Below are 52,203 nucleotides of genomic sequence, written 5' to 3'. Positions count from 1 at the left end.
GGTGAACTGATTGATAAAGCAATCATAAGTATTTTCGGGTACTGAATCTGCCCGACTTAAATCAGCAATTACATTAATTTCTGGACTGTGCGAGGAAACGTCAATTGCATCAGCTTTGGTGACACCAAAACGACGAAGAGTTGCGTTACTACCAATTTCTAACCCTCGTCCGCAAATATCTTTTTGATGTTTTTGGAGATATTCTTCCCAGTAGTGACGAACGATCGCCGTACCTCGTAATTTACCATCCCCCAAAGGGCGAAAACTGCGAAATTGTGCTGCCCGCAGATAGCGAATGGGTAAACTTTTATAAAAGTTCCAATAAAGGCGTTGTAAGGGCTTTTTGAGGGAAAACATCGCAAGAATTGTTTATTGATACATTGGCTCTTTTCCTGTTTCGATCCAAAGGAGAATTTGTTGTACCCGCTTATCCGTCGTATGGAATTGTTGAATGCGACGACGGGCATTTTCTGCAATTTTGCGGGCAAAAAGAGCATCCGATCGCAATTGTTGAATGCGATCGCGTAGTTCTTCTGGGGTATTAAATAAGAGTATCTCTTTTCCATCCTCAAATAGTGCTTTATTACGAGGGCGATCGGGAATTTCCCAAGAGAGGACGGGACGACCCGCAGCCATCCCTTCAATGACTCGCGGGGTGTAAGTTTTAACAAAGTGAGGCAAATTCACAACAGCCATTCCCGACTGTAGTGCCTGCAACCAATTGAGATAGTGACTTTTGCGAAGATGACGGAGGATATGAAGATAAAAGGGATAAAACCAAACAGACCGAGGATTTTCCTTGAAACGACGGGTTTGAGGACGATGCAACCATTCAAAAATCTTAGTGCGTAATGTTTCCTCATCGGGGGACTGTTTCAGGCTTAAATACCCTTGAAGACAGGGAGAGTCTAACCATGCTTGTCGTCCGTGATAGAGACTCCCCATAAATAATGCTTGATTGTAAGTTGGTGGGGGGATATTATTATAAATTGGGCGATGGGCAACAGAACAGGGAGTCCAAATGCAAGGCAGCCCCCAACGTTGCTTGATGGCGATCGCATCTGCTTCATCAAATACCAAAACATGGGTTAAATAGGGCAAACATTTTTCTACTTCTGCTTGGGTTCTTTGCATATCGGGCAGTTCGGCCATTTCTGCTTCCGTATAATCATAAATCGATTCCGTGAGCAAACCAACCCGCACGGGGGCTAAAGTTGCCAGCATTTCTAATTGTGCTTCGCTGACATCTCCCCCATCTCGTGCTGAAGATAATACTAAGTCATTAATCCAGACTTGATCGAAGGTTCGTCCGCGAATAATTTCTTTAGCCAGGGAAAGCCAAGGAGTCGTAATAACAAGCACTTCAACAGAATTGGCTTTTAGCCCAGCTTCCCAACCTAAATGGACATTATAAGACCATGCTCGGGCTGCTGGCCAACTGTGCATCTCACATTGAATCAGAAGTATTTTAGTAGATTGCAAATGACCCCCTCAAGATTCGCGAAAACGGCGATCCATTAACATGATTTCATCATAAGTACCTAAATCGATGTAAGTCCCATCCACAATGTCTAAACCGTGGAAATTTAAACCCTCGGCGATCGCGCGATTCATAATTGCTGCAAAATCGGATATCCCTTGACTCACGCATTGATGTAAATATTCCGTAAAGCGCGATCGCCACATCATACAACCCCACATTTTCGTTAAGTGGGTATGCTGGGGTTTATCGACAATTTCTAAGATACGGCCGGTTTCCTGCGATCGCACCATGCCAAATTTTTCTGGGTTTTCTGTCCCAAATAAGGCCAAAACGCCATCTATTTCCGGTTGGGCAATTTCCGATAAGCGACGAAATACCCCCTCGGGCTGCATTATCGTGTCTGCCATACCAAAAAAGACGGTTTTACCCCGTGTCAGATGATAGGCTGAATCGAGGGCATGGGCAAGACCAGGAGAAGTAGATTTTCCTTGGCGATCGCCTATTTCTTGGACGACATAGCTAATATGACAGCCAAACCTGTGACCGTTGCCAAAATAGCCGATTAACTGGTGTTTACTCTCATTAATAACAAAGACAATATGGTGTAAATTTGCCCCCACCATCTCATCGAGAACAAACTGAGAGATGGGTTTATAGCGGTTTTCGCGAATAACGGGATAGAGTTCTTTAGGATAAGGTAAACCCAAGCGTTTTCCCTCTCCTGCTGCGGGAATGAGACCGATCGCCCCTTCGGGAATCTGTAATTTTCCTGCTAACATGACCGATCTTGAGTGAAGAGATTAGGGGAGTTCTGTAACCACTGGATTAACTCAGTTATTCCTTGTTCTGGTTGCACTCGTGCTTCCCAACCTGTAGCCCGTTGAAACTTGCTCGAATCGGTGACAAAGTAACGCAAATCTCCAAAACGCCCTTCCTTGAAGTTAACATCGGCTTTACATTCTAGGATTTTTTCGATGCGATCGATACATTCGAGTAATGAAATGGTCTGATTGACTCCACCTCCCAAGTTGTAAATACCGGGTTGCGGCGATCGATAAAATGCCCCAAAAGCTGCTGCTGCGTCCCTTGCGTAGAGAATATCCCGCACTTGCTTCCCCGTCCCAAAGATCGTCAGGGGTAATCCTAACATGGCACGGATAGCGAAATTGGCCACCCAACCATGATCCTCTCCTCCAAATTGGTTGGGTCCGTAGATTCCTGTTAAGCGAAAACAAGCTGCTTTGAGTTTAAAAGTATCAATATAAGCCTGTAGATAGATTTCATTGCTACGCTTAGAGGCGTGTAATGGCGTTACAGTGCCTTGTAGTAGGGGTTCGCTTTCATCAATGGCTGGGGGTTGGCGAAGATAGCGAGTTTCAGCTTCAGTGAGGGAAGCATTGATGCGATCGGGTCCAAAGGTATGAATGCTGGAACAAATCGCAACGGGAATTTGATGCGTGCGGGCTGATTCTAATACATTGAAGGTTCCTAGGGTATTGGTCGAAAAATCGAGTTCTGGATTCTCCCATGAAATCGTCATCGCTGGTTGTGCCGCCGTATGACAAATATAATCGCACTGACTGCTATATTCAAGCAATGCTGCTTTGTTGCGGATATCTTCCACAACTATTTCTACTCCCATCTCTTCCAATTGCGATCGGTTGTAGTCCCTTGCTGCTGGAGTCATGTACGGATTGCGAGCAAATTCATGTTTGGCTAAGTTATCATAAGCGATGACTTCTTCGCCGCGATCGCGAAAATAGACGCAAATATGATAGCCTAAAAAACCACAACCCCCTGTCACCAACACTTTCATAAACTATTCAATCCCCGTAAAATTAACCAAAAATTACGCAATCCAAGATGAGCGAATTTTGTTGTTATGGCATTAGTAATATCATCAAATTGTTCGGCTTAACAATTACTTGAGAAAATTTGAGTTCTCCTCGCAAAATTTCAAGGTCTGGCGAATCGTTTCTTCTAAACTCATCTGTTGTGCAAATCCCAAGGTCTGGAGGCGATCGCAACGAAAATCTAAATCGTCTTTCTTTTCTCCCGGTTTGGGTTCGGGGCGGTGGATGGGAATCTTGCGATCGTAAACTTCAAAATACACTTTCCGTACCATTTGAGCAACTTCAAGAATACTGTAACTTTGAGTTCCTCCTAAATTATAAATCTCCACGGATTGCAAATTTTTGTGCAGGAGTAAGTCAACAGCGCGGATCGCATCGGGAAGGGGGATAAAATTGCGAACCTGTAAACCAGAAGACCTTAAAACAAGGCATTGTTGCGCGATCGCTTGGCGACAAAGATCGTTTGCAACAAGCGTCCAACAATTTGTCCCCCAATAAAGAGGCGCACCCAAGAGATTTGCCGAGCGAATAATGGACGCGCCATATTTTCTTTGTCGTGCGTACATTCCAACATATAATTCTGCCATTCCATGAGTTGAACTATAGGGATGAGTTGGCGCGATCGCAGTCTCTTCCGTGATGATACCTTTTTCATTGATCCCATAAACATGAAAGGTTGAAAAATAGATAAATTGTTGTAATTCTTTACCTAAAACTTCTAAAAGATTGAAAGTTCCTTGCACATTGGTTTGCAGTGCTGCGGTAGGATTGTTTTGACAACTTAGGGCATTTAATGATGCTAAATGGATCGCCGCATCAATTCCTCGCCCAATACCTTGCAATGTCTCCGGTTTCGTGATATCCCCTTGCCAAATCTCTAAATCTTTAACCCAGTCTGACAATTCTACAGGAATTCGTCGCAGGAGCAAACGCAATTCATAGTCTGGCTGCGATCGCAAAAACTCTACTAACTTGCCTCCAATGTATCCTAAAGCACCTGTAATTAAGATTTTCATGTTAATTTTTCATCGATTAGTGATGTTTTAATGACCAATCATAGGGAATAGAAGCAGTAAAGGGATTGCATCGCTGTATTTCTTCGGGATCGTGGGGAATTGTCGCACAATTAGCAACCATTGCTTTTGTCGTCCCAATACCTTTAAATCCATTCCAAATTAACGGTGGAATAGTGACTAAACAATAATTGTCTTCACCTAAAAAGAGTTCTTGGACTTCTCCTTGAGTTTTAGACGTTTCGCGATCGTCATATAAAACCAATTTAATCGTACCCAAAATAACAGCGTAATTTAAAGTGATTTTAGTATGAAGATGCCAGCCTTTGATCGCCCCCGGATACACAGTAGAAAAATAAATCTCCCCAAATTTTTGAAAATGCGGTGCATCCGATCGCAACATCTTTAAAATTGTTCCTCGTTCGTCGGGAATACGTTCTAAGGGATGAATTTGAACTCCTTCAATTCCCATAAATTATACCTCTTGCAAACTTGTTTTAAAATAGTCTTGATACCATAATTCTCAACCGATCCCGTAATGCTAACCAAATGGCGATCGAGTCCTTCTTGAAAAAAGCGAGACTGAGGAACGCGATCGCGAATTAAACCGATAACCGTCCCACCGCGATCGCAGAGTTCTTGCACCAACCAACTTCCTAGTAATCCCGTACAACCCGTAACAAAAATCGATCGCCCACACCAAAATCCATTCATACTCAATTCTCTACGCTAAATTCCTTTCATTGTTTCAAATATTCGCAATCTCGTAAAGTTTCCCTACATTACCACAATTCTCAATTAAATTTTCCATTATTTTAAGCAAGGATTATAATGACTCAAATCATACATTTTTGATTAAACTATTCGGAGTATTTTGTGAGCAATTTTTTCCCCAATCTCAGCACTTTTTCCGATCGAGAACGCGAATTGCGTTTAGATGTCTTGAAAGCAGCCGAAAAATATTATCAGTTCAAATTCTCGCAGCAAGAATTTATTCCAGGTGAAACCTATATTCCCGCATCCGGCAAAGTTTTGGATGAACGCGAACTTTTTGCTTTACTAGATTCATCTCTCGATCTTTGGCTAACAACAGGACGCTACGCTGAGAAATTTGCCAAACAGTTTGCTGAATGGATAGGAGTCAAGCACTGCTTGCTGGTCAATTCCGGCTCATCTGCTAATTTATTGGCATTATCAGCCTTAACTTCCCCTCAACTTGGCGATCGCCGTCTTGTATCCGGTGATGAAGTCATTACCGTTGCTGCGGGTTTTCCCACAACAGTTAATCCGATTGTACAAAACCAACTGATTCCCGTCTTTTTGGATATCAAAATATCAACTTATAACATCGATACGTCTTATTTAGAAGAGGCATTATCCCCAAGAACGAAAGCCATTATGTTAGCTCATACCCTTGGAAATCCCTTCGATCTTAAGGAAATACTCAAATTTGCTCGAGAACATAATCTCTGGGTTATAGAAGATAATTGTGATGCCTTGGGCAGTTTATATGAAGGGAGAAAAACCGGAACTTTTGGTCATATTTCTACATTCAGCTTTTACCCCGCTCATCATATCACAATGGGGGAGGGAGGGGCGGTTTTAACCAATGATAGCCATCTCAAAAAAATTATCGAGTCTTTTCGGGATTGGGGAAGAGATTGTTGGTGTCCTCCCGGAAAAGATAATAGTTGTCAAAAACGCTTTACTTGGCAATTTGGCAATCTACCCGATGGTTACGATCATAAATATACATATTCTCATATTGGATACAATTTTAAAATGACAGATATGCAAGCAGCTGTGGGTTGCGCTCAATTAGAGAAATTGGCTGGCTTTATCGAGAATCGCAAAGCAAACTTTCGGTCTTTTCAAGATAAAATTAGCAACTTAAATCATCTTTTCTATCTCCCCCAAACCACAATTGCCTCAGAACCTAGCTGGTTTGGATTTCCCCTCACGATCAAAGAATCTTCAACTTTAAACCGAGAAAGACTTATTACCTTCTTAGAACAGCATAAAATCGGCACTCGTTTATTATTTGCGGGAAACATTGTCAAACAACCCGCTTACCAAAATGTTAAGTATAGAATTATTTCTGAATTGAAAGTGACCGATCTAGTGATGAATAATACCTTTTGGTTAGGGGTTTATCCTGGGATATCAGAAGCGGCGATCGCTTATATTTATAAAACTTTAGAACTGGGAATCAAGAAAAGTTTTGAAAAGTAAAAATCGACACTATATTTTCATTTTTCTGGTCTTTAATCTGAAGATAAAATCGGAGTCAAAATTTCAGAAATGCGTTTTACCACTATTTTATTTCCCTCGCCTGATAAATGAGCATAATCAAGATAGACATGACTTTCTACACTATCAAATATATGAGTTAGATCGTAAACCCAAAATAAGTTTTCTTGTTCGAGCTTTTTTTGAAATAAGAAATACATAAGTTTAAACGTTTCATAATAAGACTCTCCTGGAGACGATTGGTTAAAACGATAATTTCCAACAAAGCGCATTGGTTGAAGAAGAACGATAAAATTTCCTCCTCGAGATGTTACAATATCGTGAGCTATTTTCCAGTTTTGAATCATAGCATTGGCGACCTTATCCGCATAATTAGGATCTTGCAAACATAGAGGAGATAAATCTCTGGAACTATCCCAAAGGTTTTGGTTACGACGTTTGAGAAGATTGAGGAATTTTAACGTCGAACCATAGAGAGTTTGTTTGAAAGCTCCAAAAATATCTTGATTATATTGCTGATATTGCTCTAAGATTTGTCCGAACTGTTGACTAAAACCATAAATATTAACTAACTTTTCATTAGATTTAAATACATCATAACAGGAAATCATTGGATCATTAACACCATCTAAAAATACAACATAGTCTAAAGAATAAGATTGATTGGCAAGATTGATTAATTTCGCAAGGCTCTGACGACTTGTGTAAGCCAATTGACCGTGATTAAAAACTAGATAGTCAGGAAAATTTTGTTTGATTAATGAGGGAATAGTTTCTTTATCTTCTGCTCCCATTCCCCACATGGTTGAGCCACCAAAAAATCGGATAACACCTTTATTTTTCTCTTGAGAAGATGTAGGAACAACGATCCTCTCTCCCTGTTGATTAGTATTTACATATTTGCCTTCATGTTTTGGCCAAGTAAAACCGATAAAAGGATAAAATTGTATGAATTTAAAATTGATTTCATTGGTTTCTGTTTCAAGTTGTTTTATGTAATCGCGATCGCGGTGTCGGAAAGGAAGCTCGGGCCAGTGAAACGGATAAAAGGTTTCTTTTCCGGGATATATAGACATGGCAAGGGAGATGCCCAAAGAACTGACAAGATTTATTGTCATTAATATTGCGACCAAAACAACAATGTTAATGCTAATAATATAGACAAAGTTTTTACGCTTATTTCGCTTTTTTTTGAGGCTTGACATATTTGAATAAATCTAAGGTTTTGCTAAAATTTCCCGATCGATGAGATCGAGTAGATCGAATGATAAGTGTTCGTCAAATTTGCGGGCAAACAAACAATCCGATACCAGTAATTCCTCCCAATAGGTCATATCTAGCACAAGATGGCATTCGTAGCGGTAGTTTTCTGGTCGCCAATCAATAAAATGGCTGCCATTTTCAACAACATCAGTGCAAGGCGAAATCGTACAATCCATGAGGATTTTTTGAGCAAAGGGAGATTGTTTAAGAATTGAATGAAACAAAATTTCTTCTGGAACTAATACTTGGTTATGGAAGCGGAGGATATTTGGATTTTGCTTGACAAAATCGAGAAGATAATTAATACAATCTAGAGTTAATGCCCACCACGAACTCCCCTTGTAAGGGACAAAATCTCGTATATACGATCGCGAACCCATCACTCGCATGGTTAAGAATTGATGTACTGACTGTAATCGAAGTCGCAACTTATGAGGCAAGGAGGATCTCGGGTTAAAAAGTGGATTATCAAAAAAATAGCGATAGGCAATATGTTCGTAAGAACCATCATCTAAAAAAGCGTTTGTTTGCGGGACGAGATTACCGTCAACTCTAATCCATTCTTTATCTGCTACGCTCAGTTTTTGGCGAATTGCAGTCAAAGGTTTAATGGGGTAATCATTACCACTCAGATAAATACAGTAGCTGAAGTTGACTGAATCTTGAACTGAGTATTGTCGAACGGTTTGCATTAAATGTAATATAACTCGGAGCAAACTAGACCCTCCCCAATAGACCTTTTTGCGTTGAGAAAGAAAGATTATATTGTCAGCTTTTTCAACAGATTGTTGAAATAAATGAAGGTTTGATTTTGCATTAATATGTATAAAAAAATAATCATCGCGATGATATAAAGCACGAATCATGCGCCCTAATTGCTTGGGTTGATGATGGGCGGCAATAATATAAGCAAGATGTGTCATAATGAGTGTGAAGAGGAAGGATTATCAACTAGCACGTTGTGAGATTATGGTCTAGTAAAACCAACAAATTTTAACAAAATAGTGACAGGTCGATTGTCCGGATCGGGAAGTTTTTGGTACTGAGAAAATTGCAATTGAATTTTCTGTTTTTCTAATTTTAAACTTAAAGGAATCTCTAACTCAAACTCCCCTAATGATAAAACTTGAGTTGCAATAGGTTTTTCATTCACCAAAACTGTTAACTCTGTGGTAAAGTTCGGATCGTCAATTTGAGGGAGCATTCCTTGAATTTTAAGCTGAGATTGTTCGGCTTTTGGAGTTAATGTAAAATAGACCGATTCAGACAGCCAGCTATCCTCATACATTCCTGAATATTCTAAGGCAGAATTGGCGAGATCGTCGGGAAAAGAACTCAAAGAGGAGGGAGGCTGTAAGTTAGCATATTCTTCTGGGGAAATGAGAGAAATATTGCGACCAAAACCGACTACTTTTCTCGGATCGCGTCGCACTTCTCGACCATATAAATTCATCAAACCTTGTCTTTGAGATTGAGTAAAAAATTCTCCTTCTCTTCCCATATCCAAGCTGATATACTGTCTTCCTGCAATAGTTTGGGGAGTCAGAGGAGGAGAAATAACCCGAGCCGATCCTCGACCTGTTAAGGGGAGTAACTCTCGTTTTGTCCCGATCGCTGCTGCGGGAGGAAGTTGATTTTTACCATCTCCTTGCAAACTGGTGGTCATGTCTAGCATTAACCGTGCATTGGGAGAGGGGTGAATGACTTGAAAGAGAAAATGTTGTCCAAGTGGAACCATTTTGCGATCGCGCAGCATTTCGGAAGTAGAATTACGGAAAAAATAATCGGGTTGCGAAGGATAAAAACGCGGGCCAAGTTGGGAACTCAGAAAAAGTAAATAATTTTTTACGTTCTTTAATGGTAAAGGAACAAAGTCGTCATCAAAATCTAAACTCAGATCATTAGTAAAATATTGAAAATTCAATGTTTCTTTGTGATTTGTAGTCACTAAAATTGTATTTTTTTCTTGAAATAACTGATTTTCCAAATTCAAGTTTTCTTTAAAAAAAAGATTATATTTTTTCTTTTTAAACGTCTCGTGCAAATCAAATAAATATTTATTTTGGGAATTTTCTTTGTTAAATTCTTCTTCAAAAACTCTATTAATATTTAAAAAATGAATGGTTTTATCTTGTTTATAAAATCCTAAAACCCCAAGCAAAGCTCGAGAATTTGTATGTATCAATATTGGATCGTGTTTATGGGCATCCATAAAAACCTTAGCTTCTGAATAAACACCAGAGGAAGAACCTTGATAGATTTCAACTAAAACAGTCGAAAATCCTCGACTATCTTCTAGATAACTAAGTTGAGTTGATAAATTCAAAATCCCCAGAATAATTAAAGGCAATAATCGCAGAACACGAGAAGGAATTAAAGTTAAACAAAATAAGACAAAACTCCCTAGTAAAAACGGCTGGATAAACATTCCCAACTTAAATAAAGTAAATCCTTTTTTTGCAATAAATAAGTAAAATCCTAAACTCAACATAATTCCAGTAACTAAAATAATAGGTTGAGTTTTAGGTAATTTGCAAGCGATCGCAAAAATCATTGTAACTAAAATTATTGCTCCTAAAAAAATACTGAGAGATAGCCAAGGTTCTGAAGGTAATTTAGCAAGATGTTGTATTCCCCAAAGATTTGCCAAACCACTCGGAATTAAAAAATAGGAAAAAATTTTATCTCCAAAGGCATTTTCTTGAATGCGATTAAGATTAAAAGTAACAAATCTAACAGAATCGACTAAATAAGTATTGAGAATAAGAATAGTTATACCTGTAATAACTAGGGTTTGGACTATCCACGCTCTCAGATATTCTGTTTTTTTAATCCAGCAAATCATTATAGACATTAAAAAACTAGAACCTAAAAAAAACAAAATTTCTGGATAAGTAATTAATAAGCTAGAAATAGTCAGACCTGCTAATATTCCATATTTTAATAAAGAATTGCGATCGCCAGATTTGACGCGATCGAATAACAAAATAATAGACCCAATTAAAAAGCCTAAACCACTCATCTGAGCGAGTAACTGATAAAATGTGCCTAAACTGACAAGAGCAGATACACTCATCATTAAACAAGTCCAAAAAGTTGCCTCTAGCCAACCTGTAAACGTATAAATTAATGCTCCAGTTGTGCTAATTAATACTAAATGAAAGACTAAAATTAGAGGCATAAAGACAGCATAAATAGGTAATCCTGTAACACTAGAAATCCAAGCTAGTAATAGATCGCCCCCTATTCGATGCCCTTGTCCTACTAAAGACGCAATACCAGCATATAAATTATTTATATTCTCTGCCAAGAAATTAGAGGAAAAAAGGTCAAAATAGGAATGATTAGAAAAATATTTAGCTGATATGGTATAATAACTTGTCATGTCTGGATTAGCATAACTAATCCAATCAAAGCCAAATTCTAAAAAAGGACTTCCTGTTAAAAAAGTAGAAAATAAAAAAATACCAACAAAAGGAAAATATTTTTTCCAAGGAAATTCAATTTTTTGAATATAATAAATTAAAATACTAGAACAGAATAAAGTAATAGTAATCGGGATGCCTAAGAACTTAACTGGAATCCCTAAGCGATTTCCCCAAAACACTAACAATAGCGTTACACTCATACCAATAACTGGTGCAAGGAGTGTATTTTGGAGACTATTGTTTTTTGGATTGAGAAGGTTTATAATAGCGTAGCCAACGAATAACCAGAAAATAAAGAGGGAAAGGACTAATAAAATAGCAAGCATTTGTATCGTTATAAAACTTAGGCGATCGCCATTTTAACAGATATTGAACTAAAATTAATCTTTTACAATTTTTTTAAACATTGCATGAGACATTCTCGTATTTTATCCAATTTTCTGCAACGCTATTCCTACACGATTAACGTTTTACTGGCTCTAGCTTGGAAGGATATCAAACTTCGCTACAAGAAATCTTTGTTAGGTTTCTTTTGGAGTTTGTTAAGTCCTTTGATTTTTTTGACTATCTTTATTCTCGTTTTTAAGAAAGCCTTTCCCGAACTGGAAAACTATCCCCTTTTTGTTTTAACAGGAATCATTTATTGGAACTTTTTCTCCACAACAACAGCGCAAATTTTAATCTCTGTTACCGCTTCTGCACGCTTATTAAAATCCATTGCAATCCCTTCTGTTGTCTATCCGGCTGCAACGGCACTTGCTTCTGCATTTAACTTTCTCATGTCTTTAATTCCCTTCGCCCTTCTGTTTGTATTACTGGGAGGAAAATTTACCTATCATCTCTTGTTTATCTTTCCCGTTACTGTTCTCTTTGCTCTTTTTATATTAGGATTGTCTTTAGTTTTAACCTCGTTAAACGTTTATTTTAGCGATGTTGGTATACTTTGGAATAGTATTCTTCCTGCCTTACTCTATTTCACCCCGATCGCCTACCCATCTTCCTTGATTCCTCCCGAATATGCAGGCATCGTGCAGCTTAATCCTTTATACCACTATGCGATCGCCATTCGCGAGGTTTTATACTGGAATCGCATTCCTTCTCTAGAATTGTGGCTAAAAATTAGCGCGATCGCATTATTGTCATTCTTTCTCGGATACAATGTATTTCGGAAACTTGAACGATATTTTATTTCATCGATTTAAACTAGAATATGAGAGAAACAATTATCGAAGCGAGAAATGTTTACGTTAATTTCTTTATTCAAAAATACGGCATTAACTCCCTCAAAAAATACTTTCTTTCCTTGGGAAAACAAAAACTTTTTGAGCAAAAACAAGTTCTCAAAGGCATTAATCTAGATATTTATAAAGGAGAAAAATTTGGGATTGTCGGGATTAATGGCGCAGGAAAAACAACCTTACTGCGCGTCCTAGCTGGAATTATTAGACCCGATCGCGGACAAGTCAAAGTGTATGGTAGAGTTGCCCCTTTATTAGGATTGGGAGTAGGCTTAGAACTCGAATTATCAGGACGAGAAAATATTGGCTTATGCGGCACATTAATGGGTTTAAGTAAATCTGATATTCGCTATTTGACCCGTGAAATTATCGAATTTTCTGAACTGGGAGAAGCAATTGATATGGAAGTTAAACGCTATTCTTCGGGAATGTTGGCGCGTTTGGGATTTGCAGTTACCACAGCAGTTTTAGAGTCAGAAAAAGCCGAGATTTTGATTATTGATGAAGCCTTAAGTGTTGGGGATGCAGGGTTCAAAAAGAAATGTAAAGAGAGAATGGACAAAATTTGTCAAAGTGGCGCAACAATCATCCTAGTTTCTCATACAGAAGGAGAAATGCGAGAAATATGCGATCGCATCGGCTGTATGGAAAATGGTACAATTTCTCGCATCGGTAACACGGACGAAATCTTCGACTACTATAGCGATCGCTTTTAATCCTGTTACATGACCAATATCTGAATTCATACGCTGAACGGGAAATTGTACTATTTCTACAGTACATCTTTTTTGCCAGAACGCGATCGCACAACCCACATTAACTATCCTTCTTGACGATTCACAGACAAAGGACAAGGAACAGATTTTTCTCCCGTCCAATCTGTAAAAGTAGTCTCATCCCGGTAATGTCGAGGTGTTTGTAGCATCAACTGCCAAACTTTTCCCACATCCAATAAATTAAAGCGATCGCCATAGTGAGTCAGCAAAAGTTCTTGTACCATCGGATAGTAATCCGAGTTCATACCGGGAAAAATATGATGTTCTGTATGATAGGAAAAGTTCAAATGCAGCACATCAAATATCTTCGGCACTCGCAGAGAAATACTATTAATTAAAGGGTCATTAATCGCCGTCATTTGACAGAGCATATGATTCGTATAGATATAAAACATTGCTCCACTATAGCCAATCCAAATCGGTAAAAAGTAACCCAATAATAACTTGATAGGATGAAAATCAAGGAAGATTAAGATACTTGAATGAATCGCGATCGCCAGTAGCAATTCCCAGCCGATTGCCCTACGTTCTTGGGGACTCACTGTAAAGGAAAATACGGGATATTTGGTTGTCCCATTATTAAACAAAAACACCGAACTGAGATTGCGAAAAGCATGAACTCCCCAAGAATGTGCCATCCCAATTGTTAATAAAATTGGATTTACTTCTGCGGAAGGAACAAACTTATTTTGAATCCATTTACCCCAGTTTTTGGGTTGTTCTTCCAAATAATTTCGATCTGGGTCTTGGAAAGAGTTTGTGTTATTATGATGCTCTCGATTATGAACTGCTTTCCATAGGGTCGGAGGCATCCATAACATAGTTAATCCTAATAAAACGATCGCCTGCTTTAACTGGGGTTTTTTAATAGTCGCACTGTGCATGATATTGTGGGTACTAAATAGCGCCACAATGACGCTATTCCCCATAATTAAAGCAAGAGGTAGATACAACCACAAGAAATACCAATTCCAGCGATCGAGACTATCGGCAATTCCCCAACCTAAGATTAAGATTGCGAGATTGATCCCTAGAATCAAAACGTAGTTGTTGTCGGGTTGAAATGCTTCGGGAGGAAGTAATGGGCGCAGTTTTTTGGCATATTCAGCCTGAGTCATTAAGGGTTTAGACTCAACAAGATTCACCATGAATGTATTAATAAAAAACAAAGATTGGGACATTATAAAACTCAAATCAATTAAACTATTGATTTGATTTGAATCTCGATCGCGCAGGTGAATCGCAATGATAGAGAGCAAAAATACTCATCTAAGTGTTTGGATTTAAGTGCTTGAATTCAAGATATACAAGAGATTACAACATCTTTCGCACATCTGTAACTGTACCATTGATTGCCGCAGCGACTACCATGGCTGGACTCATTAACAAGGTGCGCCCGGTAGATGACCCCTGACGACCCTTAAAATTGCGATTGGAGGAGGATGCACTAATTTGATCTCCCTGCAACTTATCGGGGTTCATCGCTAAACACATGGAACAGCCAGCCTCTCGCCACTCAAATCCCGCTTCGAGGAAAATGTGATGCAGTCCTTCCGCTTCTGCTTCCTTCTTCACTCGTTCCGATCCCGGTACGACAAAGGCTTTTACGCCATTAGCCACCTGATGACCTTTGGCAAATTTCGCCGCTTCTCGTAAGTCACTTATGCGACCATTAGTACAACTACCAACAAAACAGACATCTACTTTTGTACCTTGAATCGGCACCCCAGGATCGAGTTTCATGTACTTATATGCTTCTTCAGCAATGTCGCGATCGCCTTCCGCTAAACTCTCTGCGGTGGGAATCCTTTCATCAACCCCGATCCCTTGTCCAGGGGTAATTCCCCAAGTCACCGTGGGGGGAATCTCTGAAGCATTAAATGTCACGATATCATCGTATTCGGCATCGCGATCGCTTTTAATCCCATTCCACCAAGAGACAGCTTGTTCCCAGTCTCCCTCTTTGGGCGCAAAATCTCGCCCTTTAAGGTACTCGTAAGTCGTTTCGTCGGGGTTAATATAACCGCATCGCGCCCCCCCTTCAATGGACATATTACACACTGTCATGCGTTCTTCCATTGACATCCTCTCAAAAGTAGTCCCCGCAAATTCATAGGCGAAACCAACACCGCCTTTTACACCTAATGTGCGAATAATGTGCAGGATGACATCTTTCGCATAAACTCCTGGTTTTAAGTCACCATTCACTTCAATTTTACGAACTTTTAATTTGGAGAGGGCGAGGGTTTGAGAAGCAAGCACATCGCGGACTTGAGAAGTACCTATGCCAAAGGCGATCGCGCCGAATGCACCGTGGGTAGAAGTGTGAGAATCACCACAAGCTACCGTCATCCCAGGTTGCGTTAGTCCCTGTTCTGGGGCGATAATATGAACAATCCCCTGATCTCCAGAACCGATGTTATAGAAGCGAATACCGTACTCTTTGCAGCTATTTTCTAGAGCCTGCATCATCTCTTCCGCTAAGACATCCACAAAAGGACGCGCTTGGTTTTCTGTCGGGACAATATGATCCACCGTGGCAACCGTGCGATCGGGAAACAAAACCTTTAATCCTCGTTCTCTCAGCATGGCAAAGGCTTGAGGGCTGGTCACTTCGTGAATTAAATGCAGTCCGATGAATAATTGCGTTTGACCCGAGGGCAATATTCCCACGGTATGTAAGTCCCAAACTTTATCAAATAATGTGCCTTTGCTCATACTGTCCAATTAATCAAACTCTCTAGAGGTTAGCATTATATCAAATTCTGTTCCCTGTTCCCGTTTATTTTAGGAAATGTTCTACCTATTCTCTGTTTGTAGGGGTGCATCTCGGTTTTGCAAAAAAGTTGCTGGCAGGGTGGGCAGGGTATCCTCTTAGTTACTTATTTTGGGGTAAAGTAATCGTAAATTCAGCATATTGACTCAATTTGCTTTCCACTTCAAGTTTTCCCAGATGTTGCTCCACAATAATATTTTGTGTCAGGAATAATCCCAAACCCGTTCCTTCTCCAATGGGTTTAGTTGTGAAAAAAGGAACGAATAATTTTTCTTGAATTTCTGGTGCTATTCCTTCACCATTATCGCGAATCAAAATAACAACCTTGTCACCTTGATTCTGCGTTGTTAACCATAGTTTTGGCTTTTCAGCGTTCGGATTCTCGGTTTTAAATTTCGTTTCCAGAGAATAACAGGCATTATCAATTAAATTAATAAAAGCGCGACTGAGATCCCCTTCCGCTACATTAATTAAACCCAATGAATCGTCATATTCTTTACAAATATCAATAAAAATACCTTGTTTGCTGGCTCGTCGGCTATGGTATGCAAGTTGTGCAGCGCGATCGAGTAACTCATTAATATCTGTGGGCTGATGAGAATTTTGCTCGGAACGTGCGTGTTGCATCATACTGCGAATTATCCCTTCAACTCGCTGTCCTTGTTGATAAATGATCGAGGCATTATTTTGTATGTCCTTGAGTATCTCCTGAAAATATGAAAAATCTTGGGGATCGAAGCGATCGCGATGCTTTTCTAAGTTTTCCAAGACTTCTTTAATTAGCTCTTCAGATGTTTCAGCATAATTGGTGATAAAATTAAGCGGATTGCGAATTTCGTGGGCAACTCCTGCGCTTAAGAGTCCTAGTGTTGCCAATTTTTCTCGGGCAATGAGTTGTGATTGTGCTTCTTCAAGGTTGGCTTTACTCTGAGCGAGTTGTGCTTGTAATACCTGAGAATATTGTCCGCTCTCACTTTGATTTTTGGGAAGGCGATCGGAGGAAAAATTTAAAAAATTTCGATTTAGGGCAATTGCTGCTTGCTGACAAATAAAATTTAATACTTTTAATTGTTGTTGGCTATATTTCTCTATTTTCTCTTGACTTTCTAAGTAAATAATTCCCTTGAGGAGATCGCTATCCATGAGAGGGAGGCACGCAAAAAATTGAGGTTTATGGGTTTTAATATAAGAATCAGCGCTCAAATTCTCTTGTGCTAAAACATCTTCGCTAAAAAGAATTTTCTCTGTTTGAGAAACCCATTGAATGACAGTTATTGGTACTTGCTGGCTATCTTGCAAAGGGATTGATGAAAGTAATACTTTTACTTGTTTGGTGACTTTTTCTCCTGTTGCAGCCATTAACCATTTGTTATCTTGAGGCAAAAGTAGCACACCTTTAGATAGCCCCGTTTCTTCTAACATGATTTGTAGAATCTTAGAGGGCAAACGATCGCCCTGCCTTTCTTCTAAAAGAGAATAAACTGCTTCCATTACACTATCCGAGTTGAGGCGATCGGCAATATACGAGTCTGTTGAAGTCATGGTTTCTGGAGTAATTAGAGTGATGGCTGCATTATCAACAATCAACCTGATTCTTGAGTTTTGGGGGGCAGATGCTACAACTAGGGTCTATATGCAATGATATATATCAAGATATATATCTTAAGGATACCATCGAACTATTTTTTTTCACAGCAAATATTTTAGCATTTGTGCGGTGCAAACAATCTACTATTTTTAGATTTAGTAACACTACTGCGTTAAAGTCCTTGATTAAGTGAAGTTTACTTCGATCTCTCAAAATATTTAAGTGTTTATTCTCGTTATGAAAAATCCCTTAACTATTATAGTCATTGGTGGAGGAGCCGCCGGTTTTCTGGGGGCTGTGACTGTAGCCTGTCGTTATCCTCATGCCCAGACAATTATCCTGGAAGCTGGCCAAGAATTTCTAGCTAAGGTGCGTATATCGGGTGGGGGACGTTGCAATGTGACTCACTATTGTTTCGAGCCAGCTTTGTTGGTGAAAAACTATCCGAGGGGAGGAAAAGCCTTACTCGGTGCATTCAGCCGTTTTCAGCCTCGCGATACGATCGCCTGGTTTGCAAGTCGAGGAGTCAAGTTAAAAACTGAAGCTGATGGGCGTATGTTTCCGGTGAGCGATCGCTCGGAAACAATTATTGATTGTCTATTAACGGAGGCCAAAAAACAAGGGGTGCAATTGCGATCGCGATCGCCAGTAAAATCTTTAGAAAAATTAGGCGATCGGTTTAGTATTACCTTAAAAACGGGAGAGATTTTAAATGCTGACCGTGTTTTAGTGGCAACAGGTAGCAATCTTTTGGGATATCGTTGGGCGAGGCAATTTGGGCATACAATTATTACGCCTATTCCCTCTTTGTTTACCTTTAAAATACCCGATTCTCGCTTGCAGAATTTAGCAGGAATTAGTGTCGATCGCGTTCAAGTTCGCTTATTACATGAGGGAAAAAATAAACTAGAACAAATCGGACCGCTTCTGATTACCCATTGGGGATTAAGCGGTCCCGCAATCTTGAAACTATCGGCATGGGGGGCGAGAATTTTATGGGAACATCGCTATCATCTTTCTTTACTTATTAATTGGTTGCCGGATGAAAATGCAGAAACTCTGCGCCAAAAATTTATACAAATTAAATCAGAAACTCCTCGGCGAAAAATGTTTAATTATTGTCCTTTTTCTTTGCCCAAACGTTTATGGCAAAATTTATTAGCTTCTGCTGCTATTTCTCCCGCTAAAGTTTGGGCAGAATTATCGAAGAAAGAGTTAAATTGCGCGATCGCGGAACTGGTTAACGGAAAGTACACCATTCAAGGAAAAACGGCGTTTAAGGAGGAATTTGTCACCTGTGGAGGGGTCAGTCTCAAAGAGATAAATTTTAAGACAATGGAAAGTCGCAAATGTTCGGGATTATATTTTGCTGGCGAAATTCTCGATATTGACGGCATTACAGGAGGGTTTAATTTTCAAAGTGCTTGGACGACGGGATGGCTGGCTGGATCCTCAATATAGGGAGTGGGGAGTAGGTATTTGTTCTGAATTCATCATCAAAAATTCACAAATCAATCTCCTTTTGTAAAGATTCAGTGAAAATGCGGAATTTCTCTGGACAAAACTGAGATAGCTCGCGTAAGCTAGAAGGTAATTCAACGAGGACAACGGGGAGGGAATTATTATGAACGGATCTAAAATTTTTGGGGCGATCGCGGGAACAACTTTAAGTTTAATCGCTATCATGGGCGCTACTACTGGCGCAGCAAAGGCTTTTACAATCGGCGGCCATCTTGATGGGGCAGAATTTGATGCTTTGGGTTTAGAGATTCCTTGGGCAGCAGAAAGTCGCATTGGTCGGGTTGGCGACCACGAGATCAATATTCACGATATTAACAATGATGCTAACAACCGCGTTCAGGCAAATTACGATCAATGGGTCAGTGGCGAAGCTGTAGATTTTTCCTTGGTTTTTGATAATATTGCTAACACTTTAACCTATACAGTGGCTGGGGTAGAGGTGTCCAAAACTGAAATATTTGAAGATAATTTTTCTGACCTTTATATCAGAACTAGCGCGCGTCAAGATGATACCAGTATGCTTGTCGATAACTTGTTTTTAAGCGATGCGTCTATGTCATCAAGTATTGCAGCCATTTCTAGCGCTTCTTGTTCTGGCAATGTGGGTTGCGGTTACTATGATGCCGACTATCTTCACATTGGCGATATTGTCGGCAATTTCACTTTAACTGGGCGATCGACGATGACTTGGGGTGAAATAAAACCCAATAATTCTAATCTTGCTTATCAAATTAAGTTAGTTGAAGGCGAAACGGTAGATGTTCCGGAACCGGCTTCTCTATCCCTACTTTCCCTGAGTTTATTTGGTTTATTAGCTGCGGGAAAACGTCGCAAAGAAGCTGGCGATCGCTAGATTTAAAAGTATTACAAAGTTTGATGTGAGAGTAGTTCTCGATGTTCAATCCGCCTTCATTTCAGAAAGCGGATTTTTTTTTGAGTTAAACTCCTACAGGACTTTAAACTGTCACAACCGATCGCGTTTTCGCTGCTACGAGGGAGACAAAATTAGAGAGAATTTTTAATCCGGCTGTTGAGGACTTTTCTGGGTGAAATTGGACAGCAATGAGATTATCTCGGGCGATCGCGGCGGTAATTTCTTGGGTCCCGTGGGTGACAGTCGCCGCCCGAATTTGCGGATCGAGGGGATCGACATAGTAAGAGTGAACGAAATAAACATAAGGATTTTCTCCTAATCCTTGCCAAACGGGGAGACTCGGTTGCTTAAATGAGAGTGTATTCCAGCCCATGTGAGGAATTGTGAGGTTAGGTTCGGAATGGAAGCGTCGCACCATTCCAGGAATGATTCCCAGTCCAGGTTCTGTGCCTTCCTCAGAACCATCAAAGAGGATTTGTAGCCCCAAACAGATGCCGAGAAAAGGTTTTCCCCTTGCAATGGCATTTTTAATCGGTTCGACGAGATGGCGCGATCGCAAATGCTGAACCGCAGGATCGAATGCTCCTACTCCCGGTAAGACAATACCATCTGCTGTGGCGAGATCGGCATGAGAATCAGTGATTTTGGTTGTTGCACCTGCGTTTTCGAGTCCCTTGCAAGCCGAGTGCAAGTTACCCATGTCATAGTCGATAACCGCGATCGATACCATTGTTATTCCGGGAAAAGGACAATTTAAACTGTGGCAATACCACTGGGTAGATCGTACCTCAAATCGAGACGAATTTGTTATACTATCTGGAAACGATCGAATAGAGAATGAAGGGTTAAAGCATCTTTCTAAATTTTTAGCTTCCACAATCAAAACTCGGTGATGTTTGCATATTTCTGGCGCATAATCTGCGGGACAACGGTTCTCTTTGTCGGCTTAACTTCTCACTCTCTTAGTTTGGCTCAATCGATTACCACGACATCCGATGAAACAGGGACAATCATTCAACAAGAAGGTAATACTTATCGCATTCAAGGTGGAACGCGATCGCAGGACAATCTCTTTCATTCTTTCCAAGATTTTGGTTTAAATAGTAATGAAATTGCGGATTTTCTTTCTTCTCCAGACATTCAAAATATTTTAGGACGAGTTACCGGGGGCGATCCTTCTGTTATTAATGGTCTAATTCAACTCACGGGAGGTAATTCTAATCTCTATTTAATGAATCCTGCGGGGATTGTTTTTGGGGGGAATGCCAGTTTAAACGTGCCTGGTTCTTTTGTAGCAACAACCAGCGATCGCATTGGTTTTGCTGGCGGTTGGTTTAATGCGACGGGAGAGAATAATTATCAAGATTTAATCGGCACACCCGATCGATTTGCGTTTTTGAGCGATAATCCTAGTGCAGTTATAAATCAAGCTAATTTAGCAGTTAAAACCGGGAATGATGTCACTTTTATTGGTGGGACGGTAATTAATACAGGAACAATTTCCGCGCCAGGAGGTGATATTACTTTAGCGGCTGTACCTGGAACAAATTTAGTGCGAATATCTCAAGCAGGCAGGCTTTTAAGTGTAGAATTATCGGCGGAGGACATTGCTGAAGGAATTACCCCGCTAGAACTACCAGAATTATTAACAACACCTGGAATTGAAGCGGCGATCGACAATCTTCCGGCACCTCAAAACGGCGATATTTTGATTAGCGGTCAAATTCAGGGGGAAACGGTGAATTTTATGGCAGCAAATCGGGTGAATGTTGTCGATACAGAAACCCCTTTAATTTTAACAGGAGATGGGACAAGAAGTGCGCCGACGGTGACAATATTTCCCGAAAATATAGACGATCCTTTAGCTTATGTTTTTATCGATGCGCTAGTCGAAAATTATCAAGATTTTCTCTACAATGGCAAAGCTGGAACTGTTTCTTTTGTGGTTACTCCCGAAGATAATGGTATATCTTTTATTAGCGAACAATTAGCACAAATTTCCGAACAAGAACAAAAAATTGATGAAGTTCACATTCTCTCAGAAGGAAATGAGGGTAATTTTTGGTTAGGTAATGCTTATGTGTCAGGAGAAACAATAGACCAATATCGAGATAATTTTCAGAGTTGGAGAAGTGCCTTAAGTCAAGAGGCAGATATATTATTGTATAGTTGTTTTACAGCATTAGGAGAAGCTGGGGAATCTTTAATGCAGGCGATCGCCACAGAAACAGGGGCAGATGTCGCAGCATCCACGAATTTAACAGGAAGTTCGGTACTGGGTGGAGATTGGATTTTAGAGAAACAAATTGGCAATATTGAAGCAAATTTAGCTTTCAAATCATCTATTTTAGAAGAATATCAAAATACTTTAGCCGTGTTTACTGCCAGTAATAGTGCTGAGTTAATACAAAGTATGATAGATGCTCACAACATGGCCAGTAATGATACAATTAATTTATTGCCTAATACTATTTTTACTTTAAGTGCGCCATTGCAAGATATTTTTGGAACGAGTGGAACTGTAACCATTAATGGATTTAATTCAACGATTGATGCTCAAGGAGCATCTCGAATTGTTACTGTTAGACCAGATGCAATTCTAACTCTCAATGATGTGACTATCCGTAATGGATCTGTACCGCTTGGAGTGGGAGTCGCTGATGATGGAGGCGCAATTTTGGTACGCCAAGGAACGTTAAATATTAACAATAGTACCCTCGAAAATAATACCGCAGCAGATAAAGGTGGAGCCGTTTTCGTTATTGAAGGACAATTAAATATTAGTAATAGTACAATTTCAGGTAATTCGGCTGTAAATGGTGGAGGAATTTTTAACGATCGCGGTACTCTAACCATTAGTAATAGTACGATTTCTGGCAACTCGACGATGATGAATGGTGGGGGAGTCTATAATGGTGGTGTTACAGGTGGCATCAGTCAAACATCAACAACGACGATTAGTAATAGTACAATTTCCGGAAATAGTTCTGGAGGTAAAGGTGGTGGAATTTTTAATTATAGTTCGAGTTCTTATACTGGAATCTTAAATGTCTATAACAGTACGATCTATGGAAATATTTCTCCGAATAATGGTGTAGGAATATTTAATGAAAAAATTCTGGGAACAGGAAATGCGATCGCCAATATTCGCAATACAATTATTGCCGGCAATATTTCTATCAATCAACCCAATGAACGAGATGTAAAAAGTGAAAATTCCTCCTTTAACGATCTAGGAAATAATCTGATTGGAGTTGTTGACGGTGCGATCGGATTTGGTACTTCTGGGACACTTTCTGGCACATCAACTAACCCTCTCGATCCCGTTCTTTCTCCCTTGGGTAACTATACTGGAGACACTCAAACCCATATTCCTCTTCCTGGAAGTCCTGCTATCAATACCGGAAGCACAACAGGAACTCCCAGTACAGATCAGCGAGGATTATCCCGAGGAACTTTAGTTGATATTGGTTCAGTGGAAGTGACTGCCGACCTACAAATTACTCAAAGCGTTAGCACAGATACTCCCATTTTAAATCAAGATATTGGTGTTGTTCTAACCGTACAAAATCTTGGTTTAGACCCCGTGGGAGGAGTTTTAGTTAGTAGTATTATTCCCAGTGGAATTACTTTAAACAGTATTGCTGCTTCTGCGGGAAGCATAACATTTAGTAATAATACTGCACTGTGGACAATTGGAAATCTAGATGGCAATTTCGATCTTATTGCGGAAGGAAATTCAGTCACGTTGACTTTAATTGGCCGTGTTAGCGATCCGAATATATTTAACTTAGTATTCTTGAATTTTATCCAAAGTAATGCTCTACAAGGAAACGATCCTAACTCATCTAATAATAATAGTAATTCTAATAGCATTTTACAAGCAAACGATCCTAACTCATCTAATAATACCATTCAATCTGATTTAACAACGATCGATCCTAATATTCTTCTCTCATTACTAGATTCACAATCAGAATCTCCTCTAATAGATAGAACTCCATTGCAATCCATTGTCAATACTTTCAGCGATGAAGCGATTTTTCTGGAAATTGAAGATACTTTTTCTCAAGAATACAAAGATTATCTAGAAATTGAAGAAGAAGAAATCATTACTTTACAAGAAGCGCAAAATATTCTCCGCAATATAGAAGTTATTAACGGTATCACTCCTGCGGTAATTTATGCTTATTTCAAACCGAAAAATTCTGGATTAAATGAAAACGAACTTTGGCGTTTCTCTCCCCGAGAAAACCAACAAACAAAGGTAAAACCCGAACCTTCTCCCGATGACGAACTGCATTTATTAGTCATTACACCCTCAAATCCTCCTATTCACCGTCATCTTCCCGAAGTCACCCGCGAAAAAGCGATCGCCGTTGCCGAAAATTTCCGCCGTACTGTAACTAATGTACGCCGTCCCAATGCTTATCTCGACCCCGCACAACAAATGTATCGCTGGTTGGTGGGTTCAGTTGTAGAAGAATTAGAAGAAAGAGGGGTGGATAGTTTATCTTTTGTCATGGATCGAGGACTGCGAACGATACCGGTTGCAGCTTTACATAATGGAGATAACTTTATTATCGATCGCTATAGTGTGGGAATGATGCCTAGTTTCTTTTTAACGGCACCGGAGTATCGAGATATTAAGAATCGTCAAGTTTTAGCAATGGGTGCCGATCGCTTCGTCGAATATGCACCCCTTCCCGCAGTTCCTACAGAATTAGAATTGATTAGTAATAAAATATGGCAAGGAGAATTTTATCTCAACGAAGGATTTACCACCGATAACCTCAAAAAAGCGCGATCGCAAAAGAGTTTTGGAATCGTTCATCTGGCAACTCATGGAGAGTTTAAATCCGGTAAAGCAGAGAATTCTTATATTCAGTTTTGGGATGAAAAATTGCCTCTGACGCGCTTTCGAGAATTGGGTTTAAATGATGCCCAAATTGAATTATTAGTGCTAAGTGCTTGTCGGACAGCTTTTGGCGATTCTGATGCAGAATTAGGCTTTGCAGGATTGGCGATCGCAACGGGGGTAAAAACGGCTATAGGAAGTCTTTGGTATGTTAACGATGAGGGGACTTTAGCCCTGATGACAGGGTTTTATTCCCAATTAGATAGTGCAGCAATTAAAGTGGAAGCATTAAGACAAGCACAGTTAAGTTTATTAAGTGGAGAAACCCGTTTTGAAAATGGACAATTGATTTTTCCTGAAGGAAGTTTCGATCTTCCCTCTGAATTATTAGCGAAAGGCGATCGCGTTTTCAATCATCCTTATTTTTGGAGTGCATTTACTACAATTGGTAGTCCTTGGTAAATAGGTGCCAGAAATCATCTAACACCTATTCTGTTTTGGAAATATTAACAATTTAGCAGCGCACGAGTTCCTTAGAACCCTCCTTAAGAGACACCCATTCTAAATCTTTGAGACGATGCAGCAAATTGGAAATCGTCACGCCAAAATCCGCCGCGATCGCATACAAATCCGGCCATTGTGTTAGATCGCGCCCTTGGATTTTTTCCTCTAACATAAGGCGGGGCATTAATAGACAACTGGCAAAATATTGCGCCTGCCATTCAATGCCTTGAATTTGTTCGTTATTACGACAAAGTAACGGTTTGACGATAACATTAACCCCTTTTTGTCGCAATCTTAAAACGCGATCGACAGCTTGGCGATCGATATGTAAGACCCAATGCCCTACCTCATGAGCGATCGTAGATTCACCAAAGCCCTCCTTTAAATCCAAGATTGTTTCATTGATCTCAATCAGTTTTTCTAAGGGCAAAATTCGCGCGGCAATGGCTCCCTCGTCGTCCTCGGGTAGGACATCCCAAACCACGTCTAAGCCTAAAAATTCGGCGACGCGGCTAGAATCGAGGGGAAAAGTCGGAACATGGCGATCGCTGGTCTTCATCGCCTCTAAAACATCAAGGGCGCGACATTCGATCTCGTGCTTATCCATAAAGCGAAAGGGTTTGATAACACTCATTATTCTGAGGATTCTTGGCTGGCTTCTTGGAACACTTTCTGGGCAAATTCCGGGTTTTCCCGCAATCGACGAAATAAGGTGGGTAGGGATTTATGATGCTGTCTGAGTAAATCTTCTTCCTTATGGGGGATGCGCCCGGCCAGAAAAATCAACTCTTCTGCATCTAAGTCTAACTCTCGCGCTAAACCTCGGATGACCTCTTCTTTGGGGGCATATTCAGCGCGATTATTCTCTAGTTTTGAGAGATAGGTAAAGTCTAACCCGAGTAGCTTGGCGAGATCGCGTTGGCTGTAACTCTTGTCTTTCCGCGCTTGGCGGATTTTTTGTCCAAACTCTTGATTCATGGTTTTAGGCTCCTTACAAAATTTATTCTACATTGTCTTGACTTGAAGTTCAACATAAGGTTATTATAGCAACAGAGTTGATTATAAAATCAATCTCGGATTTCAACCCCCCAAAAAACATATCTGCAATGGGCAGAAGAGATAGATGGATGTAGCTTTATTCATCATACTCTCTTGTGCGAACTAACGATCTATTTCCTTATCTTTAATTCAGGATTTACCATGACTCAAACACCACAACAGGACAGTAAGAACAGTAAAGGGCAAATTTTGGCTGATTTTCAGCAATTATTAGCTCAACGACAGGCGATCGCCTCTAAAGTAGCAACAAAAGAGGAAGAAGCTGAAAAGGATAAGAATAAAGAACTCTTGGAAATTGCCGCAACTTATACCGTTGACAGCATCGTGAACGGGATGGCTGCGTTGCAATTAGATTTTAGCAGCATTGTTACGAATTTGGCAGAACGGCTCACGAATGAAGCGACAAAGCTGGATGAATTAAAAAAGGCGATCGCCGTTGAAAAAGATAATTTGGATCGGTTGAAAAAGGTTCGGATTGTCGCCGATTCTCTCTATATTTTACGACAGGAACACCAAGAGAAATTAAATATACTGGAAGCTGATACTCGTAGTCAGCAAGAAAAACTCGAAAAAGAAATGACTCAGATGCGAAAAGTTTGGACGAAAGAACAGGCAGCATTTGCAGTAAAAATGGAGGAACAAGAATTACGTTTAAGTAAGGAAAAAGAAGAAGAATCAGGGGATTATCGCTATGAGATTGAGCGTGCGCGTCAGATGGAAATGGATGAATATGAAGAGAAAAAGCGACTTCAAGAGCGTACTTTACAGGAAGAAAATCAAGATCGAGAAAAAGATTGGGCAGAAAGGGAGAAAATCTTAATAGATAATCAAGCAGAATTTGCAGAAAATCAAACCAAAATTGCTGGGTTTGAAGATGCGTTAAAAGCAGCATTTACAGAAGCGAAAAATAAGGCGATCGCCGACTGCGATCGCGATGCAAAAGTTAAAGCCAATTTAGTTGCTAAAGAATGGGAAGCTGAAAAACAGGGCTATGAGTTACGAATTGCAGCTTTAAATACTTCTATTCAGCGCCAAGTTGAGCAAATGTCTGAACTCACCACTCAACTACAAGCAGCAACTAATCAAGCACAAAGTTTAGCAATGCAGGCTTTTCAGCGTTCTGATGCGTAATTTCAAGACAATAAATCTATTCAAAACAAACAAATTTAGGTGACTAATCATGGCAAAAAATGTCGGACCTCGCAATACAAAAGCTGAAATCCTTGAAGCCTTGAACGAGCTTAAAAAGGAAAAAGACGAGCTGCATTCTAAGTTGAAAAAAAGCGAAAAAGAAAAAACTGCAAAAAACATGAATGCGCCTCAAAATAATCCTATTGTTCAAGTCAAAACTCTTGAAAATAAAAGTGAGAAAAAGGCAATGAATCAAGACAAAAATACTCCGTACAATATCGATAAAATTCTCTCTAGTTTGTCAGGCTTACAAGTTGGTTTTGGGAGTGCGTCGAGCAATCTTTCCGAACAATTAATTGCAGAAGCATCAACTCTAGAAGATTTGCAAGTTTCGGTTTCTCAAGAAAAAGAACAGTTGCAAGAACTGCACGAATTGGAAGAAATTGAAGACAATACTCTCGATACATTGATAGGGTCTTATGAGGAGAGTACAAAAACATTTACCGATGAATTTGAGGAACGTCAGGAAACCTTAATTCAGCAGCTTCAGCACTTACAAACTTCGTGGCAAAAGGAGCAAGAAATTCATCAACGTGAAGTTAAAGAACGCAATGAAACCTATCAAAAAACACAGCAGCGCAGTTTAGAAGAATATCGGTATAACTTGGATTTAGCGCGGAATTTGAGTAATGAAGAATACGAACAGCGTAAAAAGGAATTATATAAAGAGTTGGAGGAGATAAAGAAAGAACATGAGAAAGCAATAAAAGAACGCGAGGAAGAAATTTCTCAGCGAGAATTAGAGTGTTTGGAAGCAAAAAATAAAGTTGAAGTTCACGAGCAGGAATTAGAGAAAAATAAGCAAGAAGGAAAAGAAAAAGGACAGCACATCGGTCATTATAATGCTAAAGTTGCTGCCGATCTTCGCACTAAGGAAATTGAAGGAGAACGTCGCAATTATCAGTTGCAAATTGAAGCATTAGATCGGACTATTGAAACTCAAAATGGACGCATTGAGAAGTTATCGCAACAACTGGATGCAGCTTTGAAACAGGTTCAAGATTTGGCAGTCAAAGCGATTGAAGGTACATCTAATCGGAATGCTTTTGATGCGATTAAAGAGATTACTAATGAGTTGGCTAAAAATCAACAAAAAAGTAAGTAGGGTTTGCTGAAAAAGTTAGAAAAAAATTGAGGGGAGTGCAATCGCATTTTAGATGTGAGAAACTATAATCTTATATTGTCGATAATCTCTCCCTCTATAATGAAAGATAATGAGTTTCGTCAAAAAGATACGATTCCAGAAAAATTGACAAAAAAGAAGACAAAAAACCTGCCGAAGCAGGGTGACGAGATTCATGACCAAAAAAGTAATGGCAATGGCAGTTTCTGAGGTATTGGAAAGTTTAGCCATGACGCGATCGAGACTAAATCTTCGCTTACCTTGCCCAAACTTTCCCTCCAAAAGGAATTCAAATGTTTCTCCTTGGTTATCTGTTTGCTCTCTTTTTCTGTCAAAACCAGAAGAATATCAGCAAAAACTAAAAGAGAGGTCTGCGATCGACCTCTCCCCAACTATTCCAGTATTTCTAACTCTAATTGATTCTAATTAAAGTAACCCAGCATTCACACCTTGTTTGCCCGTTGCTAGTTCAACTTTAACAATTTTACCGCCCATTTTCATGATTCTCTGTTGCTCGCGAAACCAGTTATCGAAAGGAACGAGCTTGGTAAAGTAAGTATTTTGTAGTTCGCGCTGAGTGCGGGTGCGGGTCTGACTGGGAACGCAAGCCGTAACTTTAAACATTCTCATGGATTTATCTCTCCTAAACTTAGTATTTATGCTCTTGAAAAACGCAACGTTATCAAAAAGCTGAAAAAAAAGGGTTGATTTCCTTTAACCCTACCACAAGAACACATTATGCTTTGCATCATGCTTTGTTGCGGAATCCTGGGTTTGCCGGATATATAAGTTTTTGCTTTTGGCGATCGCTTGGCTTTTGCTGGATCGTTTAGTGTAAGTAGTTTTATCTACATTACAAAGTTCGGGAGTCAAAGTGCCAATAATAGAGGTTAAAACCTACTTCGAGCCAGTAAAATAAGCCTTTGACCCACTAATACTTGCTCCCTGACTTCCCGAACTTACTTTTGCAGAATTCAAATCAACTTGCCGTTGATTTGCTTCTTGGGTTTAGCTTAAGCCAGAACAGATATAGTCGAAATAAACGCCCATTTCTTTTCCAGCGTCAGCACCGACTAAGCCAGCCGTGACTTCTTTCATGGCTTGGATAGCTTGAACGGTTGCGCCAACGGGAACGCCTAAAGAATTATAGGTTTCTTTTAAACCATTGAGAACCCGCTCATCCAAGATGGAGGGATCGCCAGCAAGCATTGCGTAGGTTGCATAGCGTAAGTAGTAGTCCAAGTCGCGGATGCAAGCAGCATAACGACGAGTGGTGTACATATTCCCACCAGGACGGGTGATGTCGGAATATAACAGGGCTTTAGCGACGGCATCTCTGACGATTCCGGCAGCATTGGCGCTGATAGCGCTGGCGGCACGAACTCGAAGTTGTCCGCTTTGGAAATAGCCCTTGAGCTTATCCATTGCAGAAGCATCAAGGTATTTTCCTTGAACGTCGGCAGAATTGATAACAGCAGTAATTGCGTCTTGCATTTTTGATTTCCTTATTTGAGCTAATCTTGATAGATTGCGAGCCGCAAAAGCGGATTGAAATTAACGCTTGAGAAGAAGGGTGGCACTACTTTGCCTATCCCATTGCACTCACAACATAATCGAAGTAAGTACCAGCTTCAGAAGCATCTTCACCAGACAATAAAGAACTGGCAACGTTTTTCATCAAACCAACACTTTTGGCAACTGCGCCGATGTCGGTTCCCAAGGACTTGTACATTTCTGCTACGCCCACTAAACCGATCTCTTCGATGGGGGTGATATCGCCGGCAACAATACCGTAAACGATCAAGCGCAGGTAGTAGTCCATGTCCCGCAAGCAGGTCGCGGTCATTTCGTCGCCGTAAGCATTACCACCAGGGGAAACGATATCGGGACGGGATTGAAATAAGCGATCGCCGGCTTCTTTAACGATGCGCTCGCGAGATTCGGTCAAAACTTGAGCGATCCGCAGGCGGCTGTCGCCACTGGTAACAAAGGCCTTAATACGATCTAACTCGCCAGGGCTGAGGTAACGAGCCTCAGCGTCGGCATTCACGATGGATTTCGTGACGATACTCATCTATGGATTCCTCCAACAAAAAAAATCCGACTGGATACGTTTGCTCGATCGCATTTCCCTCCAAGGAGTTCATCCAAAGAGTTCATCCGGGGAGTTCAGATGCTCTCTAGCATCGCCCCAGTCAGCAACCTTCCGAAATTATTGTCCGGCATTGTGCCGTCCTTCGCGGTTATTTCTTAATATTTTGTAATGTTTGCCCTCATTTTCGGGAAAATTTTCTGGGGAAAGAGTGCGATCGCGAGAAAAAATCGCTAAAATTTCCTTCAAGGGGGAAAACTCTGCCGAAAAATTCAAAAGTTTCGCAATTTCTCCTGGGAAAGTCCAAGAAAAATCGATCGTCTTTCCACAGGTCTAGCTAAAATAGCGTTAAGTCAAGTGTAAAGGTGCAACAAGTCTGGATGAACTTTGAACGGGATAAAGAACAATGCCTCGAGAAGCTCGAGTGGGCTATGAGTCAACTACAAGTCGATGTTGACAAACGAGAGCTCGAGCGAATTACTGCCTTAATCGTCCAAACGATGACCGGACCGTGGCGTTATTTCCACACTCCAGACCATATTTTTGAGGTCGGGGGGTCTGCTAATGCGATTGAAGTCCTTGCGGCTTTATTTCATGATTTGGTCTACGTCCAAGTCGATCAAAGTGTTAATTTCAATTTAACTTTTTACATTTCACCCTTTGTTCAAGAGATCAAAGAACATCTGTACATTCGCGAGGCGGAGTATCTTCCTCCAGATAGATTATTCGATTTAGTGATGGGAACGTTTGGGTTTAAACCCGGACAGCAGCTCTCTCCTTTTGCTGGACAAAATGAATTTTTGAGTGCTTTAGTTTGCGCTCTGGTTTTGCGTCCCCTTTTAGATGAAAAATTACTTTTACAAATTGTTACTTGTATTGAAGCCACTATTCCTTTTCGCCCGGAAAAGGATGGACTGCACGCAGGAGAACATCTTTATCTCCGCATTCAAGAAACGAACGAAAGGCTCAAGATTGGGTTAAGTGAAACTGAATTAATTGAGTCGGTACAACGTGCCGTGAGAATGGCTAATCGAGATGTGGGAAGTTTTGCAAATCCCAGTTCTGCTCGCTTTCTTGATAATACTTGGAGCTTGCTGCCAGAAACCAATCACAATCTTAAGAATCCTAGCTCTTACACGGTGAATGAGTATCGGGTTGCTTTGCAGAAAATGGCGGGTTTTATGAACTTTCTCAAGCCCGATCTAGTGTTTCAACAGTTTAAAGGCGAACCCAACGATCAAGAGTTTTACAATAAACTCGATCGCGCCGATCGCAATATTAAAATTGCTCGACTTTATCTCGCCAGCAAATTATTTACAATGGCTTTGTTGGAAGCACTTTCTCGTCGCTTTGGCCGGAATATTCCTCTGTCAACCATTATGGGGGAACTCAATCCCCTTGGACTTCCTATCGAAAAGCTAGAGGATTTTCTGCCGGATGTTCCCAACCGTTACCCTCTCACCGGGGAAACAGAACAGGAAGTATTTGATTTGCTCTCTAAAGGACGTTTTAGCGATTCTCCTTACGACATTAAAAATTCTCCCCTGACTACCTTAATTGTGAATATTATCGGCTTTGATAAAATTCGCGACTTGTTGGATCGATCTAAGGCATTTTTCCAAGATGAAATTAGCGGGGAGGATTTTCTCGACAATTGCGATCCAGAAGTGGTAGAAATTATCACCGACAGTCTCTCAAAACTGTTTGATAGTCGCAAAGTTGCTTTATTAACTCCGGTTAGTAGTTGATAGTTGATAGTTGATAGTTGATAGCGGGGAGTTATTTTCGTCTTGTAGTTCGATTGTTCGTCCTGTTGTTGTGGATTGGCGAATGGCATCGGCAACCACAAGAGCATAATGGCTGGCTGTTGGCGAGACATAAAGGGGTTTATCTTTGAGTAGGCTATCTAGGGCGAGAATTGTATCTCTCGCGAATAATCCCCGACGACTGCCAATTTCAATGGGGGTTGTTTCTTTGTCTCGAATTAGTTCTCCTTTGTCGGTGGAGAAAATTAATGTTCCTTGGCTACCATGCAGTTCAAAAGTACGAGTTGATTGCCAAAAACGATCGCCTTTGCCGTAAACAACATCGGCGATTAATCCATTGGTAAAACACAATTGCGCTTTACACAAACAGGCTGTGTAATAGGGGTTAGACTCGGGCAAGTGCCAAAAGCGCGATCGCCCGCTAACGGATTGCACTGTACCGAAGAGATCGGTAAAGCGGTGAATGCGCGAAAGTGCGGCACTGAAGGGAAAACCAAAAAAATTGGGATGATAAGACCAGGATTCGGGGGTGGGATGCTTCGGTTTGATAGTAATATAGCGAGCATAGTTCACCTCACCAATTTGAGGCAGCCATTGCCCCATAGTTTGATGCAGTCCTCCCAATAACTCAATATGTTCGATGTGGAGAAATTTACGACGCGATCGCGCTTTATTGATAATAATTTGGGCTTCTTTAGGATCGAGAGAGAGGGGATATTCGCAAATAACGTGCTTATCTGCTTCGATGGCAGCTTTGGCGATCGCGCCATGTTCGCTGTTAATGGTAGCAATAATAATTAAATCAATATCCGGGGCTTGTAGGAGTTCTGGCCAAGACTCAGTTCCTCTGGCTCCAGAAATAGCGCATAAAGCCTGCAAACTTGTGCGATCGCGCCCGGCGATCGCCACCAATTTGGCGCGATCGCTTTCTTCTGCCAAGGCTGCAACTCTTTGCTTGGCGACATAACCCGTACCGACAAGGGCTACCTTAATGGGTTTGGGTAAATAACTCATAATATTTAATATTGTTCAACTTTTTCTTTATCTATTGTAACTGTTCTTAAAGATAAGAAAAGCCTATTGATAAAACAAGGGGATATTATCCGCGATCGGCTTCTATCCAAAGGTAGAAAAACTCAGATGTATTCTGGCTTACCGAAATTCTCCCCTCTTTATTTTTCAGAAATACTCTCGACAAATTCAAAATAAGTATTCTTTATGATAAATTTCATTCGTACTCTCATTTCTAATGCAGCCTACACCAATGAACCTTTTCCCTTAGTATCGAAAATGAAATAAAACATTCATAAGCCAACAGGCTGCTATCCAAACTTTAGAGGAGTTCGACTCATGGCAGATTATACAGTTATTTTAGCAACACCAGATGGCGACCACACTATCACTGTTCCCGAGGATGAGATTATTCTTGATGTAGCCGAAGAACAAGGCTACGATATTCCCTACTCCTGTCGGGCTGGTGCTTGTTCAACTTGTGCGGGTAAGCTCTTGGAAGGTACTGTCGATCAATCCGAACAATCTTTCTTGGATGACGATCAAATTGCACAAGGCTTTGTTTTGACTTGTGTTGCTAAACCGACTTCAGACTGCAAAATTCAGACTCACCAAGAAGAAGAAATTTACTAGATTGAGAAGAATAGGTTTTGAAATTATCCTAAAACCTTACATTCCAAAATTCTAGAAGAGAATTTCGTTCTTCGTACTGACTTATTTGTAGCGGGAAGCCCGTATTATGCCAAATCTTAGATTATGGTAAATACGGGTTTTTGATGAAAATCAGAGTAAACTAGCAGACTCGCGATCTAAAAATAAGATGGCATTGGCACGATCGCGCAACCAAGAAGCCGGACAGTTGCTATCGATCGCCCCTTCAAGCATTTGCTTGACAATGACTGCCTTTTGCTGGCCAGGGACGAGACAGAAGAGTTTTTGAGCAGCAGAAATGGCCGGGAGAGTGAGGGTAAAAGCATAAGCGGGAACCTTATCTAGAGCTGGAAAATAACCGCGATCGCATTGTTGCTGACGATTTTTGGCATCTAATTTGACTAATTTCACCCAATAGGGATCGTTAAACTCAGCCACCCCCGGATCGTTAAAGGCCAGGTGTCCGTTTTCTCCCACCCCCAAACAACAGAGATCGATCGCCCCTGCTTGCAAGAGTCGAGTATAACGATCGCACTCTGCCACAGGCTGTTCGCTATCCCCCTCAAGATAATGAAAGTGAGCAAAAGAGACTTTTCGAGCCAGGCGATCGCGTAAATAGCGGCGAAAACTGGCGGGATGTTCCCTGCTAATGCCCAAATACTCATCGAGATGAAAACTGGTCACTTTGTCCCATTCAATATCTTGTAGAGTCATTAAACCCTCCAAAAAGCGAATTTGCGAACTTCCTGTCGCCCAAATTATTCTTGCCCTCCTCTGACGAGAAATGCGCGATCGCAAATAATCCCCGGCCAATTTTGCCGCATCTGTACTCATCTCCTCCGCATTGTCATAAACGCGAATAGCAAGGCGATCGATCTGTAATTCACGCTTCATCATTATTCTCATTCCTTATTCCCGACTGAATTTCCTATCATGCCCTTGCACATTTTGCGATCGCTAGGGGAGAGATCGATATTCGTTGTGAGATAGTATTGCATCCATTGGCAACCTCGTTGTAAAAGTACGTTCAAATCTCCCACCTTATCTAACTGCCAAAGAACAATGTTACCGTCTCGATCGGCAGTCGCGAGAAGAGATCCGTCGGGATGAAAATCCAAACTGTTAATACGAGCATGACGACCTTGCAACGTCACCAGCAATGTATCATCAGGTTGCCATGATTTGGCCGAGCGCTCGTAACTTCCAGAAGCGAGAATTTGACCATCGGGACTAAAACGAATGGCATGAATGGCATCAATATGGCCGGAAGTCGGTAAATGCCTTATCTTTTCGCGATCGCCTGGGGAAACCCGATGATGGGTTTGTCCTGCTAAAGTTCGCAATAATTCTCCCTCCCTTGTCCAGAGTTTAATCGTATTATCTGGGCTGGCAGTAGCTGCAATTTCGCTGTCTGGACTAACTTCACGATCGCCCTGAAGTGCTTGCTTAAAGATTAAGCGATCGCGATCGACTTGCCAGAAAATGCTCGAAGTATCCCAACTGGTGGAAATTAAGAGCAACCCATCATCACTAAAGCGAATTGCTGCAATGGGAGTGCCATGAACAGTTAGGGTTCGCAGCAGCGTTCCATCGACCCGCCATAATTTTACTTCATCCCCGCTCGTGGCAAAAAATTGACCGTTCGGACTGAAAGCAATATGGCTAAGGGGTTCTTCGTGAACTTGAATCGTTTGAGTGGGAGCGCCGTTAAATGTACCAGCCTGGCTCTTATCCCAAAAATAAACCTTACCATCTCCACCTCCCGCCGCGAGAATGCGACTGTCGGCACTAAAGCGGACGATGGTAATTGCTGTATTTTGAGGCTGTAAGCTCCCGGCAAAGGTGCCATCGGGTTGCCAGAGTTTAACTTGACCATCTGCCCCTCCCGAGGCTAAAAATGCACCATCTGGGGAAAACACGAGAGAATTCACCTGACTTTGATGTGATTCTATAACCTGTAACAATTCTCGTTGCAATTTCCACAGTCTAACGGAGCGATCGCTGCCTCCCGAGGCTAATGTTTGTCCGTCTGGACTGAAGGCAACGCTGTTAGCACGGGCATAATGTCCCACGAATTCTGTTTTTAAATGACCCTGCAAATCCCAGATTTTCAAGGTGGTGTCCCAACTTGCCGCAGCGAGGCTTTGGCCATCGGGACTAAAACTCAGCCCAAAACTCGCTTGTTCGAGGGGAATCGTTTGTAAAAGCGTCCCATCTCGCTGCCAAATTTTAATGGTCTTATCTCCACTGGCTGTGGCAAATCTTTGCCCGTCGGGGCTAAAGGCAAGACCTTGTATGCGAAGGGGATGACCGCGAAAACGCTTCACTAAAGTACCGTCCGAGCGCCAAATTGCTATTTCTCCTTCTGCATCGCCGGAAATGAGCAATTCCCCTTCTGGACTGAATCTCACTTCTCCAGTAAATGTTTTGTGGGCTTGCCACTCTCGCACTAATTCTCCTTCTGGGGTGCGAATGCTAATTTTTCCAGTATTTCCTCCCGTAGCAAAGGTTTGTCCGTCAGGGGCGAATTGGAGGGTATTGGCGAATTCTCCAGATAAATTCAAGATTTTGCCCAGAGAAAAAGAAGAACCTTGCTGTTGCCAAAGTGCGATCGCGCCATCGCTTCCAGCCGTCACTAAAAGAGGAGCAGTGGGAGAAAAATCAAGACTGCGGATTCTGCCTTGATGTGCCTTGAGAGTGTCGATGAGATGTCCCTTTCGATCCCAAATCTTAACCGTGCGATCGGTACTCCCAGAGGCTAAATACTGACCATCTGGACTAAAGCGAACTTGCAAAACATCGCCTTGATGACCTTGCAAATGGTTGAATTCTCGCACCCAAAATGTCCCTTGTTGCAATGCCGTTAAAATTGCCGTGCGGAGGTGAGCATCAAGATCGGGAGATAAAGAATAATCAGGATGTTGGACGAGGTAACGATATTTTGTCCCACTTCGCAAACTTTCCAAGAGGGCTTCAAAGATGCGATCGGAGGCGAAAAGGGCTTCGGAAGAACTGGTTAAGGCTCGAACTTCATTAATGGCTGCATTAACTTCTTCTTGTTTCTGACGGTTGATCGTGTGTTGGAGGGAAAGACTGAGAATGCCTAACATTACTGCTGCTGCTGCTGCTCCTAATGTTATGAAACCTAAAAGACGACTAAAGCGAGCCTCACTTCTTTGATTTTTTTCTTCTGCTTCTTTTAATCGATCGCGTAATTTTTCTCCGTGTTGTTTGCGGATAAAACTAACGAGATAGTCGTGAACCAGTTGATAATAGCGAATTCCTGATATTTCTGGCAAGATAAATACTAATCCAGACTCGCTAAAAATTTGCAGCACTAAATCAAGTTTCTCGATCTGTTCTTTTTCCTGCGGGAGTAAAGAGTAAAGTTCTTGCTTAATTTCTTTGCGGGTTTTTAGGGGACGGGTATTATTCTCATCGGTTAACAAGTAAAGGATCAGTTGGGCGATTTTTTGATGTTCGCTACCACAATCTTTAATGGTTTCTTCTAGGTAACGCTGTACCAAGTTTTCTTTGGGACCGCGATCGCGATATTGAATCAAGGTTGTGATTTTTTCCGCTTGCAGTTGTTCTCCCACAACTTGTAGTTCGATGGGACGAACTTCTCCTTGTTCGCTAGACAAATCTTCGACTAATTCGCTAATCAGGGATGATTCGAGAAAGAGGTGAGTTTCTTGGGTTAATTTGGCGATCGTCGATCGCGCTTCATTGGGGGTAAAATTCCCCAAATAATAGAGAATATTTTTGTCTAAAATATTATTATTAATTGTATTGACTGATTTGTAACGAGTAAATTCTAATAAATGAAAAAGGTAATCTTCTCTGAGAGAAAAAATTATCTTCGTATAAGGAACATCCAAGCAATTAGCGATGAATTCATAGAAAAGCTGTCGTTGTTTTGGTTTTTGATGAGTGAAAAAGAATTCCTCAAATTGATCGAAAGCCAAAATTGTTAAAAAATTATTCTCAGAGTTTCGATTGAGTTGATTGATAATTCTGGCAATTTCTATTTGTGAACCTTCTGGTAAATCTTGTTCGGCTATTTTATTACCAACCAACAAATCGCGGCGATCGTAATTATAGTTTTTTATTTCTTGACTGAGAGATTCTATCAAATCTTCGCTCCAATCTGCATAGACGCGACGCAATACGATTAAAACATCTCGCGTACCAATAGATTTTTGTTTGAGTTCTGGAATTAAACCCGCTTGAATAATTGAACTTTTTCCTACCCCTGATTGTCCGTAAATAACAGTCAGTTTACAATCAGAACGGCTCATGCGTTCGATTAAGTTGATAATATCTTTATCTCGTCCTGACGCGACAATTTCACGAGCAATTTTTCCGTTACTCATGATGTTTGCAAAATCATTACTGAGTTGTTGGCTAGGATGCAAACTACCTGCACCAATGAAGGATCTCAATCCATATTGTTGTTGGACTGAATGTTTTTCTGCTTTACAGCGATATGCCTTTAAATATTCGTGACGACGGCAATAAACAGTATACAATTCTTGTAAAATATTAATATAAATTTGCGGTTCGTAGAGAAAACTTGTTTTGGTTTTTGCAGTTTCCAAATGATCGATGGCTTCACGAATCAGTCCCGATTCTTTTTTCGCTTTTGCTAAAATCAATAAGTAACCAGCTTGATTGTAAGAACGTACCCATTCTAAGTTAGGGATTTTATCTTGAGGAATGAGAGAATCGGGAGGAGTTTGGGTTGAAATCGAGATAGCTTTGCTGGCAAATTCGATCGCATCTTCATAATTATTTTGTCCTAAAGCTGAACCTCCCAGTAGTCCGTAGGCTCGTGCTAAACGAAAATAATTCGGGTAAATTTGATGGAGTTTCAGAGATTTTCTGCCAATTTTTTCTAATTCTTCCCATTCTTGCAAGCGCTCTAAAATATCACCTAAAGCATTAATAAATTTAGCAACCAGATCGATCCGATTGGCGTTTTCAAAGATGTTAATTGCAGTGGTAAAATAATCCCGAGCAATCTCAAAAGCAGGTTGACAGTAAACCGGGGTTTGAATGCCATAATTTCGCCACCATACTCCCAAACAATAAGCTAAACAGCCATGACGTTCTTTAATTTTCGAGTGGTGTAGTTGGGAAAATATTGTTTTGACGATCGCGCTCTTTTTTCTCCTGGGAAAGCGTCTATTTTGGGTCAATTCTAACCATTCATTCTCTGGGTTGCGATCGGTTCCATTTTCTGCTTCTATCGGTACAGAAATAACAGATTTTTCCTCCCAGGATTCATTACAACTTTGTAACAGTTGAAAACTTTTCTCGTATTGTAAAAGAGAATCGGATAAAGAGACGGGACTGCTCAAAGTGAGAATAAACTCTAAACTTCCTGCTAAATAAGAATCTAGAGTAATGCCGCGATCGCTGATTTCTTCTTGAATGGCTAAAATTTCTTGTTGGCGCGATATTGATAATCCTAAATCACTATTCACATAATCTAAAGCACGAACGGCTCCTCGCTGCAAAAAACGCGAAAAAACATCATCAGATAAACTTTCAATTAAATCAATTAAATCATTTTCACTTAACTCAAATTCAACGGTTGTAATCCAGCTTTCCAAATCCGGAGCAACCCGCCTAATCTTAGAAATAACACGATCGTTGACCCACCAAACCACCGGAATAGGAAAGTTTTTCCGCAATTCTTCTCTAATTTGATTGACTCCTGCCAAAACAGACTCTAAATTTGTAATATTTTCAAAACCCGAAACCATGAGAACCTGGGGCTGATTTTGAGAGAATTGGGTGTGGAGAATGCCATAGAGTGCTGTTGTTTTGGGTTTGAGTTCGATCTCAGTAATATCTAATTTAGACTGCGATCGCAAGCGTTGTTCTAAGCGCTTTCGTAATGTTGCAGAATTGCAACGAACCACAATAATGTTAAATTCATGGGCATCCACTTGGGCTTCTAATGCCCATATTAGTTCTGCAAGAGCGTTTTCTGTTGTATTATCATCGTTCATCAATTTTGCTCCCTTACTCAAAATATTTAGACTCAACTAAAAGAGGATTAACTTCAAACCAAGATTCTTCCTCATCGCGGTATTCGTAAACAAACATACTGCGAACTAAAACATCATAATTTGCATCGCCACTGACTCGTTTGTTATCCCGAACTTGTCGCAAAAGTTCCCATTCTTCATCGTCGATCGCCTTGCTCATGCGATCGCATTGTTTTTTGATCGCTAATTCGAGAGTTTCTTTTGTAATCGGAAATTGACGCTGTTTTTTAATGCAGTCATTAAGGGTTCGTAAAAGTCCGCGCACGTGACCGCCACTAATTTGACAAAGGCGATCGAGAGTTGCGGAAGTATCAAAAATTTCTGAGATGCGATCGAGGCGTTCCTCGGGGGATTGCCGAGGAAAGGCGCGGGCGAGAATCATCTGTCTTAAGAGTGCCATCCCTTCCGTACACTCACTTCCATCACTAAATCGCACGGGAACCATCGGTAAAACGTGAGGATCCGTGGCAAAACGACTGGTGAGGCGATTGAGATCATTGGAGAACATCAACGCTAAGGGCATTGTATAGATCGCATGACAATTGAGTTGATTGAGTTGTTCGCCGCGATCGACGAAGAGATATTCGTGTTGAGGACGACCCCAAGTTGTGGGACGGTTTTCGACGCGATCGAGATTATCGACAATCACGACCAAACCGGCTTTATCGAGCTTGTTCAGTTGAATCTTGGCGGGTTCGAGGAGTTCTTGATTAATAATCTCGATTAAAGAAGCCGTGCGCGGTCCGAGATATTCCCGCAACTTACTGCGGAGTTCGGGGCTATTTTTGGCTTTAGCGGTAATTTTACCAATACCGGGGGCAACAAAAGAAACCCCTTCCTTGCTGGCATTAACTTGGCCGAAACCTAACCCCACCTCGGCGGAAAAATCTCCTTCCGTACTACCCTTGATGGTGCCAATTCCAGGGAGTGAGGCTTCTCCAGATAGTTCAATTTCAGTTTGTAATAATTTCGCCGCCCCTTGGAGCAAATTTTTCAGCCCCTTGGGTTCCTCGAGGGGGACGTGCAAACTGGCCAAACTTTCACTGACGCGACGGGCGATCGCCAGCAAAATATCGCCGACATCCACATCTCCCATCTCTAAATCTTCTGAGGACTCAAAGTAAACCACATGAAAGCCTTGTTGTTTGAGTTCGGCTTCCAAGCGTCGCAATTCTGTTGATTTACCGCAGCCAATATGTCCGGTGAATAACTGACAGGTGGGTTCTTCTGGTGAAAAGAAGGCAATATTATCGCGAATTTCTTCGATAATTTGACCCCCCCGGACTGAGGAAAAATCGATATAGTAGAGGCGATCCTGTTCGTCTTCTACGGTCAAGGTTTTACTGGGATTGGTTGCTTGAAAGAATTTGCGTAAATCTAACGCCATGATGCTTGCTTAAAGTATCGCTCTTTTCTTAATTGTAGAATCCCAAGAGGGAATTTGTCTTTGGGAAAAATGGATTGTCTTATTCTCCCTGTATTTCCAAATTGCGTTTGAGGGTTAAAGACTGATGTTGATAGTTTTGTGCCTTCTGATGATTGCCGATCGCCGCGAGAACTTTACTTAAGTTACCGAGAACGATCGCCTCGCCGAAGCGATCGCCGCTATCGTGTTTGAAGGTTAAAGCCTTTTCATAAGCAACGAGGGCATCTTGGTAGTTTTTCAGACAATAGTACGTATTGCCCAAACCACTCCAAGCCGCAGATATTCCCTCTTTATGGTTTTGGGTTTGGGCTGCGGCTAAATATTTTTGGTAATAATCTAGGGCGCGATCGTAGTCCTCCAAGCAATAAAAAGAGTTTCCCAGACCACTTAAAACAGAAAGAAAGTGTTTTGACTCTGCAACGGGGTCAACTAGGGCTAAATAGCGCTGATAATACTTAATGGCTTCAGAATACGCCCCTAATGCTTCATAAGACAAACCCGAGTGCAGTAAGCATTGGCAGATCCCCGCAGGATCGCGAATGGTTTCGGCGATCGCTAAAGCCTTTTGATGATATTCGATCGCCCTGCGATGCTGGCCGAGTGACCCATAGGCTTGACCCAAATTGGAGAGAGAGTGAGTTTCCCCGAGGCGATCGCCGATGGAACTTGAAAGGGTCAAATGCTTATCAAAATGCTCGATCGCCAGTTTCACCGCGAGGTGATATTCCCCTTGTACGTGATGTTCGATTTGGCTGGCTTCCCGAACCCGTTTAGCCGTGGCAATATGCAGCCATTCACCACTTTCTCGCTTTAAGACTAAAGATTGTTGGTAACGTTCGATCGCTTTTTGATATTGTCCCAATGATTGTAGGGCAATGCCTAAATTGCTCAAAGCATCGGCTTCTCCCGCCATATCGCCAATTTCTTGATAGATTCCTAGGGACTGTTGCCAAGAATGCAAAGCGGATTTAAACTGGCTATTTTGATAGCGTTCAATGCCCTGTTGCAACAGGCGATCGGCTTCTTGCTTGGCTTGCAGGGGAATAACGGGTTTTTCGGAAGGGGGAAGTTTCACGAGGTCTGCATTAATACGAGTTGCTAACTTTTGCAACTGTTGTGCTTCACTAAAGTCTCCTGACGCAATTAGTTCTGCGGCAATTTGCGAGAGAGTTTCTACTAAGCCTGGATCGATCAGGTTTTTGTGAGCGGCGAGAACATCATCTTCTCCTGCTCGAGCATTCTTTAGTAATGTGTAAACTAAATCGCGATAGGCTTGGTAGCGTTCCTTACTCATATTGTCTCAAATGCTCCCGTTTCGTTTTAACCGCTCGGCGACGACCTCGACTACTCTAGGGAAACGCAGATCTCTTATTCTAGATTAATTATTCCCCATGACGATCGCAAAACTGAAAACTCGTGGAATTATTGCGGCGGGACACCCCAAAACCGCCGAAGCGGGAAACGAAATATTTCTCGCGGGGGGTAATGCGTTTGATGCAACTGTTGCTGCAATTTTAGCTTCTTTTGTCGTGGAACCGACCCTAACTTCTGCGGGAGGTGGAGGATTTCTCTTAGCACATACTCAAGATAGTCGCAATATTTTATTTGATTTTTTTAGCCAAACTCCTCGACAAAAAAGACCGTTGGAGGAAGTCGATTTTTATGAAGTTGATGTTAATTTTGGCGATGCGGTACAAGCCTTTCATATTGGTTTGGGGTCGATGGCGGTGCCTGGGAATATTGCGGGGGTGTTTGCGGTGCATCAACAGCTAGGAAGATTGCCTTTTAAGGTTATTGCTGAACCGGCGATCGCCTTAGCTAAAAATGGCGTTGTCGTGACTCCTTTTCAAGGCTTTTGTATTAGCGAACTCTTGGCTCCTATTTTACAAGTGCTGCCAGAATCTCGAAAAATCTTTGCCCCTGGCGATCGCCTACTTCAGTGCGGAGATATTTTATATTGTTCGGATTTTGCCGCTACTTTAACTGCTTTAGTTGAGGAAGGACAAGATTTATTTTATCAAGGGGAAATTGCCCGCCAACTCGTACAAGATTCTCGCGAGAAAGGCGGCTATTTAACTTTAGAGGATTTAGCAGAATACCGGGTTATTTATCGGCAGCCTTTAGCAATAGATTATCGCGGGCGAAAAATGTTAACTAATCCGCCTCCGAGTTCTGGGGGAGCATTAATTGCCTTTGCTTTAGAACTATTAGAAACAGTAGATTTTCAAGCCCTTGAATTTGGCAGCGATCGCCATCTTCAAATTCTCTCTCGGATTATGTGTTTAACCAATGAAGCCAGAAAAGATGGCTACGATGCGAGAATTTATCAAGAGAATATTGCCGATGAGTTTCTTTCAGCAGATCGTGTTAGTCAATATTGCCAAAAATTACAAGGTATTGTCAATAAATGGGGCAGTACGACTCATATTAGCGTCATGGATGAAGACGGTAATGCAGCAACGGTGACGACATCAAACGGGGAAGGTTCTTCTTATGTTATTCCGGGAACGGGAGTAATGATGAATAATATGTTAGGAGAAGCAGATTTGAATCCTTCGGGGTTTCATCAATGGCAGTGCGATCGCCGCATTTCTTCGATGATGGCTCCAACCCTCGTTCTCCAAAATAATAAACCAGAAATCGTGCTAGGATCGGGAGGATCGAATCGCATTCGCACGGCAATTTTACAAGTTATTTCTAATTTAATTGATTTTAATTTCTCCATTGAAGAAGCAATTAATAATCCGAGAATTCATTGGGAGAATGGTCTTTTTAGTATTGAACCTCCCTATGGAGAAGAAATGTTAAAAAATCTCGATCTTCCTCTAGGTACAAGTATTCAGAATTGGCGGGAAAAAAATATGTTTTTTGGGGGAGTTCATGGGGTGAGAAAAACAGCCAATGGCACCTTAGAAGGAGCAGGAGATCCGCGCCGGGGAGGAGCAGTTTCAGTGCAGAATTAAACCCTAGGAATGCACAATGTGGGAGAATATTATCTAGTTTCGATCGCTCTAAATCACTTCTACTCTTTATTGTCACGAATGTCTGTTTCTCGTTCTTCCCATCTTTGCGCGATCGCCCTTGGTAGCAATATCGGTAATTCTAAACAAATCTTAAACACCGCGATCGCCCTACTTTCCCAAACCCCTAAAATTAGCCTAGAGAAACATTCCCAATGGTATCGCACCCAACCCATCGGACCGCCACAACCAGATTATCTCAACGGCTGTGCTATTCTCAAAGTTGAATGGACTCCCCCAGAACTTTTAGGGATTCTCTTAAAAATTGAACAACGCTGGGGACGAAAGCGACGAGAAAAATGGGGTCCGCGATCGCTAGATCTTGATATTCTTTTTTATGGCGATCGTATCCTGCAAACCTCTCCTTTAACTATTCCCCATCCTCACTTGAGAGAACGCGCTTTTGTCCTCGTCCCCCTCGCCGAAATAGCACCCCACTGGGTCGATCCCCTGACAGGAAAAACAGTCAAAGACCTCCGACAAAAGGTAGACTGTTCCGGTGTAACTCTATTAACAACCCCCATGCTACCCGGTCAAGAACCCCCTCAACTCCTGAAACAGCGCCTCGCCTACCAAGGACGCAAATTTAACTTTGAAGTCAACCGACTGCGCCTCCCCAACGATGTAGAAGGAGACTGGGAGTGCATTCGCCACCCTGGGGGTTCCCTCGCCGTTCCCGTCACCTCCGAGGGTAAACTGGTCTTAGTGCGACAATATCGCTTTGCCATCTGCGGACGTTTATTGGAATTTCCTGCTGGAACCGTTGAACCCCATGAAGACCCCGCAGAAACCATTAAACGGGAGATTGAAGAAGAAACTGGGTATCGCGCCAAAACATGGAATTCTCTGGGTAAATTTCCCCTTGCGCCTGGCTATTCTGATGAGTATATTTACGCCTTTTTAGCGCGAGATTTGGAAAAGTTGGACAATCCTCCCACTCAAGACGAAGATGAAGATATAGAAGTCGTGTTAATGACCCCTCAAGAATTAGAAAAAACGATTTTAACCGAAACTGCATCTGTTGATGCTAAAACCATTGTTAGTTTCAACCTCGCACGTTCTTGGCTCGAGTAATGTAGATTAATGTCAATAAAGGGGGCTTTAGCGAAGCACATAACGCACCGAAATTCCCATGAATCAATATTATGAAATATTAGAAATCAAACCCGGTGCGTCTTCAGAAGAAGTGAAACAGGCTTATCGGAAATTGGTGAAGGAATGGCATCCCGATCGCTTTCCCGACCAACCGCAACGCCATCAACAAGCTGAAGAAAAAATTAAACAAATTAATGAGGCTTATGAATATCTTAAGGCTCATTCACCCCAAGTTCCCCAAATAGAACAGCGCGATCGCGATCGAACAACAAGAGAAGCAGAATATCATTACAATCGAGGAGTCAAAAAAGCCAAACAAGAACGCTATACAGAAGCATTAGAACATTTTTCCCAAGCGATTTCTTTTCAACCCGATTATGTTGATGCTTATAAATATCGCGGTTTTGTCTACTCAATATTGGGAAAAGATCGCAAAGCCAATGCGGATCTGCTTCGAGTAGGGGAATTAAAACGCGAGTGGGGACAGGCTTCAACCTATTCAACCCCCGATCGCCATCCTTTTGAGCAAAATACGAAGACTCCTTGGAATTGTGCGGGAACTTTGAAAAATCATACTAATATTGTTAGCGCGATCGCCCTAGATCCTCAAGGCAAAATGTTCGCCAGTAGTAGTTATGATGGTACCGTTAGGATTTGGCAACTCAGTACAGGACAGCAATTACGAGTTTTGCAACATGGGGAACCGGTTTATTGCGTCGCAATTTCTCCCGATAGTCGCATGGTTGCAAGTGGAGGGAAAGATCGGACGATTAAACTCTGGAATGCCCACACCGGACAGCTAATTCGTACATTAGGAGGATGGTTTGGCGGTCATTCCGATACGGTTTTAACGGTAGCTTTTCACCCCGATCGCAAGCGTTTGGCTAGTGGTAGCGCCGATCGCACGGTACGCTTGTGGAAGTTAAATTCAGGCAAGGAATTGCGACAAATTTCCGGTTATTCTAATGCCATTACTTCTCTAGCCATTAGTCCCGATGGTAAAATTTTGGTGACGGGAAGTTTAGAAAAAGCCATCAAAATTCGCCAATTTGGTAGCGGTCAATTGGTGCGATCGCTGCGAGAAACGTATAAAATCTTAACGGTGGCATTTAGTCCCGATGGTGAAACTTTTGCCAGTGGTGGAAGTGATGGGATTGCGCGGTTGTGGGACTTAAGAAAGGGACGAGTTTTGCAAACTTTTGCCGGCCATGGCGAGTTTGTCAGTGCTGTTTCCTTCAGTCGGGATGGGAAAATATTGTTAAGTGGCGATGGAGATGGGAAAATTAAACTGTGGCAAATTGCGACAGGGGAGGAAATTTGTACTCTAAGCGAACATGGCGATCGCATTATGTCGGTTGTTTTAAGTCCAGGAGGACATAATCTAGTCAGTTGTAGCGCCGATCGCACGATTAAAATTTGGTGGCGATCGGACGGAAAATAACCTCGGAAAATAACCTGAGTTCGGGATAAACTAAAATGAATATTAACTAATCATCTGTAGGTTTTTTGCCAAGGGAACTAATTCAATTGACTCACCTTCTCGCGCCAAAATCGATCCTGGATAAGCGGCTGCAACCTCTTTACTCACCGTATCTAAAAAATCGTCATTGTGTAGGGGATCGTGGTGAAATATGACTAATTTCTTAACCTTGGCAGTACGAGCAATTTTAACGGCTTCTTGCCAAGTTGAGTGACCCCAACCGACTTTACTCATCTTTTTATCGTAGTATTCTTCATCTGTATAGGTTGCATCAATAATGAGAACATCAGCGTTCTCGGCTAAGTGAAGTACATTTTCATCAAGGCGATCGGGGAAATGTTCCGTATCGGTGACATAAGCGACCGTTAATCCTCGCCAACTGACGCGATATCCGATCGCCTCCCCTGGATGATTGAGTTTAGCATTTTCAACCATTACTTCCCCAATCGGTAATTTTGCGCCAATATCCAAATCGTAGAATTGCAATTCTGCCTGCATAATTTGTAAAGGAACAGGAAAATTAGGATGTAGCATTTGGTCGTGATGGCGCTGCTTAATGGTCGAACCATTGGGTGCGATTGCACCATAAATATTAAAGTGATTACCTTTAATAAAAGCAGGAGTAAAAAAAGGAAATCCTTGAATGTGATCCCAATGAGAATGGGTAAAAAAGATATGTGCCTTGATGGGCATTTGCCCGAGTAAAGTCTGACCCAAAACCCGCAATCCCGTACCGCCATCAAAGATCAAGCGTTCGCTGCCAACGATCATTTCAATACAAGGGGTATTGCCACCATAACGGACAGTTTCTACACCTGGACAGGGAATACTTCCGCGAACTCCCCAAAAGTTAATTGTGAATCGATTGGATTGGTTGGCCATAGGTAATGTTGATGGGCGGTTAAACGGTCAAATAATGGAGTGAATTAACTTGAATTGCCTTGAATTGGCTGGGGATGAGCGATCGCCCGATTGAGATGGGCTAAGATACTCTAATTATTTCGATCCCCCTAAATCCCCCTTAAATCCCCCTCCCGTCCCCCTTAAAAAGGGGGAAAGCCAGAGGATGCTTCGCTTTTTCAACGATGGGGACTTCCGGATTCTCCCCCCTTATCAAGGGGGGCTGGGGGGGATCGAATCAATAACTAGCAAGTTGAGTTAATTACAAGTTGCATGATAAGTAAGGTCAAGTCAGGAATAATTTGGGAAAATTTGCGACCCGTATCGAGTGTCAATCTCTACCCTTAAAGTTTTTGGTAAATTTTAGGTTTGTTTTGGTTTAATTATATCGACAAAACCGAGGCTATCCGAATTTATACCGAGTCTGATTTAGGGAGAATAACAAGAGAGTCTGGGTTTGTCTGAGAGTTCGATCGCTTTGAGTCGCGATCTCGATCGCATTCCCCATAAATTTCCTACAATTTTTTTTCAGCGAGAGCCTGTTTTTTCCATTATAGTTTTTAGGCAAGTCTCGAGTTGTTGGATGAGAGCCTCTGTTGTCTCCTGCGATCGCTCAAAACAGGTTGGAGGGGGGACATCGGGTTCAAAATAGAGAAGTTTAATTTGACCCGCACCAATGGCGATAATCAGCACCTCTGTTTCGGGTTTATGGGCATCAATCAAGCCGATCGCCTCTTGCAGTTGGTTGTCTGTATTGCGATTGAGGATTTCTAATGCTTCGCGGGAACAAAAGACAAAATGCGGGCTGGGTTGTAAATCTAAACCCAAGGTTTCCTGGCTTTCGGGGTTTTGTAAATGCAGTCCCCAACTCAAAGCAGCTAATTGATGTTGATATTCGTCAGTAAAGCGATCGAGATGGTATTTCCAAACTTCATTCTCCGAATCGGGTTGCGTCTTTTTAGCTCCATACATGGTCGATTTGCGGTGGTTATTGTTTCCTTAACATAGCATAAGGCAAGGGTTTCGTCGATTTTCCGAGGAATTTCTAACAGAAAATCCAAAAGTCCTGCTAGAATATGCACTAATTCTCTCAATGAATTTGACGTTGAGAGAAACGGTTGCTTCCCTTGGGTTGCGATCGCGCTGATAAGGGGCTGTGGCTCAGTAGGATAGAGCAAGCGCCTCCTGAACTTCGGGCACCCTGATGGAAACTTCAGGTGTGAATGTAGTCAAACTCAAGGAAGCCTAAGTTCGTTAAGGAATAGGGTAATCTTGAACCAAGTCGGGGAAATTCTTCATTTCTTCGGAAGGTGCAGAGACTGGTTGTAGAGAGTTAAACTAGATGGACTTTAATGTCTCATCAAAAAAAGAGCAACGGGGGATTTTAGCGGGAATGCTGTTGGGATGGGGAAGAAAAAATGGCGATAATTTTTTCATTCAACATTCTCTCCCCCAAGAGGAATATCTTCTGTTTAAGAAAAATCTCCTCGAAGGCATTACGCGGAAACCTGTGTCTTGCGATCGCAAGATATTAAAAACAGGAAAAATCGCGATCCGCATTGAACCAAAATTAATTCCTTTAACGAGGATATTAATCAAGCGGTTGTACCGAGAAGAAAATCAAAGTCAAAAAATTTCACGCAAATTTCTTGATTTTTTGACTCTTCAAGGAATAGCAATCTGGTTCATGGATAAAGGCTCAAAATCTTTCAAAAGAAGAGGCGATCGCATTTCTGCTTTAGAAATTTTCCTGAATACCCGTACATCTCAAATTGAAAGTGAAATAATTACAGCTTATTTTGCGGAAGTTTGGGATATTCACTGGGGATTAAGTAAAACGAGAAATTTTTATCGTTTGCGCTTGGGAACAAAAGCTGGAAAACAATTTTTTGCCCTACTTCTGCCTTATATTCACCCCAGTATGCTCTACAAAATTGAAACCTCCTACAACACAACGGCTACCATCTAAGGGTATGAAAAAATACCTAAGATGAAGGAATAGTCCAGAGAGTGAGGAAACTCACACCAATCTGAAGCGCTAGGTCGCCGGTTCAAATCCGGCCAGTCCCGTTTTTATCAATCTTGTTTTTATCAATATTAGTCACTGATAACTGATAACTGATAATGGTTTTAAAGCTCACATCTCGTCAGTTTTTCCCCAGTACAACTTCTTGTCAACAGAGTAAACGGCGCTCGTTTTTTTGGTTAGTTCCTGCCTTAATCGTTGCGCTTTTTTTTGCTTATAAAGAATTACAAAGTATCTTGGTACAACCCAATGATGTTTTTGTGTTAGGAGGACTAGAAAAACGAGAGTGGGAAGCCGCAGAATTAGCAAAAGACAATCCCCAATTAGAAATTTGGGTATCTTCGGGAAGTCCAGAAGGATACGTGCGAGGCGTGTTTGATAAAGCTGGAATAGAAAGCGATCGCGTTCACCTTGACTATACAGCACAGGATACTGTTACCAATTTTACGACATCGGTAGATCGATTACAGATGGCGGGAGTTGAAAGCGTTTATTTAGTCACCTCAAAAAACCATATGCGCCGGGCGAGAATTGTTGGGGAAATTGTATTTGGCAGTCGAGGAATTATTCTGAAACCAATGGTTGTGGAGTCGGAAGGAAAACCAGAACCATTATCTAAAACTGTTCGAGATGGGGGACGAGCATTTTTATGGTTATTAACAGGAAAAACGGCGGTTAGTTTAAAAGATAAAGTGGATTAGGGGAGAGGTAATAGGAAAAGAAGAAAGAAAGAAAGGAAAATTATTTCTTCATTCTTCTTCCTTGGTTCCTAATCTGTTCCCAATAAACTGGCCATCAATGCTTTTTGTGCGTGCATCCGATTTTCGGCTTGATCCCAGATTCGCGAATGTTTTCCCTCCATCACGTCATCGGTAATTTCTTCCCCGCGATGTGCCGGTAAACAGTGCAAGACGATCGCCTCGGGATCGGCATGACTCAAGAGAGTGGAATTAATTTGGTAGGGTTGAAAGATGGGAATGCGTTCTTCGGCCAAATCTTCCTGTCCCATACTCGCCCAAACATCAGTATAAAGAGCATGAACCCCTTCAACCGCAGCGACGGGATCGGAAGTGACAATAATTTCAGCCCCATCAATGGCAATGGCTTTACCTTTCTCAACAATGGCGCGATCGGGTTGATAATCGGCTGGAGTAGCAATGCGAATACTCACCCCAGATAAGGCACATCCCAACAGTAAAGAATGAACGACATTATTGCCATCTCCTAAATAGGCGATGGTTTTTCCCGATAGTTGGCCAAAACACTCTTGGATCGTGAGCAGATCCGCTAGAATTTGACAGGGATGCTCTAAATCTGTCAGGGCGTTAATGACGGGGATTTTGGCGTAATGGGCAAAGGTTTCTAAATCTTCTTGTTTGAAGGTGCGAACGGCTAAAATATCGAGATAGCGGTCTAAAACTCTGGCAGTATCGGAAATGGGTTCGCCGCGTCCCACTTGGGTCACTTTGGGGTTGAGATCGATCACTTGACCCCCCAGTTGATAGATAGCGGTTGAAAAACTAACACGAGTGCGAGTCGAAGCCTTGTAGAACAGCAATCCTAATACTTTTCGACAGGTTGGTTTTTTAAGGCCACTTTTGAGATCGGCGGCAAATTGGAGTAAATCTTTCAGTTCCGCAGCGCTCAAATCTGTTAACTCGAGTAAGTCTCTTCCCTGTAAACTCTTAACGCTCATTTTTTTATTAGTAATCGTTAAACCGTCAAGAGTAAACCGTAAATGCCCGATCGACAAGTATTGTAAAGTTTAACTTAATATATAGTCAAGTATAGTCATTCATGGTAAGATATAGCCATGAAACTCTCAGACTATGCCAAAAAAGCCGGGGTGAGTTATCAAACGGCATGGAGATGGTGGCAA

43 protein-coding genes and 3 pseudogenes are annotated in these 52,203 nt (G+C 41.4%); 17 read left to right on the top strand and 29 right to left on the bottom strand.

The window, feature by feature from the left end; genetic code table 11:
* The 7 genes and pseudogenes from VB714_RS08190 to VB714_RS08160 all read right to left on the bottom strand — a co-directional run.
* Positions 1–357, bottom strand: a pseudogene (locus VB714_RS08190) (hypothetical protein); the annotation flags it as partial.
* A gap of 12 nt (positions 358–369) precedes the next feature.
* Positions 370–1,446, bottom strand: coding sequence for a glycosyltransferase (locus VB714_RS08185; RefSeq protein ID WP_323222988.1), 1,077 nt, complete (start codon positions 1,444–1,446; stop codon positions 370–372).
* A 45-nt stretch (positions 1,447–1,491) separates the two neighbouring features.
* The gene (locus VB714_RS08180) at positions 1,492–2,262 is read right to left on the bottom strand and encodes a sugar phosphate nucleotidyltransferase (protein ID WP_323222985.1); all 771 of its coding nucleotides are present in this window, start codon (positions 2,260–2,262) and stop codon (positions 1,492–1,494) included.
* Positions 2,256–3,299 (bottom strand): NAD-dependent epimerase/dehydratase family protein, encoded by a 1,044-nt coding sequence (locus tag VB714_RS08175; protein WP_323222982.1) that lies wholly within the window; start codon positions 3,297–3,299, stop codon positions 2,256–2,258. Before VB714_RS08175 ends, VB714_RS08180 begins: the two co-directional genes overlap by 7 nt.
* 105 nt (positions 3,300–3,404) lie before the next feature.
* Positions 3,405–4,352 carry an SDR family oxidoreductase gene (locus tag VB714_RS08170; protein WP_323222979.1) on the bottom strand — a complete coding sequence of 316 codons (948 nt, stop codon included), beginning with the start codon at positions 4,350–4,352 and terminating at the stop codon, positions 3,405–3,407.
* A gap of 16 nt (positions 4,353–4,368) precedes the next feature.
* Positions 4,369–4,821: a dTDP-4-dehydrorhamnose 3,5-epimerase family protein gene (locus tag VB714_RS08165; RefSeq protein WP_323222976.1), complete on the bottom strand. Its 453-nt coding sequence runs from the start codon at positions 4,819–4,821 to the stop codon at positions 4,369–4,371.
* Positions 4,788–5,063, bottom strand: a complete 276-nt coding sequence (locus VB714_RS08160) for an NAD-dependent epimerase/dehydratase family protein (protein WP_323222973.1) — start codon at positions 5,061–5,063, stop codon at positions 4,788–4,790. The genes VB714_RS08165 and VB714_RS08160 overlap by 34 nt, the downstream gene beginning before the upstream one ends.
* A gap of 162 nt (positions 5,064–5,225) precedes the next feature.
* On the opposite strand from VB714_RS08160, the gene rfbH reads away from it, so the two are divergent.
* Complete coding sequence (rfbH, locus tag VB714_RS08155) at positions 5,226–6,581, top strand: lipopolysaccharide biosynthesis protein RfbH (protein WP_323222970.1); 1,356 nt, start codon at positions 5,226–5,228, stop codon at positions 6,579–6,581.
* Between the two features lie 32 nt (positions 6,582–6,613).
* Here rfbH and VB714_RS08150 read toward each other — a convergent pair whose 3' ends face one another.
* Genes VB714_RS08150 through VB714_RS08140 form a run of 3 tightly spaced genes read right to left on the bottom strand, consistent with a single transcriptional unit; the run spans position 6,614 to position 11,616 of the window.
* Positions 6,614–7,804: a hypothetical protein gene (locus VB714_RS08150; RefSeq protein ID WP_323222967.1), complete on the bottom strand. Its 1,191-nt coding sequence runs from the start codon at positions 7,802–7,804 to the stop codon at positions 6,614–6,616.
* A 12-nt stretch (positions 7,805–7,816) separates the two neighbouring features.
* Entirely contained in the window at positions 7,817–8,785 is a 969-nt protein-coding gene (locus VB714_RS08145; RefSeq protein WP_323222964.1) for a beta-1,6-N-acetylglucosaminyltransferase, read from the bottom strand.
* 44 nt (positions 8,786–8,829) lie between these two features.
* Positions 8,830–11,616, bottom strand: coding sequence for a hypothetical protein (locus VB714_RS08140; RefSeq protein ID WP_323222961.1), 2,787 nt, complete (start codon positions 11,614–11,616; stop codon positions 8,830–8,832).
* 84 nt (positions 11,617–11,700) lie between these two features.
* Here VB714_RS08140 and VB714_RS08135 point away from each other — a divergent pair, with 84 nt between their 5' ends.
* On the top strand, positions 11,701–12,492 hold the full coding sequence (locus VB714_RS08135; RefSeq protein ID WP_323222959.1) for an ABC transporter permease: 792 nt from the start codon (positions 11,701–11,703) through the stop codon (positions 12,490–12,492).
* An 8-nt stretch (positions 12,493–12,500) separates the two neighbouring features.
* Positions 12,501–13,244 carry an ABC transporter ATP-binding protein gene (locus VB714_RS08130; RefSeq protein WP_323222955.1) on the top strand — a complete coding sequence of 248 codons (744 nt, stop codon included), beginning with the start codon at positions 12,501–12,503 and terminating at the stop codon, positions 13,242–13,244.
* A gap of 104 nt (positions 13,245–13,348) precedes the next feature.
* On the opposite strand, the gene VB714_RS08125 is transcribed toward VB714_RS08130, so the two are convergent.
* The 3 genes from VB714_RS08125 to VB714_RS08115 all read right to left on the bottom strand — a co-directional run bounded on the left by VB714_RS08125 (position 13,349) and on the right by VB714_RS08115 (position 17,622).
* Positions 13,349–14,452, bottom strand: a complete 1,104-nt coding sequence (locus VB714_RS08125; RefSeq protein WP_323222950.1) for a fatty acid desaturase family protein — start codon at positions 14,450–14,452, stop codon at positions 13,349–13,351.
* A gap of 166 nt (positions 14,453–14,618) precedes the next feature.
* The gene (gene leuC / locus VB714_RS08120; protein ID WP_323222947.1) at positions 14,619–16,022 is read right to left on the bottom strand and encodes a 3-isopropylmalate dehydratase large subunit; all 1,404 of its coding nucleotides are present in this window, start codon (positions 16,020–16,022) and stop codon (positions 14,619–14,621) included.
* 160 nt (positions 16,023–16,182) lie between these two features.
* Positions 16,183–17,622: an ATP-binding protein gene (locus tag VB714_RS08115; RefSeq protein WP_323222945.1), complete on the bottom strand. Its 1,440-nt coding sequence runs from the start codon at positions 17,620–17,622 to the stop codon at positions 16,183–16,185.
* 283 nt (positions 17,623–17,905) lie between these two features.
* Between VB714_RS08115 and VB714_RS08110 the strand changes: the two genes are divergently transcribed.
* Together VB714_RS08110 and VB714_RS08105 are read left to right on the top strand one after the other, a co-directional pair.
* Complete coding sequence (locus tag VB714_RS08110) at positions 17,906–19,129, top strand: NAD(P)/FAD-dependent oxidoreductase (protein ID WP_323222940.1); 1,224 nt, start codon at positions 17,906–17,908, stop codon at positions 19,127–19,129.
* A 163-nt stretch (positions 19,130–19,292) separates the two neighbouring features.
* On the top strand, positions 19,293–20,042 hold the full coding sequence (locus VB714_RS08105) for a choice-of-anchor W domain-containing protein (RefSeq protein ID WP_323222938.1): 750 nt from the start codon (positions 19,293–19,295) through the stop codon (positions 20,040–20,042).
* 103 nt (positions 20,043–20,145) lie between these two features.
* Here the strand turns inward: VB714_RS08105 and hisH are convergent, their stop codons facing one another.
* Positions 20,146–20,793: an imidazole glycerol phosphate synthase subunit HisH gene (gene hisH, locus VB714_RS08100; RefSeq protein ID WP_323222935.1), complete on the bottom strand. Its 648-nt coding sequence runs from the start codon at positions 20,791–20,793 to the stop codon at positions 20,146–20,148.
* A gap of 162 nt (positions 20,794–20,955) precedes the next feature.
* Between hisH and VB714_RS08095 the strand changes: the two genes are divergently transcribed.
* Positions 20,956–25,383 carry a CHAT domain-containing protein gene (locus VB714_RS08095; protein WP_323222932.1) on the top strand — a complete coding sequence of 1,476 codons (4,428 nt, stop codon included), beginning with the start codon at positions 20,956–20,958 and terminating at the stop codon, positions 25,381–25,383.
* Positions 25,384–25,435: 52 nt separating this feature from the next.
* Here VB714_RS08095 and VB714_RS08090 read toward each other — a convergent pair whose 3' ends face one another.
* Positions 25,436–26,059, bottom strand: a complete 624-nt coding sequence (locus VB714_RS08090) for an ImmA/IrrE family metallo-endopeptidase (RefSeq protein ID WP_323222931.1) — start codon at positions 26,057–26,059, stop codon at positions 25,436–25,438.
* Positions 26,059–26,403, bottom strand: coding sequence for a helix-turn-helix transcriptional regulator (locus VB714_RS08085; protein WP_323222930.1), 345 nt, complete (start codon positions 26,401–26,403; stop codon positions 26,059–26,061). The genes VB714_RS08090 and VB714_RS08085 overlap by 1 nt, the downstream gene beginning before the upstream one ends.
* A 222-nt stretch (positions 26,404–26,625) precedes the next feature.
* Here VB714_RS08085 and VB714_RS08080 point away from each other — a divergent pair, with 222 nt between their 5' ends.
* On the top strand, positions 26,626–27,615 hold the full coding sequence (locus VB714_RS08080; RefSeq protein WP_323222928.1) for a hypothetical protein: 990 nt from the start codon (positions 26,626–26,628) through the stop codon (positions 27,613–27,615).
* 49 nt (positions 27,616–27,664) lie between these two features.
* Entirely contained in the window at positions 27,665–28,780 is a 1,116-nt protein-coding gene (locus tag VB714_RS08075; protein ID WP_323222925.1) for a hypothetical protein, read from the top strand.
* Between the two features lie 48 nt (positions 28,781–28,828).
* Here VB714_RS08075 and VB714_RS08070 read toward each other — a convergent pair.
* A pseudogene (locus VB714_RS08070) lies at positions 28,829–29,083 on the bottom strand (transposase); the annotation flags it as partial.
* Between VB714_RS08070 and VB714_RS08065 the strand changes: the two are divergent.
* Positions 28,974–29,228, top strand: a complete 255-nt coding sequence (locus tag VB714_RS08065) for a hypothetical protein (protein ID WP_323222992.1) — start codon at positions 28,974–28,976, stop codon at positions 29,226–29,228. The pseudogene VB714_RS08070 and the gene VB714_RS08065 overlap by 110 nt on opposite strands.
* Here the strand turns inward: VB714_RS08065 and VB714_RS08060 are convergent.
* From VB714_RS08060 to VB714_RS08045, 4 genes are all read right to left on the bottom strand, one after another.
* Positions 29,225–29,428: a phycobilisome linker polypeptide gene (locus VB714_RS08060; protein ID WP_204103587.1), complete on the bottom strand. Its 204-nt coding sequence runs from the start codon at positions 29,426–29,428 to the stop codon at positions 29,225–29,227. The two genes, VB714_RS08065 and VB714_RS08060, sit on opposite strands and share 4 nt — an antisense overlap.
* A gap of 378 nt (positions 29,429–29,806) precedes the next feature.
* Positions 29,807–30,292: an allophycocyanin subunit beta gene (gene apcB, locus VB714_RS08055; RefSeq protein WP_323222922.1), complete on the bottom strand. Its 486-nt coding sequence runs from the start codon at positions 30,290–30,292 to the stop codon at positions 29,807–29,809.
* Positions 30,293–30,386: 94 nt separating this feature from the next.
* On the bottom strand, positions 30,387–30,872 hold the full coding sequence (locus tag VB714_RS08050) for an allophycocyanin (protein WP_323222919.1): 486 nt from the start codon (positions 30,870–30,872) through the stop codon (positions 30,387–30,389).
* A 138-nt stretch (positions 30,873–31,010) separates the two neighbouring features.
* Positions 31,011–31,166, bottom strand: coding sequence for a hypothetical protein (locus VB714_RS08045; protein WP_323222916.1), 156 nt, complete (start codon positions 31,164–31,166; stop codon positions 31,011–31,013).
* Between the two features lie 104 nt (positions 31,167–31,270).
* Here VB714_RS08045 and VB714_RS08040 point away from each other — a divergent pair, with 104 nt between their 5' ends.
* Entirely contained in the window at positions 31,271–32,638 is a 1,368-nt protein-coding gene (locus VB714_RS08040) for a hypothetical protein (protein ID WP_416309634.1), read from the top strand.
* Here the strand turns inward: VB714_RS08040 and VB714_RS08035 are convergent.
* The gene (locus VB714_RS08035) at positions 32,618–33,670 is read right to left on the bottom strand and encodes a Gfo/Idh/MocA family oxidoreductase (protein WP_323222911.1); all 1,053 of its coding nucleotides are present in this window, start codon (positions 33,668–33,670) and stop codon (positions 32,618–32,620) included. The two genes, VB714_RS08040 and VB714_RS08035, sit on opposite strands and share 21 nt — an antisense overlap.
* 336 nt (positions 33,671–34,006) lie before the next feature.
* Here VB714_RS08035 and VB714_RS08030 point away from each other — a divergent pair, with 336 nt between their 5' ends.
* Positions 34,007–34,300 (top strand): 2Fe-2S iron-sulfur cluster-binding protein, encoded by a 294-nt coding sequence (locus tag VB714_RS08030; protein WP_323222909.1) that lies wholly within the window; start codon positions 34,007–34,009, stop codon positions 34,298–34,300.
* A 150-nt stretch (positions 34,301–34,450) separates the two neighbouring features.
* On the opposite strand, the gene VB714_RS08025 is transcribed toward VB714_RS08030, so the two are convergent.
* From VB714_RS08025 to VB714_RS08010, 4 genes are all read right to left on the bottom strand, one after another.
* Positions 34,451–35,215, bottom strand: coding sequence for a glucosamine-6-phosphate deaminase (locus VB714_RS08025; RefSeq protein ID WP_323222906.1), 765 nt, complete (start codon positions 35,213–35,215; stop codon positions 34,451–34,453).
* A 5-nt stretch (positions 35,216–35,220) separates the two neighbouring features.
* Entirely contained in the window at positions 35,221–40,338 is a 5,118-nt protein-coding gene (locus VB714_RS08020) for a tetratricopeptide repeat protein (protein ID WP_323222903.1), read from the bottom strand.
* A 13-nt stretch (positions 40,339–40,351) separates the two neighbouring features.
* The gene (locus VB714_RS08015; RefSeq protein WP_323222900.1) at positions 40,352–41,764 is read right to left on the bottom strand and encodes an ATP-binding protein; all 1,413 of its coding nucleotides are present in this window, start codon (positions 41,762–41,764) and stop codon (positions 40,352–40,354) included.
* Positions 41,765–41,843: 79 nt separating this feature from the next.
* Positions 41,844–43,097 carry a tetratricopeptide repeat protein gene (locus VB714_RS08010; protein ID WP_323222898.1) on the bottom strand — a complete coding sequence of 418 codons (1,254 nt, stop codon included), beginning with the start codon at positions 43,095–43,097 and terminating at the stop codon, positions 41,844–41,846.
* 97 nt (positions 43,098–43,194) lie between these two features.
* On the opposite strand from VB714_RS08010, the gene ggt reads away from it, so the two are divergent.
* The 4 genes and pseudogenes from ggt to VB714_RS07995 all read left to right on the top strand — a co-directional run bounded on the left by ggt (position 43,195) and on the right by VB714_RS07995 (position 47,359).
* Entirely contained in the window at positions 43,195–44,766 is a 1,572-nt protein-coding gene (gene ggt / locus VB714_RS08005) for a gamma-glutamyltransferase (protein WP_323222896.1), read from the top strand.
* A gap of 9 nt (positions 44,767–44,775) precedes the next feature.
* Positions 44,776–45,246: pseudogene (folK, locus tag VB714_RS27380) on the top strand (2-amino-4-hydroxy-6-hydroxymethyldihydropteridine diphosphokinase); the annotation flags it as partial.
* A 99-nt stretch (positions 45,247–45,345) separates the two neighbouring features.
* Positions 45,346–45,897, top strand: a complete 552-nt coding sequence (locus tag VB714_RS27375; protein ID WP_416309635.1) for an NUDIX hydrolase — start codon at positions 45,346–45,348, stop codon at positions 45,895–45,897.
* Between the two features lie 58 nt (positions 45,898–45,955).
* A complete protein-coding gene (locus VB714_RS07995) occupies positions 45,956–47,359 on the top strand; it encodes a DnaJ domain-containing protein (RefSeq protein WP_323222891.1) in 1,404 nt (467 codons plus the stop codon).
* A 42-nt stretch (positions 47,360–47,401) separates the two neighbouring features.
* On the opposite strand, the gene VB714_RS07990 is transcribed toward VB714_RS07995, so the two are convergent.
* Complete coding sequence (locus VB714_RS07990) at positions 47,402–48,280, bottom strand: MBL fold metallo-hydrolase (RefSeq protein ID WP_323222890.1); 879 nt, start codon at positions 48,278–48,280, stop codon at positions 47,402–47,404.
* Between the two features lie 546 nt (positions 48,281–48,826).
* Positions 48,827–49,270: a hypothetical protein gene (locus VB714_RS07985; protein ID WP_323222888.1), complete on the bottom strand. Its 444-nt coding sequence runs from the start codon at positions 49,268–49,270 to the stop codon at positions 48,827–48,829.
* 370 nt (positions 49,271–49,640) lie between these two features.
* Between VB714_RS07985 and VB714_RS07980 the strand changes: the two genes are divergently transcribed.
* Both VB714_RS07980 and VB714_RS07975 read left to right on the top strand, forming a co-directional pair.
* The gene (locus VB714_RS07980) at positions 49,641–50,267 is read left to right on the top strand and encodes a DNA endonuclease (protein ID WP_323222885.1); all 627 of its coding nucleotides are present in this window, start codon (positions 49,641–49,643) and stop codon (positions 50,265–50,267) included.
* 155 nt (positions 50,268–50,422) lie between these two features.
* Positions 50,423–51,025 carry a YdcF family protein gene (locus VB714_RS07975; RefSeq protein WP_323222883.1) on the top strand — a complete coding sequence of 201 codons (603 nt, stop codon included), beginning with the start codon at positions 50,423–50,425 and terminating at the stop codon, positions 51,023–51,025.
* 68 nt (positions 51,026–51,093) lie between these two features.
* On the opposite strand, the gene argF is transcribed toward VB714_RS07975, so the two are convergent.
* Positions 51,094–52,020 (bottom strand): ornithine carbamoyltransferase, encoded by a 927-nt coding sequence (gene argF, locus VB714_RS07970; protein WP_323222880.1) that lies wholly within the window; start codon positions 52,018–52,020, stop codon positions 51,094–51,096.
* Positions 52,021–52,203: the final 183 nt, after the last annotated feature.

Source organism: Spirulina sp. 06S082 (assembly GCF_034932145.1).
Lineage (GTDB): Bacteria > Cyanobacteriota > Cyanobacteriia > Cyanobacteriales > Spirulinaceae > CCY15215.
The sequence above is the reverse complement of the archived record's forward strand: the minus strand, read 5'-3'. Positions and strand labels throughout refer to the sequence as shown.

Bases quoted from the DNA above. Each gene is read 5' to 3' on its own strand.
- VB714_RS08185 (WP_323222988.1), bottom strand. From the start codon at position 1,446: ATGCACAGTTGGCCAGCAGCCCGAGCATGGTCTTATAATGTCCATTTA.
- VB714_RS08180 (WP_323222985.1), bottom strand. From the start codon at position 2,262: ATGTTAGCAGGAAAATTACAGATTCCCGAAGGGGCGATCGGTCTCATT.
- VB714_RS08175 (WP_323222982.1), bottom strand. From the start codon at position 3,299: ATGAAAGTGTTGGTGACAGGGGGTTGTGGTTTTTTAGGCTATCATATT.
- VB714_RS08170 (WP_323222979.1), bottom strand. From the start codon at position 4,352: ATGAAAATCTTAATTACAGGTGCTTTAGGATACATTGGAGGCAAGTTA.
- VB714_RS08165 (WP_323222976.1), bottom strand. From the start codon at position 4,821: ATGGGAATTGAAGGAGTTCAAATTCATCCCTTAGAACGTATTCCCGAC.
- VB714_RS08160 (WP_323222973.1), bottom strand. From the start codon at position 5,063: ATGAATGGATTTTGGTGTGGGCGATCGATTTTTGTTACGGGTTGTACG.
- VB714_RS08150 (WP_323222967.1), bottom strand. From the start codon at position 7,804: ATGTCAAGCCTCAAAAAAAAGCGAAATAAGCGTAAAAACTTTGTCTAT.
- VB714_RS08145 (WP_323222964.1), bottom strand. From the start codon at position 8,785: ATGACACATCTTGCTTATATTATTGCCGCCCATCATCAACCCAAGCAA.
- VB714_RS08140 (WP_323222961.1), bottom strand. From the start codon at position 11,616: ATGCTTGCTATTTTATTAGTCCTTTCCCTCTTTATTTTCTGGTTATTC.
- VB714_RS08135 (WP_323222959.1), top strand. From the start codon at position 11,701: ATGAGACATTCTCGTATTTTATCCAATTTTCTGCAACGCTATTCCTAC.
- VB714_RS08130 (WP_323222955.1), top strand. From the start codon at position 12,501: ATGAGAGAAACAATTATCGAAGCGAGAAATGTTTACGTTAATTTCTTT.
- VB714_RS08125 (WP_323222950.1), bottom strand. From the start codon at position 14,452: ATGGTGAATCTTGTTGAGTCTAAACCCTTAATGACTCAGGCTGAATAT.
- leuC (WP_323222947.1), bottom strand. From the start codon at position 16,022: ATGAGCAAAGGCACATTATTTGATAAAGTTTGGGACTTACATACCGTG.
- VB714_RS08115 (WP_323222945.1), bottom strand. From the start codon at position 17,622: ATGACTTCAACAGACTCGTATATTGCCGATCGCCTCAACTCGGATAGT.
- VB714_RS08110 (WP_323222940.1), top strand. From the start codon at position 17,906: ATGAAAAATCCCTTAACTATTATAGTCATTGGTGGAGGAGCCGCCGGT.
- VB714_RS08105 (WP_323222938.1), top strand. From the start codon at position 19,293: ATGAACGGATCTAAAATTTTTGGGGCGATCGCGGGAACAACTTTAAGT.
- hisH (WP_323222935.1), bottom strand. From the start codon at position 20,793: ATGGTATCGATCGCGGTTATCGACTATGACATGGGTAACTTGCACTCG.
- VB714_RS08095 (WP_323222932.1), top strand. From the start codon at position 20,956: ATGTTTGCATATTTCTGGCGCATAATCTGCGGGACAACGGTTCTCTTT.
- VB714_RS08090 (WP_323222931.1), bottom strand. From the start codon at position 26,059: ATGAGTGTTATCAAACCCTTTCGCTTTATGGATAAGCACGAGATCGAA.
- VB714_RS08085 (WP_323222930.1), bottom strand. From the start codon at position 26,403: ATGAATCAAGAGTTTGGACAAAAAATCCGCCAAGCGCGGAAAGACAAG.
- VB714_RS08080 (WP_323222928.1), top strand. From the start codon at position 26,626: ATGACTCAAACACCACAACAGGACAGTAAGAACAGTAAAGGGCAAATT.
- VB714_RS08075 (WP_323222925.1), top strand. From the start codon at position 27,665: ATGGCAAAAAATGTCGGACCTCGCAATACAAAAGCTGAAATCCTTGAA.
- VB714_RS08065 (WP_323222992.1), top strand. From the start codon at position 28,974: ATGACCAAAAAAGTAATGGCAATGGCAGTTTCTGAGGTATTGGAAAGT.
- VB714_RS08060 (WP_204103587.1), bottom strand. From the start codon at position 29,428: ATGAGAATGTTTAAAGTTACGGCTTGCGTTCCCAGTCAGACCCGCACC.
- apcB (WP_323222922.1), bottom strand. From the start codon at position 30,292: ATGCAAGACGCAATTACTGCTGTTATCAATTCTGCCGACGTTCAAGGA.
- VB714_RS08050 (WP_323222919.1), bottom strand. From the start codon at position 30,872: ATGAGTATCGTCACGAAATCCATCGTGAATGCCGACGCTGAGGCTCGT.
- VB714_RS08040 (WP_416309634.1), top strand. From the start codon at position 31,271: ATGAACTTTGAACGGGATAAAGAACAATGCCTCGAGAAGCTCGAGTGG.
- VB714_RS08035 (WP_323222911.1), bottom strand. From the start codon at position 33,670: ATGAGTTATTTACCCAAACCCATTAAGGTAGCCCTTGTCGGTACGGGT.
- VB714_RS08030 (WP_323222909.1), top strand. From the start codon at position 34,007: ATGGCAGATTATACAGTTATTTTAGCAACACCAGATGGCGACCACACT.
- VB714_RS08025 (WP_323222906.1), bottom strand. From the start codon at position 35,215: ATGATGAAGCGTGAATTACAGATCGATCGCCTTGCTATTCGCGTTTAT.
- VB714_RS08020 (WP_323222903.1), bottom strand. From the start codon at position 40,338: ATGAACGATGATAATACAACAGAAAACGCTCTTGCAGAACTAATATGG.
- VB714_RS08015 (WP_323222900.1), bottom strand. From the start codon at position 41,764: ATGGCGTTAGATTTACGCAAATTCTTTCAAGCAACCAATCCCAGTAAA.
- VB714_RS08010 (WP_323222898.1), bottom strand. From the start codon at position 43,097: ATGAGTAAGGAACGCTACCAAGCCTATCGCGATTTAGTTTACACATTA.
- ggt (WP_323222896.1), top strand. From the start codon at position 43,195: ATGACGATCGCAAAACTGAAAACTCGTGGAATTATTGCGGCGGGACAC.
- VB714_RS27375 (WP_416309635.1), top strand. From the start codon at position 45,346: ATGCTACCCGGTCAAGAACCCCCTCAACTCCTGAAACAGCGCCTCGCC.
- VB714_RS07995 (WP_323222891.1), top strand. From the start codon at position 45,956: ATGAATCAATATTATGAAATATTAGAAATCAAACCCGGTGCGTCTTCA.
- VB714_RS07990 (WP_323222890.1), bottom strand. From the start codon at position 48,280: ATGGCCAACCAATCCAATCGATTCACAATTAACTTTTGGGGAGTTCGC.
- VB714_RS07985 (WP_323222888.1), bottom strand. From the start codon at position 49,270: ATGTATGGAGCTAAAAAGACGCAACCCGATTCGGAGAATGAAGTTTGG.
- VB714_RS07980 (WP_323222885.1), top strand. From the start codon at position 49,641: ATGGACTTTAATGTCTCATCAAAAAAAGAGCAACGGGGGATTTTAGCG.
- VB714_RS07975 (WP_323222883.1), top strand. From the start codon at position 50,423: ATGGTTTTAAAGCTCACATCTCGTCAGTTTTTCCCCAGTACAACTTCT.
- argF (WP_323222880.1), bottom strand. From the start codon at position 52,020: ATGAGCGTTAAGAGTTTACAGGGAAGAGACTTACTCGAGTTAACAGAT.